Genomic DNA, 57671 nt, shown 5'->3' on the forward strand with positions numbered 1-57671 from the left:
TTCAAATGTATTTGAATGAGTTCGTCTACAAGCTAAACCGGAGGTATTTTGGAGAAAAACTCTTTGACAGGCTGGTTATTGCTGGAATTACTGGATTATGACTAAATACGGATATTCAAAATAAAAATTCCTGTTGCCATAAAAAAGTGCATTTCGTGAACGGAATGCACTTTTTTATTGTTGAATTTTGATGATTCTTTTTTGCGTATTATAGATCAAGCACTAAAACTGATGCTATTTTTACGGCACCATTCTAGGTTTTGAGGATGGAGTCGTGCGTCCTAAAGTACTGTTCACCCCATAAATAAAAGCATTGCGAGTTTTAAAAATAGCTATTTCAAATAGGCTTCTACCAACGCTACCCAATAAGCTGCACCAATTGGCAATAAATCTTGATTAAATACATATTGCGGATGGTGTACCATAAAACCGTCACCATTACCTACCATTACATAGCTGCCCGGGCATTTTTCGAGCATAAAAGCGAAATCTTCACTACTCATCATTGCATTGGCATTTCTTTCCACACGGTCTTCTCCAAACGTTTCAGCCGTTACATTAGCGGCCCATTTGGTATTTTCTGGTGTGTTCACCAAAACCGTTCCGGGAATACCTTCTCTGATTTCATAGTTACAATTAAATGCTTCGGCTTGCGATTTGGTAATTGTACGAATTTTATCAAGCACTATTTTTCGTACGTCATTATCCATATTTCTGATACTTAATTTTAGGATAGCCGTTTGTGGTACTACATTGCCGGCATTCCCTGATTGGAAAGCGCCAACATTTACAACGGTTTGTTTCCATGGCGACACATTACGACTGACGATGGTTTGCAATGCCATAACCAACGACGAGCCACATACCAGCGGATCAATACCCAGTTCGGTCATCGAACCGTGTGAGCCTTTCCCTGTGAGTTCTATTTCCCAGTTATCGACGGCAGACATGGTTTGTCCTTCACGGAAATAGAATTTCCCAAACTCCAGGCCCGGAATATTATGCATGGCGTAAATCGCATCTACCGGAAAGCGCTCAAACAATCCATCGGCTATCATTGCCGGGCTTCCTTGCATGGTTTCTTCCCCCGGTTGAAAGAAAAAGCGTACCGTTCCATTAAATTTTTGGGTTTCGGCTAGGTATTTAGCGGCTCCAAGCACCATTGAAGTATGACCATCGTGACCACAAAGATGCGATTGTCCTTTGTTGGTGCTTTTGTAGGGTAAATCATTATCTTCAGGGATGGGCAGCCCGTCAAAATCGGCACGAATACCAATTACTTTTTTGCCATCGCCAACTTTTAGCGAAGCTACCATACCGTATTTGCCAATGCCTTCAACCAATTCTTAGGCACCAAACGATTTTACCACATCAGCAATATACTTCGCTGTGTTTTCCTCTTGCATCGACAGTTCTGGACTTTTGTGCATGGTTTCCTGCCATGTTTTTAATTCCTTTTTTTTGCTTTTTAATGTAGCTATCAGTTCTGTATTCATTGAATTCGTTTTTAACAAGTTACTAAAAAGATAAATTTGAGCATTGAATCAGTCATTGGCTTTTCCTGTAGATTTAGGTATTGTAATCATTATAAAAAGAATGGCCATAACGATCATCATCAGGTTTACTCCCAGACCAATAATAGCCGCCTGACGTACCACTACATTGTCCTGACGTCCTACAAAAGTGAGTACACCTTCTAACCATTGAATATGGTCGCCAACATTGAATGCAGCAAAAACGCCGGCAGAAATAGCCACACCAAATGCAGCGCCCAGCGATGATGCCATTTTGTAAATTCCCGCACCAGCACCGGCCTGATTTCCGGGCAGGTTCGATAATGCGGCATCAGTTGATGGAGTAGCGTAAAATGCCAGGCCTAATCCAAATAAGGTATAAGCAATAATCGCCAGTATTTTATACGTATCGGTCATTACATTGGTAAACATGAGAAGGAAGATGGCCACTCCTACGATGAGCGAACCCCAAATCATGGGTTTGCGTGCTCCAAATCGCTGCAATAGTTTTTCACCCATACGGATAAACAAAACAATGGCAATGGCATAGCCTAAGGTTAGCATTCCGGCTTCCTGTGCCGAAAGGTTTCCGCCAACCTGTAGAAGCATGAGCGATACGATTAACATTCCGGCAGTACCATTGAGCAAAAAGTTTGAAATAGTAGCGCCGGTAAAAATCATGTTATTAAACAACTTAAAATCGATAAAAGCACCTTTTTTCCCTTTTTCAATGTAGAAGAATATAAATGAAAAAAGGAGTGTTGCAGCGATTAAAACAATCCCGATAACGCTGGTAAAGCCTAATTGTGAACCTTTGGTTACTAATATTTGCAGGCCAATCATTGCCAGCATAAATGTAAAAATACCGGCATAATCATTTTTGTTATGTTCTTTTCCTTCGGCCTTACTTTCGGGGTACCTTTTATCATGATCAAACCTATGACTGCAAGAGCAGCAGCGGAAAAGAAAATCCATCGCCAGCCAACATTAACCATCAGTCCGCCAAAGAGTGCAGCAAAACCGGAACCGCCCCACGACCCCATAGACCATAATGAAATGGCACGTTGCCGCTCTTTACCTTGCCAATAGGCTTTTACCAACGCCAAACTTGCAGGCATTATGGCGGCCGCCGAAAGTCCCTGAAAAATGCGGCCAAGAATTAAAACGGCAGCAGCAGCACCCCCAACTGGTGTAAGGCCGACTAAAAGTGAACCGGTAATGCTAAAATAAAATCCGATACGAATCAGTTTCATTCGTCCGATTTTATCGGCTAACCCTCCAAATACAACAATAAAAATACCCGAAAACAATGCTGTAATTGAGACGGCAATGTTCATCATCGATACATCCATGTTGAGGTCTTTCGCCATATCAACATTGATGTTTAAGGTGGTTTGCGCAAAGAGCCAAAACGCCAAAACGCCAAGAATGATACCAAATAATAACTTATCATTTCCTTTGTATTCAACTGAATTTGTCATGCCAGTAAGTTTTTATTGTTAAAAATGAATTGTATTCACTTGTATATCTTGATTTTAGTTCGTACTGTTTTATAATGCAGCCATCACTACTTATTTAAGTTTTAGCGTAAATGTTGCTCCGGCAATAAAATGCGAAAAATTAGTTATGGTGTTGTAAGTTGCCTTTACATAGATGCAAGAGGGTACGGTTTCGCTTGTAGTAAAGTTATATTGAAGTTTGGTTTCAAGGTTGCAAATCCCGGCTTCTTTTGCATAAAGTCCTTTCCACGGAGTTACACCAATTGCTCCAGATGCCTGCCATCTTCCAAATTTATGCACTGTGGAAACTTCGGCGTATGATGAGAAATTCCTTCCACCATCTTCTTTCGGGTCGTATCCTAACACAACGGAAGCCCATTTTAGGTTTAATGGGATTTTTTTGAATTTATAGGTGGTGTAAAAATCAACAAAATGTTTCGATTCATTAATGTTGAAATTCAATGGATCGGATTGCCAAAATGTTTTGCCTGGAGAATAAATATCTTGCAGGGCTACAGAAAATTGGTAGTTTACATTGTAAATAACAAAAGGCATAGCCGTTTTATAGATATTGTCGAAAGATGCTGCTGCAAACAGGCCGTAAGTCCATTTGTTTTGCTTGAAAATTATTCTTGACTCAAAAGCAGGGCCTTTCCCAAATAGATTTCCCCGCCCAAGTCCCCGCCAATAATGTTGTGTGGTATACTCGGAAAAAATAGTGATTTGTAAAGGATTTTGATGATCAGCTACAGGTGAATTATTGTTGGTTTGCTGCGCAATTAAAATAATTGGGTGAAAGCAAATAATGAAAAAGATGACTAATTTTTTCATGATACTTGCATTATTCTTTTTCGATGCTTGATCGTGAACTAGGAATTTTTCATTAATTCCTTGAAAAAAACGGAGTGCCCTAACTTATTTCTCCCGGGAAATTGTGTGATTTATGTTTTTCCCTACTTTCTTTATTAAAGGTAAGATATTCAGGGGAATATTAAAAATTAGGGCAAGGCGTAAATGCAATAAAAATTAGAGTAAAACTCAAAGAGTGAGATAACCTTTCTATGATATGTTCAAATCGAGCAGCCTTGACAGAACAACAATTTCGGGGAAGAAAGAACATTCCATGTAAAATATTGGAGCACGTTTTGGTAGCAACCCCATTGGCCACACACTTGAATCCGAGAGCGTTTAGATTACTTTCCGATACAGAAAGTAACACATGTTGATTATTAGTTATTTATAATGATTGGGCTACAAATAGGGTACAAAATCCATCCAATTATAAGAAATCGTACAACAAGCATAAGAAAAAGGGGTGCGGAACGGGGGATTCGAACCCCCGGCTCAACCGTACGTCTATCGTGTATAATTTGTAACATTCATGGATTCCACACTATGAGCCCCGCCATCAGAATGCAAGATGTAATTGTTGTATCCATAAGCAATTGATTTAATTTGTTAATCCATGTAGGAACATGGAAACCGTCAAAAGCCACAAATGACAACACGGTACGACATATCTTAAAGAACTTGTTATCTGACACAAAGTTATAAAAATATCTGTCTATCGTTAATTATATGACGACGATTTGTTTGGCTGCATTTTGAAAACTTTCCAACTGGAAAAACATCTTATGATTCGATGGGACCAAACTAATTATTGTTTTCGATTTCTTACCAATAGGAATTTGACCTTGGCACTTTTTTATTGAGTTCTTCCATTAGTTCTTGTCGGTCGTCATCATCGAGTATTTCGTCTGGTCCTTGAGTAAATGGATCGAACCATTCAAATTTTTGCTTTGCCCAAGGAATCCAATCCATTTTTTTAAAATCCAATCCATTGGTGTTTTCAAGAGCTGTGATATAATCTCGCAGAATTTGTGCTTGCTTCCAGTAATTGGCCATATTTATAAGCACTTTAATTCTTCTTATTTCATCGTTCTTTTTAATTTGAAGCTCTTGCTGTCTTTTCTGTTCCTCCTCCTCAATTTTACGGCGTTTTTCCCATTCAATTCGATCTTCGATTTCTTTCTTTGCATATGTTTCAAAATAGGCTAAAATTTCAGCTAAACGTGATTCTAATGGTTTTTTGCCGTCTAACCATTCCTTTTGATTATATGGACGATTGTCATGTACAAAAGCAAGTTTCCCACTTGGATGATAGGTGCGGCTTCTCCAGCCATATGTACTAGTTTCATAAGAAATTTTTGCTTTCTCTTTAAACTTGATCGGTAGTTTTTCTCCAAAAATGACCGCATACGTTTCATTATCTTCGATGATTATATTGTGCTTTCTTGCGCGAAATAATTTTATCAATGTATTCATAAAATATAAGGCTCTGTCAATATTGGATTCTGATACCATGATATTAATTTCACCACGTTCAGTAGCTCTCATTCCCTCATAGTTGTATACTCCCGAACTCTTCTTTTGTAAAGATTTCTTTGCCTGAGCAATTAGACTATCAAAGCGAGTAATTTTTTCCGGTACGGTTAATGGCAATTGGGGATCATTTTGTAATTCATGTTTTAATTTGGTTTGAGGAGTGACCACATCCACCTTTTCAACATAGTTGCCATCCTTATCACGATAGCATAGAATAGTTTCGTTTTCTCCTTCATATTTGCCAGGCAGCTTTGGCACTATAACTTTGTATCCATGTTGTATTTTTGACCAGTGACCGGCTTTGGGTAAAGGAATATTCATCTTCTTACATCTCTTTCGGATACCATTGTCGGAGATGTTGTATTTTCTTGCTAATCTGGATAATGGCTCACTCCAAACCAGTTCATAAAGTTCCTTTCGCGTAAAAACGATTTTTTCCATGACGATATTTTTTACATAAAAGAAACAAAAAAACCGCCTTGAATAAAGCGGTTTTAATTGAAATCCGAAATATACTGCTAAGCAACTACAACCGAACCAATGTACTTGCTGTTAGCAACTTCACCATCAACGCTAATGAAAGCGATAAAACATTCAACAGAGTCACCGGAATAGCTGTCCGGTACGGTCAGCGTTTGGGTTCCTGCTGCGCGGGTAGAACCTTCAGTCGTAAATACTGCTTCGTTTTTGTCTGGATTCAGAGCTAGAAGCATAGTCAAATCGTCCACATTGGCGTTTGATTCGACTGAATTATCCTCCCAAGTGAAAGTAACTTCACCGGCAGCGGCAGAGTTTGCAGCCGGGTTCAAAGCTCCTGCTAGAGAGCCACGGCTAACCAATGCCTGGGCATAGTCCATGCTATAATTCGGGTAAGCGCCGGTTATAGCATTCTTCACGTTGTAAGACATGGCACTGTTAAATGCTGTCATTTTAATGGCATAGTCTTTAAAACCAATTTTAATAAAAGCAGTGATTGGTTGCAAGAAAGACAAAACCAGAGAGAACTTAGACCGTTGGTCTTTTTGAGCTTTCGAGTTCGGGTTGGTAACTTTAGATGCTTTGCTACGCATGTAGTCGATACCTTTCCAGTTACCACCGATTACAGTTCCCACTTTTCCTGAGAACCCTCCTAAAATACCTTGAGAAATCTTTCCCATTTTCTTTATCATTTAAGTGTTCAACAAATTGTCACTTGGAGTTGGCACGGAGGAAACTCGGCTCAAACCATGCGACTGTCGTTTTCTGAATATCAAACATTGGGCAATTAAGGTTTCTAAAGGTGGTTTGCATCGTTTTTCATTCAATTGACTGACAATCTTGAAACTGTCAGTAGGTAATGATTCAATGGGGCTTAATTGAATGCGTAAACACCGAAAAAATCAAAGGGATGAAACGGACAAAAGGAAACGGAATAAATAGCGAAGCGGCTTTATGCCGTAGTCTTTTGGTCGATTCAGACCGACTTTAAATTTGTTTGCGCAATCAATTAAACCGGGTAGGGTTGAGGGGAATGCTTTTTAATTGGTTCAAACCGGTTTCGGAATGCTGTATCGATGGTTTTTGCACGGGTGCGTCGGAAAAAATTACACACAGGAGAAACAGCCTTGAGTCAAACGGCTGGGCGGTGGCTGCAATGAATGGAGCGCAGCGGAATGGTTTGCGGACACTGACCAAGCATCGCGAGCCGCCTGCGAGTGGAGCAAGGGTGATGCAAAGAGATGGTTTGAGAATCCGATAACCCTTTGCGGCATATGTGCGAAGTGGAACGTCGTGTTTTGGGGTGGTTTTAGGGAAGGAAACACGGAGTGGAACGAGTACACAAGGCTACCGCTGAAAAATGCCAGAGCGAAGCGGAGGCAAATCAGATAATTCAGCCGCAGCCCGCAGCGACCAGCAGGCGAGCCTAACACTGGCAGCCGGTGGACTGCGAGCGGCTGAAACGAATGGAACTGGTACGGAGTGAAGTAGTTGAGGTACGAAGCTCTGAACGTAGTAGCGGTGAAATAAGTGAAGCGGCTTGCTGGACAGAGTAGGCTGCCGTGAGGACAACGACTGAGTTGCAAGCACTGTGACAGCCTGAGCGCAGCGAACCCGCAGGGCGGTTAGTGCTTTTTTACACCATAAAAATTGACGATTCATAAAAAAGGACTAAACGGGCTGGCACCGGGCTTGCCGAAGAAGGCGGACGAACACCGCTTTTCCTGTGTGGAATTGTGGTAGAGATCGTATTTTTTGTTATTAATTAGAGAGTGGAACGAATCCCTTTATTAATCGATAAAATGACACTTCAATTTCGCTTTATGATAGCTTGTAAGGCGTTAAAATTCTTTTTATTACAAGTAATTGACCTCACAGGATTATTGATAATTTAAAAATGTTCGTTTTAATTCTCAGATACGATGTAATTAATAAACGTATTTTTTCTTTTTTCAATATACTTCTTCAATTCGTTATCTTTAGTTAGGGCCTGGTAGTAATCTGCTGTAAAAATTAAATCAGATGCATATTCGTCCACGAGTTTAGATACGATGCAGCGAAAATCTCTATGGTATTCAGCACAATATTTATCAATTAGCTTTTTTGTATTTTCAGGCATAACAAACTTTTCAAAGTGTGACAAATTGAAACGAATGCTATTCTCCTCATAGTAATTTTCCCACTCGTCAATGTTTTCATTGATAATTTTGATTGTTTCATTTGATACTTGATAAAAACTCAGGTTTAGTTCTGAATTTAGTTGAATAAAGTTATCATCGAAAGAATCTTCATCATAATAAACTCGGGCAATAGCGTATCGTTTAGGATCTTCTAATATTTTTTTCAATTCAGCTATACTGAGATAAAAAATGGTATCTTTTGTTCCCCTGGTTGCTTTTACATCAATGAAAAATTCAAAGTCTTCGCACTTAAAAACCATATCATATGGCAAATATGATTCTTCATTTTTATTATTCCATTCAACTTTAAGGTCTTTTACAAAAGGGAAATTTGATCCAATTAAGTTAATTGAAAGCTGATATGTAAGAAGTTTTTGGGAGAAGTATTTATATACTTCCTGTTCAGCTTTTCGGCCAAAATCTTCATTGTTACGCTTCCTTGTTTTTGAAATTACAAACTGATGTTGATTTTCTATTTTATTAATTGAATCCTTACTTTTATTAAAGATTTCATCTTTGAAAAAATTCAATTTAATATTTTGGATTTTGCTGACTTTCCTTATGAGGTCATAGCTCAACTGATTTCTGCTATCCCGAATTTTATTCTTTTTTACTTCGAAAAAGGCGTTGAATTTACTTTCTGAGAATACATTATTTATAATTACATTAAAATCACTTTTTATAAATTCTGATTGCTTATTTACATCCCAGGACAACCTTTCCAATTGCTTATCTGCTCTCCACGATTGTTCTAAAAGAAGTGAAATATCCTTTTTGATTAGTTTATCATTTTTAAGAATGTAGATTCCTTCAAAATTCCCTTTTGTTGCTGCCAATCTTCCATTCTTGAAATCTAATTTATCAACTCTATTGTTAATAAAGGAACATTTTGAATCAAAGGGGATTAATATTGAGATGGATGCACTTGTGTTTTTTGTCCATTTATTCCCTGTCCAATTTTCGTTATATTTATGAATTATTCGCGCGAACTCAGTTGCGAACTCATGATCATTAATAAGTAATTTCAGAACATAACAGTCGTGCTGAGGCGCTGGTTTTGTCTCTATTTCGATTCCCGATAAATTATCAAGATAATCCTCAAGGAAATTAAGGAAATGGATTTCATTTTTTGAAGGATCAAAATCACCAAAACTATAATAAAAGTATGGAAAGTTATACCCGTTTTCTGACGAGAATTCCATAAAATGTATTCGTCGAAATGGGGGAGTTGCATTACTAAATAGGTTATCATGGTATTTACTTCCCCAGATTGGCCCCATTGGATAATCTGTCTTGATCAAAATCGTCTCTATCGAAATGTCTTTTGCGTACGCAACGAAATCTCTCTTATATTTTTTAGATAGCTGTTCTGCCTTATTTTTTCTAATTTCTTTAATGAAAAAGGTAAAGAAAGTGTCCTCATTTCTGAAAACGGAACTTAAGTCTATTCCAAATGGATGAGAAAATCCAAGTTGTTCAATATGAGCAACCCTTTCGTTATATTCCATTTTGATCTTTCCAATCAATCGCCTACTTTCTTCTACACAATTGTGAACCATAATATCAATTTTATCGAAATATTTCTCTAATATCTCAATAATTGATGCCTCTTTTAAGGTCCCTATTTCGGTTTCTTCCAGCGCCAGGTGCTGGTTGCTTTTACCATTTAATAGAAGCTTTTGTAATTGTATGAATAATTGTTGTTTGGGATTTTTATTATATCTGGAGTATTCATCCTCAACATTCTGTATATACGAATTTGAATGTGAAAAGAATTTTTCTTTAAAACGCCAAAGGCCCCATAAAAAATATCTTTTAAACATTTCACGGGACTCTTCAAAATCACTTTCATAAGCTAAAATCCAATTTTCCTCTCCTGCACGCCTTGTTAGAAGATAATCGGTGAATGGTTTTAGAAAGTCAATTTCATCCTGATAATCACAATATCTGTAATGGATAGGCTTAAAGTCAGCCAGAATATCAGAAAAATTAATTGTGTCTGAGAACTTTACAGGCTTGCCACCTTTTACATCTATTTCATAATTTATTCTTATTATGTCGGGGTTAATGTCAACTATTTCAATCATATATTTCACAATAGGTTTGTTATTTTTAGCGTACCATTATACTCTTTAACAAGAGCATCGAGTCGGCATAAAGATATATATGTTAAAATTCGGAAACAATATTTTTAATTAGCAGGTATGATTTTTTCCTGTGTGGAATTGTGGGAGGGGTTAGTTATCTTTGGTCTGCTGAACAATCAATATCTATTGAATTAATGACTGCTCTAAAATCGACCTACAATAAAATAATTCAGGAACATCCTAATTTGACTTTTGAGAGTTATCCTGTCGTCAAGCTTGTGAATGATTATCGTTTATACTGGAAACCTCAACGGATAAAAACCATCCTTTTCGCGGAATCACATGTTTTTACAGACGAGTTTGAATTGGCATTTAAACACACAATAAATCTACCTGATTATCCTACCAGTTATGTGCGCTTTGTTTATAATCTGGCTTATGGGCAAAGTGATACTTTACCAGAATCGCCGCCTAATAATGGTGGTACTCCTCAGTTTTGGAAATTGTTTAACGAAATTGCCGGAAACAAATTTCGTGTGGTCAATAATCAAAATCCGAAAGATAAGCTTGAGCAAAAAATTCAACTGCTTCAGTTTTTGAAGGATAGTGGTGTATGGTTGCTCGATTGCAGTATTGTTGGCTTATATCAAAACAGGCAGAAGCCATCCATCAATGATATGAACGATATTTTAGTCACTTCCTTTCTGAATTACTGTAAGCCTATTTTATTGGAAGAAAAACCTGAAAATATTTTGGTCATCGGGAAAAGTGTCTATTCACTATTTCAGCTTGAGTTGAAGCAGCTTAATGCTCATGTTGACTGGATTCATCAGCCTAACGCCCGAGTTACTACCGATAAACGAAGGGACATCAAAAAAATAAATTTCATCTGTATTTAATTTATGGAGTAGTGCTGTGATTTTTGCCGCGGGTTGGCAAAGGCAAGGGGAGCCTGGCATGGAATAAAATGGAATGCCAAGCTACTCTTGTGTGGGTTGCCGAAGTTGGTGAATGCAATGAGTGGACCCGAAAGAATTTCGGGTCAAACGAATGGAATGAACCTACTGTAGGCACATGGGAGGATATTCAAGCTTTCTATTTAATTTTTGCTAATTGCAGATTTTCATCTTTTTAGCCGACCTTTATTTACTCAACAAATTACAGAACTGGCAAATCCAGTATAAAAAGGTGAGAGGGTCATTTTTTGGCTCTCATGCCCCTGAAAAGAGGAAAGTGATTTATTTGCTTTCCTCTTTTCCTTATGGTCGCAAGTACTGAATAGTAGGCTGCAAGTTAGATAAGAGTCAGCGGATGGAATCTGATACAGCCATGTAATAGTATTCATTCCTCAAACAGAGAGGCTTTAATTAATTTATCATTTTTTTCTGTACCCAGGTAGAAGTAAAAGAGTTTGTCATCTTCGGGGTAGAAGAAGGAATTTTTCAGTTTGAAGTACTTTTGAAATTTTGTGTACTTGAGGCATTCTTTTTCCTGCTCCCGGGCATTGGCTCCTGCTTCAAAATCCTGTTCTTTGATCTTTGTGAATTTTTCGGCTGTCAACTTTGCCAAGTTTTCCTCATTGTACTTTTCGAAATCGAGAAGCTTGATGCGCGGATTAGATGTTTGCGATAATTCAAGCGCCAGTTTATTCAGCAATGGAATGTCCAACGATTCAGTATTCAGGAGGATATTCAGTTGGTCGGCAATTTCAATTAATCTTTTCATACGATTAAAATTGTGTATTTATAAGGCATCGTATGGAACTCGCATGAATTTTAATTATCATCTTAGGTGTAAATATTTTACATACTCGTTTCATAAGAATACTGTTTTAAAGCATTTTTATATACGGCTTTGATTTGCTCTACTAATTTCAGCGGACTAATTACTTTGACATTATCACCATGTGACAAGATCTCCAACAAGAAGTCGTAGCTTAGGAATAGTTTTAGACGGATTCTGACTTCATTTTCATTGTCGATCAATATTTCCTGCGATTCGTGGAGGGGCATTGTTTTGATGTATTTTCCCTGATACGGAGGAAAAGAAAGAACGACATCTTTGGGTTCATCTTCTTCGGTTGTAATAATTCCAAAGCAGTGCTGAAAGTAGCTGTCGACACTAAATGTATCCGGGACTGCGAATTTAATGTCCGACAGAATCAGATTGGAGAGACGATCCAGACCGAAGGTTTTGATCTTGTCGTCCTTTTTGTCCTTGGCTACCAGGTACCACCGGTTTTTGAATTCTTTGAGGGCATAAGGTTCAACTGTTCTTGAGGTGAAAAAGTTGTCCCAAAACTTTTGGTAAGTGAACTGCACTCGAACTTCTTTTTTAATGGCCTGAATTAAGGTCATCAGGTATTCGGAGCCTTGCGGATGACGTTGTTCAAAATGGATAATTTTCGAAGTATCCTCACCAACTTTTAACGCGTGAAAAGTATCCAAGGCTTCCAGTCGTCTTTGGGCGATATTCGACTCACTTTCTTCGTCAATAAAGTACACATTCCGGCTAGCATCGTATTCAATATCTAGTTCAAAAATGGAACTGATATCTTTTAGAATGCGGGCAAACTGTTTTTTGGAAACGTTAAAATTTTCATCCTGCCACTCGGATTGCATGCTCAGATAAGCATCAATTTCCCTGAAAGAAGCCGGTGATTTACGGAGTCTGTTCAGGATATGGAAATAGCGGAGGACGGTTTTGCGGTCTGACATAGGCGTATTAATTTCAATTTTGAATTAAAGTTAGGAATCGGCTACGACATAACATGTCCGAGCACATGTAAATATCTACATTGTCTAAAGATAATGTAGATATTTCTTTGGCTAATTAGATGTCAATTGCCTCTGTGTCATGTTAATAACTTCATCGACGAGACAGCTCTCCGTAATTTTCATTTTGGATGCAAAATCATCGAAAGATTTACTTTGTTTATATATAGGTATTCCTGCAGAGATGACTCTTCCTCCAAATCCGTTTAAAAGTCCTATTGTTTTTATAGTAACCGGTTCATTTATGCCATTTGTTCCAATAGGATAAATGAATCCTCCCAGTTCTGATCTTAGAACATGGATATAGGTTACAATTTGGTGAATATCTTCGCGCGATATCTTTTTATTATCCAAGTGTTTATATTTCGCATCTAAAACCATTTTTTTCGAATGACAATAGAAGTCAGGAAAACGGCTATAACTGTTTCCATTGAAGAGATAAATCGGATTTTTATCACCAGATTTCCCTTTGTTCCTTGGGTGAACAAAGTTTATTTGTTTCAAGATTGTATTTAGATATTCTTCCCATAACCAGGCGCCATCAAAGAGCAGCCCGTAAACTTTATCTTTCTCTTCGCCATAAGTCAAACCATCTCTCCGCAGAATCTGCAAGCAAATTTTTTGCAATACTCTATACTCTGTAAAAAAAGGATGATTTGCTGGTTTTAGATTCATTTGAATAATGCGGGTTCTGTGGCGTTCATTGTAAGCCGGTGTTGCCAACTTAATCTGGGTTATAGCGGTTTGTGTTTCGACATCAGCATTGAGAACACTTGCTCCCCGTTTATGCTTTAGTACATATTCGATTGAATGACGAATCAATTGTGTCATCCAATTGTCGTATACATGTTCTCTTGTTCTAAAAGCAATATTACCGGTAAAAGGTATGTTCGAGCGGATATGCCGGTTGATATCAATCGCGCCTTTGACACTCGGATTATTGTACTCCTGATTCTGATACTGTTTAAATAGACCTTGGGAAAGTGCCTTTTTCAAGTAAAATGGCAAAAGATAAATTAGGAAATCCCAGAGGTTTTCTTTGTCAGTACTGTGTTTCAGATCGAACAAATTGATCGAAAAGACTTTTTGCAGCATATAGTGCAAAAAGTAATCATTCCCTTTCGAGTAAAATCGGGAAGCGATCGTCAACTCTGTTTGATTACATCCGATAAATCCCATTAAATTGTAAGTGGTGAGTTTGTCTGCTGACAAAGAAAAAACAGAGGAGTTTCCTATATCATCACCATACTCATTAACAACAGCCGGAAACACAAGTAAACTGTCATTCTTTTCAACCAAAGTTGAGACCGGAATTCCGGCAATTAGAGCCAGATCAGATGCACATTTCGTGTGATCTGATCCTTTAAAAATGTCGGTTATCTTTTTTCCCTGATTGTTATCAGTTGTTCTGGATATCTGAGCCATCGTATCTCCATTGAAGTTTTTTAAGTGTTTCTGACGGGTTTGGGAAACCACGCAAGTATTCAGTCAATAGTGGTTCAATGTGGTAGTTCCACAGTTTACTAAAATCTCCATCATGGTCTTTTAGAACTAAAAAGTAAGCTGGCCCAATGTGATAAGCAGAACTTAGTCCCTCAGTTTTCTCGATGGCTTTGTTGAGCCTTTCCATTCTATCTTGTGCTTCGTCTATCCAGGCATCAATTTTTCCAAGCCACATATCTGTTTGTTCGCTGGCTTTAATTTCGCGCCAAGCGAAACGACGACGCATTGCAAAATCAAAACTTTCAACACTTCTGTCGATATCATTCATTGTGCCAATGATATAGACGTTATCCGGCACGTAGAAGTATTGGTCTTCCTTCTTCCTAAGATTAGCATATTGTGTTAATACACTTCCTTTACGGCCTCTGTAACCTGGGTCAATTGAGAAAAATAGCTCTCCAAATATCTTGGAAATCTCACCACGATTTATTTCATCAATTACTAATACATAATCGTTTTCCTCGTCATTTTTAGCTCGTTCGCAGAAACTTCTGAATATTCCATCTCGCAATTCAAACGAAACTTCTTTTTGTTCGGCAGACTTTACTGGTCTCAGACCTTCCACAAAATCAGTATAATCATAAGATGGGTGAAACTGAACAAAAGCTATACGACCGTCATCCTGATCCTCGTTATAATTGGTTATAGTTTTCGCTAACTGTTTTGCTTTGTAAGTTTTTCCTGTGCCTGGCGCACCGGTATATATCACGTTTTTTACTTTTTTCAAGAAATCGATTTCCATATTTTGCTTTTTTGTTACTTGTTCGTTCTTACTTTTTGCATGTAAAAATGAATCCCTGACCTGCCATGGGTATGTTATTATATCGTAGTAATCCAGATCGGTAAGTTTCTGTTTAAAGAATTGCAGAATGTTATAACTGTTTTGAAACCAATTACCGCCAACATATGGAGGAATTTGCTCGTCTGTTTTATGTTGGAGAAACCAATAAAGCTCGGAAAGGTTATCCTCATTGACGATAGTAGAAAGCAATCGAGGTTGCAAAGAGGCTACCAGTCTATTAGTAGCGGCACGTCTGTCAACCTTTGTATATTTTCGGATTGTCTTTTTCAATGCATCATAAGCTTCCCATTGAGGTATATCTTGGTTTTCTGCTATTTGTGCAAACAGAGGAGACAACTCATCCCAATGATCTTTAATATCTTGTTTCTCTTTGTTCGTAAAGTATCCTTGACGAAGAGAGGAAACACATTGATCGTTTGATTTTTCAAAAAATTCAAAAAACAAATCTTTCTCCCAAAGCGACCAGTGTTTGTTTTGCTTAGCTTCTTCAATGAACAGAGGAACATAGATCTTGTATTGATCTCTCCACTGTGACCATACATCTATATTCTTACAAATTTGTTCAAACTGCGAAGTCTTAACTTGTTCCATTTAATTACGTTTTAATAGTTGTGTATTTTTGCTGTTTCTTTTTTTATAAAAACCACAAATTATCTTTTCCGAACTCGGGGATTTCATTGCCGGAGAAATGGGGGAATATTTCAGCCACCATTTCCGGGTATTTGATTGTTACCGGTAAGTTTTGCTGACGTACAGATTTCCAATACATCCGGCTAAACTGATATACCTGGTTTATTAATTCTCTTACTACTTTTTGGTCTTTGGCTTCTTCCTCGTGCGTACAACGAACTGAAAGTTTGATGGGGAAGGGGTAGCCGTCGATTGCACCTATTCTGCTGTCAGTATTGTACCTGACATTATTGAATAACAGGTATTGGTTGAAGCCAACATTTATGTAGGTGCCGCTAAGTGGCATCAATTCTTTGGAGTTGTTGTCGAAAGCAACAATATCGTGTGATTCAGTTTTATTTATTGAAACAATGAAGACAGGAATATCCAAATCGAGATTATGTAGGCCTTTTTCAATTGGCTCCAGTTCCTTCCTACTCATGTTTTTGTAGAAGTGGATTATCAGCCGGTTAATGTTGCTGTTTACTGACACATATTCTTTTATCTGGTCGAGAATCGATCCCGCTAATTCGTCGGTCTGGTCTTTTTGGAAGCACTCAAAGCGTTTAAATTTTCCGTTGTTAGAAAAGCTAAAAGCACTTCCCAGATATTGCACATCGGTATCCACATGCCGGAAGGCTCCGACACCAACAATTAATTCGTTTTTAAGCTTAGCGTTTAATTGCCAGGGAATACCGTCGAGTTTAGCTAAAATTGCGATCGCAATATTATTCAGGCTGTAATCATATCGAGATCCTTCATCGGCTAAAGTAGTTCTTACTTTTTCGGCATCTATTGCCTGTGAGGTTATATCCCGTTTTAATAAAAGCTCTTTAACACGGTAATAAACAGATTTTATTTCCTTGCTTGGATGGTGCTTGCTATGTGGACTCAGGTATATCGCAAAATAATGTGTTTCGGGCTTGAAATCGCGTTTGATTAATTCTCTTTCGATCTCTTCCAGCGGATTGTCTTTGTTTGAAAAAACAATACTAAAATTTCGCTGCGTGTGATAGGGGACCTTTGCAAACCGATATAATCCTTTGAATGAATAAAGCCCATTTGTAAAGTAATTGTGCAGGTTGTCTGCAATCTCTCGATGTTCCTCATGGAATATATAAAAGAACTGTATGTTGCCGTAGTCACTTCCTTTGTAAGGGCCTTTTTTCATTCCGTTAAAAGGCACGATGTCGGGGGTATCATCGAAAAAGAGTAACTCATTACTTTTTTCTTTTACTGAATTGATTTTGACTTCCTTAACCGGAACAAAAGACTTTGAGTCTACTGGTATAATTTCGGTGAAACCATTTTTACTAATGAAGTGCTTATAAAAAGTATCAATATTTGACTTGAATCTGAGGTATTTATTTGATCGGTCGGGGGCTTCAGTAGGTAATTGAAGCGCATCGCGAATATCGAAGTTCCACACCGGGAAGACTTTATCAAGCTCCATCTTTGGTTTATCTGGAAGTTCATCATAGCGATATAGTTGCTGTTCGTAAATTACCCAATTAAAGCAGTCGGGAGCGACCATATCCAGCAAGTCGAGTACGCTATTCTTGAAAATTCTTGAAATTCCAGCCGAAGTAATTACCAATTCCGGCTTATCGGTTATTCTTGCTAATTGTACTTTCAGGGTAAATTTCTCAACATAGTTGTAATGAATGTCATCTTTCTTTTTGGGGAACCAGACTTCAATATCATCTATGAAATTCGGTTTAACCAGATAGCCTAATCCTTTAAAATACTGATAGATTTGCTGGTTATAATACCTACGTAGAACGGATCGGGTATAGGCTGAATTTTTAACCATTTTTCGGTATTCTTCACCGTCTTCGTCGGTGGAATATTCAAAATCAGGAGTGGTATTTTTTGTAACGGCAAAAAATCCTTCATGTTCTTCCTCGAAAGATGTGTAAAAATGGTCCTGTTCCCCAAATTTATTCCTGACCTCATCGGGAACCAATGTATGAAAAATACGGCAAAGACCGTCTTGTTCCTGGTTGGTAAACCAAAAGGTTAAACTTTTTTGCGGATGCGTGAACGTTAAAAGGTTGAATGTAAGTTTTGGGTTTGACATAGTAGTCTGGTTTTATTTTGCGGCTAATACATCTAAGTAGTCATATAATTCAGGCAATAAATTGCGGTTAAATTCAAATTGAGCGGCTGTTTTGGGCAGTTTTAAAGCATCGAGTTTTTGGGCAGTCTTGCCCCAAAGGCATGGAACATCTTCTTTTATCTTATCGGCCCCTCTGTCGCGTAGCCAAATCCAGATGTATTTGCCCAGGTCGTCATTCGTAATACTGCAGGTTGACGTGGTTTTTCTGATGTAAAGAATATACTCGTCGTTTCCCATTGTAATTTTAGTGTTCATTGATTTTGTTTTATTTGTTTTGTTCAAACTTGAATTTAATTTTTGGGCATTTAGCTTTTAAATCGGCCGTGGATAATACACTTTTTGCATCGATATTTTCAAACAGATTTATATCCGGGTCATTTAGCCATGTCTGAAATTCCTTAGCACCTCTTTGTTGACTAATTTTGCTATTGTAAAATGTATTATAAAATATAAGGCCCATTTCACTGCTCGACATTTTAGCCTGTAAAAGATTGGCATACAAGCTCCTGTCAATTCTTTTATCTGACGTCATTATGAATTTGACCAATGTGTAATAATAGCGGAAATAATGAGGTAAAGACTCCAGGTTGTGATTATACACCTGTCTCCATCGATAAGGAATTCGTAATTCTTCTGTTTCTAAATCATCATCGCCGAGTTCATCTATGTTTATTAATTCTCTTGCAAATGCGAGATAGTCTGCTAAAAGCACATTTAAAGCAGACCGACCAGCATATTCCTTTTCAAAATTATTTTTAGGATTTAGATGTTCAATCCTATTTTCCTTGGTGACTTTAATCTGGGCAATAATGCTATCAAAGTGGGTAAGCATGTTAAAAAAGGTGGTTTCAAAATCCTTCTTTCTGTTGGCAGATTCAACTTTTAGGAAAGTGGCAAAAGCAAAAAAGAAAGCTAAAATTGCTCCTATACCCGCTAAATGAGAACCATATTCGGCAAACGCTTTTGTGTCAATAAGCGATGATAAATTTAAGCTATCATAATAAGCTTGGATGAATAGAAAAGTAACGACAATGAAATAAATTGTGCCTATAACGCCAAGGATAATAAAGTAATTGTTTTTAAGCCAGCGCTTTACGGAAGTGTCTTTTTTCATATTTTAAACTAATTGAGTTTATTCATTCTATTGTATTCCTCCATAAAAAGGACTGGATTATTTCGCAACTGAGGATTATTTTCCAGAAATATCATTTGTTCAGTAGTTAACTCAAAGATTTGAAGTTCAGTTCCATGTAACTTTACAATAGCTAACGACCCCATAAGTGTCATTGCATTGTCAAGATGTTGAATTGATGTTATGAATGCTGCCGCACCCTCAAAGTTGTTACGATTTACTTCGGATTGAACTTTTTGAATTTTTGCGAGCTCGATTGCATACTTCGTTTTCCGTGCAACTTCATCAGGTGAAATGAAATTTCCTAACCAGCTAAAAGCGTAGCTAATTTTTTGTTGGATCCACGAGCCGTTTATTATTTCTCCATCATTTGTAAATTCAAAACCGAAGGATTCGATTAATCGTTTATAGGAAGCGTAAACCTGCTCAGCAATCTCTTTGTTATTTGTATCGAGATAAATGTGGCCGGAATACTCTTTCTTATTCAATTCTTCAACGCTGATGCCTAATTCCGAAATCAGGCTACTGATGCCTTCGTTGATTTTTGAATGATGGATTACCACGTATTTAAAATTCAGCATTTTCAGCTTTCTTCTCTTGACCTCGTCGTTTCGTTTTACGTGCTCTTTATCGTGATCAGGGCCATCAATAAAAACACACAGACGTGGCTCGTAGAACAAATCGGCTTCGGCAATTGGTTCTTTGTCGTAGCTAATTATTTTGTGCAGCTCGTTTGGCATTGGAAAACCTCTGTTATAAAGACGTGTCAACACTTCTTCTTCCAGAGAGGTTGTTTTATCGCTGCCGAGGTATTCTTCATACAGGATAGCATCGTCCTGATCGTTTTCAAAAGCCTGGAACTTTGAAAGGTCGAGCAGGAAATCCTTTACTAAATTACGGTCGAAATCCTGATGGTATCGCTGATTATAGAAGTTACATATACAATTGTAGCAAGCATGCGCACAAGCATCCGGTTTGTCAGTGCCATCTGCATTAAAGTGAAGAATATCGAGCGCTTTAAGTGCTACTTTACGAATTAAACTTTCACTTTTTACGATGGAAGAGAGTGTGCCTGTTCCTCCTTCAGAAGTTTCAAAAATAACGAGGCGACCATTTTGATTGCGTATGGGTTGATAAAAACCTCTTATTTCTGATTCATCGAGGTTTAGGACGTTGCAAATGGATTGAAGTAGTACGTTCAATAAAGTCACACCAAAGGCTTCTGCATCATCTCTGATTGCCTTTGCTGTTTCCAGGGTAATTACATCATTCATCGAGTCTGTAATCAACGATAAACCGCGTGCCACTTCTCCTGCATCGATTTTACGATCTTCAATGTGTCGCTCAAGTTTGCCCTGGTTTTTACTTACCCACTCGCGGTTAATTACATCGAGATTAAAACCAATGTTACCCTCTTTATAATCGCGTTGAGCACCCAGGTTTATGTGCCGGAATTTAGCGGTTCGCTCAAAAGTTAGTTTGGCTAAGGTTTGGTTTTGTGCGGTCAGCTTTTTACTGATTGCATTCTTACTTTTGTTGTAGCTGCTAATTGTTTTATACCCGCCTTTTGCTCTTTCTTCCTCTTCAGCGGTGATACGCATCCGGCGTTGAGCATGCATACGTGGAAACTGAATTGCCTGGACATAGTTTGGATGAGAATACACGTTACCACAGGATTTACAATTTGTAGGACGCTGCTTGCCATCGATTATTTCTTCAATATGCTCGCAGTGGTCGCAAATAATCAGGCTATAGCGTGTATTAATATCTGATTCTTTGCTTACACGCTCAACAACAAATTTCTGACCACTATAATAGAGCGTATTGTAGGGGCTAAATTCGCGTAAGGCAATTACCTGATCGCGTACCAATTCTTTTTCTTCTTTCTTGTATTGGAACTTAACCGATTTGATTTTTGTAGGGAAAGCATAATTGGGTAAAAAGCCCACCTGGCTCAGGTAACGATACATGTAAAAAACACCATTTCCTTCGCGCAAATCTTCATTCCTTTTTTCCAGGGCTTCCCGGCGACTTGTCAGATAGAAGTTATGTGCCTGGCCTTCTTCCTGTATTCTTTTTGTCAGGTAATTGATCTCTGATTTTGATTCCTTGTAGTCTTCCCGAAGCAGTTCCAGTGCTTCATTCAGGTTGAAGGTGAAATTGTCAACTTGTTTTTGGATCGCTTGTCGTTCAATTGTGGTAGCTTCCTCCATTTCTTCTTTAAAGGCATTTTCAATATTTGCCAGAATGGAAGTGTGGTTTTTTGATACTGCATTGGTAAATTCATCTACCCTTGACGTGAACATGTCGAGGTTTAAATCAGCAAAGTCAATTAAATCCTTTGCTGCGTGTGGAAACTTAATATCAATGGTTTGTAGAATCAATGCGTTAATATGACTTAGAAACAAGGATTCATTATCGAGGTTGAAGCGGGGAACTGCAATTTTACCTGCAACGATTTCGGTAGGGTGGTTGTAGAAGTACTGATCGTGGGCACCTCTTCCGGGACCTGAGCCGCAAAATGTTTGTATAATTGACCCCTGACCGCTACGACCGGCACGACCGGCGCGCTGTGCATAATTACTTGGGTTGGGGGGCATGTTGCGCATGTACACCGATGAAAGCGTACCAATATCAATACCGAGTTCCATAGTTGGTGTAGCAAAGAGCACTTGTATTTCGGGAGGTGTTTTCTTAAACTTGTTCTCCTTGATTTTTCGCTCTTGTCCCGGTACCTGTGCAGAGTGATCGTCGGCAACAATAATCTCGCTGCCTTCCGTATCCAAAGTATATTGTTTGTAATAAAAGTCTTCGTGAATTGTTGCTTTTACCAAGCCGTTTTTACAGCTGTTTTTCAAACAGGCATTAACCGTAAGCCAACTATATTGGCTGTGGCATTGCGGACATTCCTGTTCGAAGCCATCCTTCAATGGTTTCACCATGATTGCATCCGGCTGTAGCATGAAGTAGTCTTGCCCGTTGAGCTTTTCTTTTTGGATGTAGAAGTTTTCTACTCCAAAAGCTACCATTTCATTGATACAGCTATTGATCATATCGGCATCGAAGTAGGGGGCACACTTACGAATCCAGCTTTTTATGGTATAAGAACCGTTTAATCCGTGATGTGTAAAGCTAGTCTTGCGGAAATGTTCTTGTGAGCCATTTGTGTAGATACTTACCTGTGTTTCTTCTACGGCCTCGAATACTCGTTGATCCGGAGTGTGTTCTTCGATGAAATTCAGGTTGGTTCGCAGGTTTGCTTTTTCAATCAGATTGGGATGAGCTACTGCTACTTCGCGTCGGAATATCTCAAAGAAACCTTTTATTAAGTCGTACTGTAAATCAGCACTTAGACCTTTTAAAACAGGATATTTATCGTCAATTCCTTCTTCGATTGATTCGTCCAATGAATCATATTCTACTGACAGTAATCCTACATCTTCGAGGTTTACCGAGGTAAATTTCTTTGTTCCGCGAATTTCAACGAATAAATAAGTTTCCAAATAGGTTTCGAGGTTCTGCCTCACCAATCTGCGCATTCGGGGTACAAATTTCTTCTCATCAACCAAATGCGGGAAGAGTTTGGCCGGTAAATCTTTCACAAAAATATCGGAACCAATTTCCTGTAATACCTTATTTAATATCCGCCTAAAGTAAATTTGCGAATACCAGTGGTTCAGGTGTCCAGCCTGAAAAGCAGTGTCCTGTCGGTTATCGGAGAATCCTATCAGCTTCTTCTCGTCCATTGGTGAAGCATTGATGGCCGCTGTTGTGATTACATCGGTACCCGTTGCCCGACCAACTGAGTTAAGCAAAAACATCTTACCGTATTCCGATGTGTTACCACCGTGTTCGGTTCCGCAATTTAAACAGATCGGAAGCGGGGAAGGGATGAATACACCATTCAGGTCTTCGCCTTCATAATATCTTGTAAATGTGTTATTCTCAGTATCGAGTACACCATTGGTTGGAAATTTATGTGCATGTTTTTTTGCTCGTTCATGTTTTTTCGGGGTGAACCAGTTTTGTGGAAGATCGTCGTCTTTACAAGTTATGGCAGGTGAGTAATAACCGGTGTCGCCTTCGGTTTCATAGTCCATAAAGGTCCAGGGCATTGTTTGGCCGCTGCTGTCATCTTTAATCATGCCATAGTATTCCTGACCACATACCCTGCAGAAATGGAGCGGATACAAAGTTTTAATACCTCTGCCTTCCTGTTCGCATTGAGGGCAAGTGGTTTCACCGGTATGACTCAAATAATTGCATTCAGGGACGAGACACCCGCGTAATTCACCTCCCTGATTGTAGAAAGCATGAATTTTAGGGATAAAGCGCGGAACTTCTTTACCTGTATCGGTTTGCAACGTTCCTGTAATTCCCAAAAGCAGGCCAGCCATTAATTCGGCCTTGCATTGCTCCGGTGTAAAATCTTTGCGAATTTGATTTTGGTAGTTTGCTGCAAGGTCTCCAAAGCTTTTCACTTCTTTCAGTTCCTTTTCCAGAAAACCTAAGAGGAGAGAGTCTTTCAGGGCTTCACCCAGTTCGAGGTTGGAAGACCCGGTGAAATCTTCACCCATTAGCGCTTTATATAAAGGCGCTGCTGTTAACGGATTTTCGTGGTCGAGGTTTTCAACGTCGGATTCCTCTAATTGGAACGAATCGGAAATTTTGGTGCCTGAAAACTCTAAGGCTTTGTCTTCGGTTTCAACCACCACATTTTCCGGCTTAAATTCTTCACCAAACATTTTTGATGCAAAATCGGCAATGGCTTGCGATGAATTTTCATCGTTCTTATCGGATACCATGGTTGCTGATGTTCCGATACAAATCAATTTACCGATGGTATTGGTGCGTTGTTTTAAGCGGCGCACCAGAAAAGCCACATCGGCACCTTGTTTGCCAGAGTAGGTGTGCAATTCGTCGAGAACCAGAAAACGAAGGTTTTCTTTGAATGCATCTCTAAACAGCGGTTTGTCTTCCAACCGAGTTAGCAGCAACTCTAACTGGACATAGTTGGTAAGCAAAATATCCGGTGGATTTTGTTTCATCTCCGTTCGGGAAATTCTTTCGCTGTCATTTGGTTCAGCATCGTCACCGAATATCTCTTTGTATCGTTCAATGGCGCTGTCCTGGGCAACGTCGGTATCACCGGTGTAAAGCCCAATGGATAAACCACTGCCTGCCATTTTCGAAGCCAGCTCCTGATACTGTGAGTTGGCCAAGGCATTCATCGGGTAGATGATGATGGCTTTAATTCCCTGCTTTCCTTCATCTTTAGCTTTTAAACAGTGGTCTACAATCGGAATCTCGAAACAGAGCGATTTCCCGGACCCCGTACCAGTGGTTACGACCAGATTTTCCTGCTTCCTACTGCATATTTCAATGGCTTGCTCCTGGTGGAGGTGTGGATGAATCAGAAACCGTTCGCCCGTTCGTGTATTTGTGAGGTTGAAAACATCTCGGGTGGCCTGATGCAGCACTCCTTCGTCAATTAATTGGGGAATGCTTTTCCCAGCCTTAAATCGTTTTGAAATTTGGATGATCGGTTCCTGCCAAAGCAGTTTGCCATTATCCATCTGGTCGTGCACATAGGCTTCAATCTGCTTGTTTTTAAAAACCTGAAAGGTTTGAATGTATGCTTTATATTGGTGCTTTACCTCCTGAAATACTTTAAACGGGTTCATAGTATCAGTTTTATTTCTTGGTTTTCTTAATATTTTCTTCCAGTTTCTTCAATTCCTCTATTTCCTCTTCATCCGCTTGTTGCGCATCATAGGCTTTCCGCCGGGTATCAAACTCCTCATAAATCTCGCGGACTTGCTTTTCCATTAGGGCGTTGCTGATGGAACCTTTGTTTTGCAGGACTAATTTGTCGTTGAGTTGGAGAATCTTATCCACGTTGTCGCGCCAAAAATCCATGGTGATGTCGATGCGGTTTTTAGCCCGTAGTTCAGCTGTTTCGAGGAAAATAACTACCAACCGGTTCAGGGTGTCGATTTCGTCGGATGTGAGGTAGTTTTTAGCGGTAAAGATGTCTCCCTTGCGCACAATGCTTCCTTTCCACGATGTTAGCGCCATATTGGGCTTTGTTGCATCGGCCCGGCTCATTACAATTTCTGCGGCCGTTTTGCCGGATACGGCAAAAAGTAGTTTATTCTGGGTTTCGGCAAAAAACATTTGGGTAGCTTTGTCTGTCGGGTCGTAATCGCTACACAATGCAAATAGGTCGCGTACTTTCTGGTAAAAGCGTTTTTCGGATGCGCGAATATCGCGTATGCGTTCCAACAATTCATCGAAATAGTCAGGACGACCATCCGGGTTTTTCAGGCGCTCATCGTCCATCACAAAACCTTTTACCATGTATTCGCTCAGGTTTTTATTTGCCCAAATACGGAACTGGGTGCCACGCCTGCTGCGTACCCGGAAACCGACTGCCAAAATCATTTCGAGCGAGTAGAAGGTTACGTTGTATTCTTTGCCATCTTCGGCAGTTGTCAAGTAATTATTTACAACTGAATTTTCCTGTAACTCTCCTTCTTTCAGTATATTAATGATGTGTTGGCTGATGTTTTGTTTCGAGGTGGCAAAAAGTTCTGCCAGTTGGTTTTGGTTCATCCACACCATTCCGTCTTTGGCGTACAGCGCTACTTTCGCTTTGCCATCGGCTGTGTTGTAAATAATGATATTGCGTTTCTCGTCCATGCCTTAGTTTGGTTTTTCAGTTTTTGTTTTCTCCATTTCCTCCTTTACCCAATCCATTTCATCATAAAGTTTTAAAATGGTGTCTTTCGTGCGGTAAGTGCCGTATTTTTCGATGTCTTTGCGCTTAACGATAGGGAAGGTTTCTAATATGTAATCAAACTCCTCACGGGTTAAACCATATAAATGCCCGTAAATGGCATCCAATTCACATTTTAACTGGAAGCGTTCTTCTTCGTCCCATGTGAAGGGTTCTCCTTGATAATTTAAGTCATTGGCAACAGGCTTTAAATCATTGCTAACATAATAAAGTCTCAATGCTTTAGATTGGATAAAATCGAAAATTTTAGCGGTAAGGTGTTCTTCGCTGATAACGGGTAGTTGTTTTATTACAAATTTTGCAATATTCTCACTTCCTAACTTATTTCGAACAATATAATCAAAAGCCAATGTGCTTAAATTACAACTTAGTATAACAAGACCATTTTTATTAGTATTTGAACAAATAGTATTGAATGAGTATAGCATTGCTACTTTTGGTAAAATTGTACAAATGAATGTTCTCGAGTTTGTAACAGCAGTATTTTTCCTTATACCTATAGACCATTGTATGTCTTCAGTATAAATTTTCTTTGCTAAATCGCTTTCGTCAATCCAATATTGTGGATTTGGATACCAGTTACTATCCTTCAATTGTGATATTGAACTTGGAGCACTTATCGCTTTTCTAATTGGATTGTCCGGATTAACCTCAACAGATGATGCACGATGATTAAAGTGGTCTATCATTTTACCCTCATATACTGGGTAATAAATTGAATTATCAAGTTTAAAATAGAAGTCATTATACTTTCTTTTTCTATACTCAAGTGCTGAGTCTTCAATCAGTAATTTGGCATCTGTAGCATTTGCTGCGTCTAAAGTTTTAAGAAATGTGATTTTAAATGGATTTTTTCCTGAATCTTCATTTATTAATACCGGACAAGCTTTATGAATTTTTTTGATAATGTTTGCATCATATTTACTTTTGAAAATAGGGCATGTTTTTGTGTTTGGATTGATGGCTGTAAAATTGTCTAAACTGAGTGAAAAATGTCTGTTTTCATCAAACAATTCATTTAGTTCTTCAATATAGAAAACGAAATCAAAATCCTTGTCATTTGAATCTCCTACAATTGTTAATAAACAGAATTTCTCACTTGCATGTACATTGCTAAAATACTGTTTATTCTTGTTTACAAAATCGTACAAAGATTTCAATTTTCGATTTTCAACAATTTCGGCAAAAAAGTTCTTGTTTGAATCACCCGTTGCAATGTCAGTTGGGATTATTATACCTAACTGACCATGCTTACGTATTGAATTATAGGCTTTTTCCGTAAAGATGCTATAAAGGTTTATATCACCCTTTCCAAGAAGGGGATAGCAACAAGATGCCGTGATGAAAAGAGTAGACTTTTCTGATATAGCCTTTTGATTAGAATATAATTGATAAAGCCTAGGATTAGTCGACTCCAGTTCATTTATCAATTTATCTCGTTTTGCTTTTGCTGCCTTAGCTATAAGATCATCTTTGCCTTTAAAAAATTCTTTTTCTTGTAATTTTATTCTTTCCCAAGGAGGATTCCCTAATATACAATCAAACCCACCATTCTCAAATACTTCAGGAAACTCCAAATGCCAGTGAAAGAAGCGGTATTTTCGAGCTAAGTCCAGCACCTCAAGTTCCAGTTCTTTGTTAATGGCATGGCCCTGTTTTATGGCCTGCAGGGTCGTATTAGTAGGGTAGGATTTATCCAGATCGTCTTTCTGAATAAAGAAGGCTGCCGTCCAGGTATCGGCCAGTTTCCATTCGCCATTTTCGCGCAGGGTTTTATAAATCTCCTGGTATTCATGCGCCATATTCTCCACTTCCTCTGCATCTTCCTGCTGCGAATGGAGAATTTGCAGGTATTGTTCAGCTTCGTATTCGGTACTGATTTCTGTTACCTTAAATTCAAAGCCCTGTTGTACTCCTGTATATGTGTCCTTTGTTTTAAAAACCTGGAGTTCTTTTCTAACCTTCTTTTTTAATTCGGTGCACACCTTTTTATCATCGAGTGTTACCGGATTAAAGGCTTCCACGGGAATACCTTTTTCAATGAGTTCGGGCGTTGCGCCAACCAGTGAGTTTCCGCATTTTAAGCGGTGGTCGAGGAAACTTAATGGAAAATTGGGCATAGAAGCTGTTATCCACAGCGAAAATTTCGCGAGTTCCAAAGCCATCGGGTTTAAGTCTACCCCGTAAATACAATTCTGGAGCACCTCGCGTTTGGCGTGGCGGAGTTCCTGTTCGGTTGGTTTTTCACCTTCTTCTTTGCCAATTAACGAAAGGTATTCACCCAATTTTTCGAGGGCTGCAATAAGAAATGCACCGGAGCCGCAAGCAATATCAGCCACTTTGAGATCGAGTAGGGCTAAGCGTTTTTCGTCATCGGTGGTTTTGTCTTTCAGTGCATTTTCAATTACCGGTACTAATGCAGAATCGATTAACTGTGCTACCAGGCGGCTGTCGGTGTAATACGAACCGGTTGTTTTGCGTTCGGTAGAACGGTCGTCCAATACAAATTCACCTCGTTTGCAGGTTCTGCTGTTTATTTCGGTGTTCTCACGTAATAAACGAGGTTCGTAATCGAGTAAGCTTTCGTACACCGAACCCAATTCATCAATGGCCAGCGTGGCGTAATTGATTTTGTTTTTAAGCTTATTCTCGGTAAAGAAACAAAGGGCATCAACCGCCTTTAACAAATGTTTGTTTTTTAACGGCGATTTGATGTGGAAAATCCGCTCGTCGGAAAACAGCTGGCCTCCAAACGCGTTGATGCTATCCTTGTTGGGAAAAGTGTAGCCTTTGGTTACCAAACGGAAGGTAACTTTTAATCCTTCCCAAAGATCTTCGTTATTATCGTGCGAATAGTCTGCCTTTTCAGCTCTTTCGCGTAGGGCATTAATGCTATAGGTACGGGCATAAATGTCATTTTTTACCGGGAGCCAACCTTTTTGCTCGGCAAAGAGCAGGAAGAGCAGGCGGTAAATGATATTTAAGGTTTCGCTGTAGAACTTCTTTACTTTGGCTTCGTCGAACTCGTCGGGATTAAGGTTTTCTGCAAAACCATTCCCCAGTGTTTCTATGGCTAAACGAACCTGTTTGCGGAGGTTGTCGCCAACCTTAACACCGGTTTCGCGCGACTGGCTATGGAATTTCTCCAGCCAGCAGGTTAGTTTTTCTTCATCTTCGGCATGTTTCTCGAACTGGCCCACAAAGCGGCTACTGTGCATCATTCTGTAAAGAATACGGAACTGTTCGGTGTTGGCGGTTTCAAAAATGCCTTCAATGTCGAACTCGATAAAACCTTTCGTTATGGAGTGGAAGAAGTCGCGCAGAATGCGCACTTTCCGTCCATTGATCAAGATAGCCCAGGAGTGCTGCGAGGTATTCAGAAACTGCTGCAGCATATCGTGCGGACTTTTATTGGCGTGCGTCCGGTTGTGTTTGTCGCGCGAGTCGAAATCGGCCGAGGAGTGAACCATGTGAATGAGGGGAGCTTCGTCATCGTCCCAGCCCCGGTAAGGAATGTTATATTCCAGCCCCGCATCGTTCTTCAGGTTGTGCGGATTGTACATTGGTACGAAACCCAGCATGCTCAGGAATTGCTTAATCCATCGGTCCCTTAACTGGGTGGTGTCGAACTCGTCTTCCAGTAGCTTTGAGCGGATCTCTTCCCAACGTTCGCGTAATAACTCAAAAGAGGTGGCGATGTCTTCATCTACTTTCTTTACATCGTCGCCAAACGATTTACTCTTTACATATTCGGCTTTGCTTTCGATTAGCAGCTGGCTGCAAAAGTCTTCCGAAATAATGTTTCCGCTTGTATTGATAAAACTTAATGCCATGCCTGAATTAATTTAAGGGTAAAACAACTGTGATGGTTAGCAGGTCGGCACCGGCTTTATCGATGTATATTTCATCATCAATCCACGAAGCTTCATCGGTAGAATCGGTTTCCTTGATGATTTTTTTGTAGAGTTCCTGTCGCTCGGAGATGAGTTTGAGTCTACGATCTTCAATCTTTTTATTCATGATTTTTGTGAAGTCGGGAAAGCTGATCGCTTCTTCCATGTATTCTTTAAAATCGGCTTCACTTAGTTCATCTGTTGTATTTCCGGGCATGATTTTACGAATGAAAGTTTCATCCAGTTCCTTCTGTGAAAAACCATCGAAGCCAAAGGTTAGCATCTCTTCAATAACCCGTTTTTCTGTTAACCCCACGGTATATCTCACCAAAACATTGTATAACAAGCAAACCGAACTCACCTCATTGGAGTAGTACCATGCATTTCGTCCATACACTCCGTTTTTGCCGAAAAATTCGGACTTGACAATCTCGATTAAACGACGAACAAAAGGATGTCCTATTTCCAATACGGTTGCATCGGGATGTGTCAGCCCGATTTCGGGGTCGAAAGTAATTTTGGAAAGCCTGTCACCGTATTGTGGAAGTTCGAGTCGCGGATCATTGATTTTTATGTCCTGAAAACCGTCTTTGCGATCCACCAGAACAGATTTAAAGAAGGTTGCGGTTGCTTTTACGAATTGTTCCACATCGGATTTTGAGCCGACAATGGCTTGTGTTTCGGAGATACGTTTATCGATTTCCGGCAGGTCGATGTTCAGACTGTCGTAAAAACTTTCCTCGTCGATTTTTTGCAAACGCTGATCTTCCTCTTCCTTTGAGATAGATTTTTTGACGGCTTCTTTTACCTTGTCCTGTCCAATGGCATCGAACAGGGTAGGTCCTTCCTGTACGTTCTTCTTACGGCGCTTTCTGTTCCGTTTGGTAGCTTCCTGTAGTACTGCTTTGATGTATTCTTCGTCGCCAAAGTAAGCAGCACTATAGCCCCGGTCTTCACGGATGTTGTTCGCTTTTGTAATCAACAAGTCGAGAATATCTTTATCGAGTGTTTTATCCAGTACAAAGGTTCTGATATGTACTTTTTCCTTTAACTGCCCGATACGGTCAACACGACCGTTACGTTGTTCCAGCCGGTTCGGATTCCACGGTAATTCGTAATGAACGATGCAGGAAGAGAGACGCTGCAGGTTCAGACCTTCTGAGATTACATCGGTGGCAATTAAGATTGCTTTTTTTGTATTTTCAAAATGAAGGAAAATCTCCTGACGCTTGGTCAAACTTAAATCACCATGCATAGTGAAAATATCGTAGTCATTTCCGGCAAGGTTGCTTTCGAGGTATTCGAGCGTGTCCTTGTATTTGGTAAATACAATAATCTTTTTGTCGATTGCGTGAAGCTCCGGAATCGTTTTATTCTTCAGTTCCTGAAGCTTTACGTCATCCGCTGGCTTAACCGCTTTTGCCGTATGTAGCAAACTTTTAAGTTCTTCTTTATCTGCTTCATTTAAAAGTTCTTTGTCCAATTTACTTGAAGCCATTTCGTCAGTCATGCGGTCTTCAAAAAACAGGTCCTGAACTGAACCACTCAGTACTTCTTCTTCCGTTTCTTCAAACTCTAACTTGTTTTCAACGGTCGCCAATCTGTTCTCAATGGATTTCACCAAAGCGTATGGGGAACTGATGGCACGTTTCTGTAAGTGGAAGGCTACCCAGGTAGCAATATTGTATTTACGCCCAGCCCCCTGAGCGTTGACCAATAACCGATCACCGTATTCCAACACTTCGTTAAAGCAGTTTGCCAGTTTTTTGCTTTCGTATACATCCACAAAGACTTCTTCGGCTTTCCTCTTTGGAAAAGGACTTGCTATGCCTTGTTTCTTATACCAATTCTCCAATTTCTTTCTGTTTCGCTGGCAAACATTGTACTTGGCTGCAGGCTTATTCAAGAAGGTATTTCCTGAAGTTGTGGTTACAATCTTATCATTCAGGATTTCTAAAATACTGGCAAATGAATCGGTATAACCGTTGTGCGGCGTCGCTGTTAAAAATAATACGTTGGGAATATGTTTTCCAAGATCGCGAACCAACTCATAGCGTTTCATTTGTTTGGAAGCGCGGAAGGTTGCATGCGGCCGGGCACAAAGGTGTACCTCATCAACCAATAGTAAATCCCATTGCTGTTCCTGTATTAAGTGTTTTACTTCCGGGGCCTTCGCGTAATCAATTGATGCTATAACCACCTGAAAATATTGCCAGGGGTTTGCTCCGGCCGGAAGCTGCTTTTCGTATTCTTTTCGGGAAAGTGATGAAATTATTTTGGATTCAATGTGGAAGAAGTATTCCATTGCCTCCTGCCACTGTTCTTTCAGGTTGGCCGGAGTTAAAATAAGAATACGTTTTACTTTACCACGTTGCATTAATTCTGAAATAATAAGGCCCGCTTCAATGGTTTTACCCAAACCAACATCATCGGCAATTAAAATACGGGCTTTGGATTTTTCCAGCGCCAATACCAATGGAACTAACTGATAGTTATAAGGGATTACAGCTGAACGTTGGAGGCTGAGGAAAGGGGCAGAGCCATGCATTAAATCGAATTGGTAGGCATGCAGCAACATACGTTGTGCCTGAAAGTCGCCAACTAGATCTTTGGAGATTTTATCCAATTCTGCAGGTTTAATCTGCTCAATATCTCGCAGAAAAACTCTTTTGTCGTTATAATCACCATTGATTGGTGTTGCGAATAATTCGGTTTCTGAAAATTCGTCAACACGCCAAAGGCGGTTGCGCATTTCTATTATCTGACCGGAGTGGAGATTCATTAGTATTCTTACTATTTTGTTGTTTTTGAACGAATTAAAAATTCAAGGGCATTCATGCCTAAATCTTCATCTTTTATAATATTATTAACCTGACCCGCCAGCCACAATGTCAATAACTCGTCTTTATTGGCATTAAGCAGTTTGGCTAATTTTAGAACTTGTTCGCGTTTGGCATTCCTTTCGCCACGTTCAATTTTGCTGTACATAGGAGTATCAATCTCCAAATCGGCAGCCAATTGGCGTTGAAGTAGTTGCCTCTCTTCCCGGAGTTCTTTAATGCGTTTGCCTAAAAACATAATAAAATGGTTCTTGACTTGTCAGTTTTTGGCTAATGTACTAAATGAAAGCTAAATATAAACAAGAAAAAGAAAGAGAGTTATTAACATCGGAGAGGGGAAGTGTAGGAAACATAGGATACTTCGACTACGCTCAGCATTTATTTCCTATGAATCCGCTGTTTTCTATTTCCTGCTTCATTAAAATGTGATAAGATATTCACTGGTTGCAGCTTAATAGATTTTATACTCCTATGTGTTAGATGTCTTTGATTAGGTTATGTATTTTGTTCCAGTGACCTGCTGTTTGTTTCTTAATTTTGTTATTCATCATAACCCGAGAGGCCTTATAAGCATAGGAAAGAAAGTTTCCCCAATCATATCTATCAGATTTAGTATATTGATTTGTATTTGGATTGTATTTCCATATTCTACGTCGTTTGGCTCCCACATATGAAAACTTCTTCAATATTCGACTTTTAAAAAGTATTCCTCTCGTATTATTTCGGATGTGTTTTACATAGAAATTTGAACGATTGATATTTCTTTTCATTTTTCGATAGTAGCCAGAAAGGCTAGCCGATTTTAAAAGAACGGTTTCTCCATCAAATTCAAATCCCAGGTAAATTAAGTTTTTATGCCAATTGATAACTTTATTAAACTCCTGCCCACAAACCAATCGATTCTTTTCCCTTTTAAAATGAAATATCTGTGTTTTTTCATCCTGAATTTGGAGATCGCTTTCATCTATGGCGATTTTCATTAATTGGATAACTCTAGTTTTGTGAGCTTTAGGAACAACTACAACCATATCGTCAGAGTAACGATTGTATAGTCCATTGACAGATTTAACAAAATCATTAATCTTTTTATCGAAATTTATCATGTAGATATTTGCAAGAACTGAGCTAATGGGAGAACCTTGTGGGATACCATAGTTACGAGTGATTGTCTTTCCATCTTTTTTTACATATCGCTTATTTTTTACCAGTTTCCCTTTTCTCTGCAAAAAATCTTCTTTGGAGCAAAAAGCTATGGCATTTTGATTTCTTAAGAACCGGATCTTTGATACCCTTTTCTTTTTGATAGGCCCATAAAATCCATCCTTCGTTCTTTTTTGAGTAATTATTTGGTTTTTAAAAGCTTCGAAAAGATCAATAAGATCAACATATGCAAAACGGGTTATGTTTTTATACAGATTGAAATGGTCTGGAGGAAGTTGATGGTCGTTCAAAACTTCTATCCAATTTTCTCTTAACTTTTTATGGTTAAGTTCATCGAAGAAGCCCTTAATGTCGAAGGTTATTGTAACAAATTCTTGTTGTGGAAAATTGCTGATAAATTCGAACACATCGTTGGCAAAATCGATGTTACATTTATTCTTCCCAAGCTGTGTTTCTTTGGTGCATGGAATTGTACGATAAGCCGTTGCTACATCGGGAATATCTAATTCGATAACCTTTTCCTCGTAATACTTCCCTAATTTGAAAGCATAATAACTGTATATTAATGAGTCGATATGTGAGGCACAATATAATTCTCGTGGTTTTGTTGAGTTATCACGGTTTTGGTGTTTGCCATTTACGATTTTCGTAATTAATTCACCAGTATCTTCATTGTATTCTTTTCTAAATCGTCTGACTTTTGATGTTTTATGAATGAAAGGGAGAAAAGAATGGCTGGCGATTTTTTCAGGATCAGTAATATACCGTTGAATCCATTTATAACGGTCGGAGTAATTTAAAGGGTATCCAATATGGGGGTATCCTTTTAGTTTGAACCAATCCTTTTTTTTTGTTGCGGCCATAGGTAAAAAAGAGCGGTGAAGGACAGCTACGAGGCAGTGCTAAAGAAATGTACATGCTCTTTTCGACGGATTCTTATTCGGAAGAATCGCGACGCCTCAATTCAAGCTGGGTTAATATTTGTCGTATATTTATGTATTAATCTCAACAACATGAAATCAACTCAAATAATGACTTTAGAGAAACTCCTATACATTGTACAGGTGGTGTTTTCACTAGTTCCAATGTCCATAGGTAATATTTCAACCTACTGGATTTGGATTTGTAAAATACCTCTACCGTAGCCGCTTTTAAAGCTACGCAAGAACGAATCTACCCTAAAACGTACATTTCAGCCCTTCACCGCAATATTGTTTAATAAAATTAGCATGTTGAGCATTAATCGATGAAGATAATTTTATACGATGTTAATTCAAAATATTATTTGTCTCATTTTACCTTTATTTCTTCTTATAGTGATTATGCTCATGATCCAACAGGTCATTTCCTTTGAATTGACCGATGTATTTTTCTGCGGTCTTTTCTTTAATGTTGAGGTCTTTTGCTACAGACAAATAATCCTGCCGGTTGAAATTATCGGGCAGGGCGTTGTAGAATTTCAATTTAACGCCTTTCAAATTGTTGTTAGGCAGATTCTGGAAAACAGCGATTGCATGTTTTTCCAGTGTGAAGGCTATTTGGATGGCTGTTTGAAAATCAGTCTCATTGCAAATAAGCGGATTGGAATAGTCGCCGTCTTCAAGTATGCGAAGGGTGCGAAGCACCATTGCGATACGAAAAGTTATCAATCCCAACCGTCGGCTATTCGCGTTGAAATCGTTTCCCAGAAGCATTCTATTTCGTTTATACAGCGCGTTGAATTCTTCTGTGAAAACTTCGCCTTGTTCGGCTGTAAATCGAAATTCAAAAGGGGAGGGTTGGTCCGCCAGGGTTTGATAGAGATCGTACATTTGTTCTCCCTTTGCTTCAAAAAAATCGGTGTAGTTAACCTTTTGATGGGAAATAAAGGGATTTTTAAAGTCGCTGTAATCCTCGAACGCATAGTAGAGAAAGCGGCTGAATAAGCCGTTTTCGACATCGGGCATCATGTTATGCACTTGCTTTGGTGTACCGGAAAGTACGATTGCCAGGTGCGGATCTTCCACCTCAATGTGTTCATTGTCTTTACGGCGAAACATATTGGTGCTTTCGTGATGGAATGCTTTACGCAGTACATCGCTAAAGTTTCCCCAATCCTGTTTTAATGTTCCGGCTAAAGTGTCTGCTTCGGTCTCGAAGATTATGCCTTTGAAATTGTTGTCGGACAGTGCCTGGATAAAAGCTGATGCACTACTGTTGGCCGGGATATAAAACATCTTCCGTTTTGGTTCTCTTGGCCGCTCCACTCCCTGTCGCTGGTTTTTGTTTAGGTTGTTGTAGTTCTCCATTTCCTGTTCATAGTCTTCTTTCTCCCGAATAGATTGCTCGACCATGGTTTTATGGATTCTTAATCCAAAGAATTTAGCCCATTTTAGTTTCCCTTTCCCGGAGCCAGCAGGAGCCGTTATGAATGAATAAAGATGTGCTGAATGTGGCTCGTCGAAATAAATGCCTTCAATGTTGGGCAGACTTCCGCTGATTACGGCAATTGCACCAATAAGGAATACGTCCTTTTCGATAGCATCGGCGAACATTTCGCAGCTATCCCGAAGAATTTCGGGTAGCTGAGAATAAACTTCGGATGGTATTCTTGGTGTGTTGAAGATTGGCTCTTCATTTACCCCTAAATCCTCCCGAATCAATTTCGGGACATGCTCTGAAGGGGACTTGGAAACGCCGTCAGGTTTTATAGACGCTGACGGATTTGTTCTTTGCTGAGTGGTCACCAAACTAATTCCGGCTTGTTGGGCCAGGTGGAAAAAGCTTTTAATGGTTACTCCGTGGCCGGAGGATTTTAGGCATTTGTCGTATTGTTTGTTGCAATCACTTTGCGAATAGCCCGGATAGTAACGGCTGACACGGTGAAAATATTCGCGGCCAGCTTTGCCAAATTTATCGGCAAAGGCGAAACCAATATCCCGCCAGTCGGGATAACTGGCGGTAATATCGGTATGAGCAGATTCGAGGCGTTGAATAATGGTTTCAACGTCGGTTACCCCTAAATCCTTCCGAATTAAGTTCTGGACAGGCTCTGAAAGGGACTTGGAAACGCTGCCGGGTCTTTTAGACCCTGGCAGGTTTTGTTCCGGTTCGGATTGTTGCATCCAATGTTGTATATCGAATTTCTTTTTCATCGTTACAATATTATTGGTGTGAACATTGAATACTTGAACATTTCGATAACATAGTAGAGTAGAAATGGAATTACTACCCACCACAGCGGATGGAGTACTGACGGTGCTTTTTGAAGCATTGTTTTTAATAGTGCGAGAAATTTATTTTGTTTCATCTTTTTTAATTTTAGGGTTTAAATATTTCGGATTTATGTATGCCTCCGGATCATGAGGCAGAAAGCAAGCACGGGAAACATCTTTACCCGATTTGTCCACTTCCAGTTGGTAAGCTTCCCTGATATAGTTAGCAATAGCCTGAAAGAAGTTTTGGTGTGTAGCTTCGGTTATATCAATAGGTATAATCCACTTTAAACCATCGCCGGAAGGGGAGACAAAGAGTAGTTCCGTTTCGAAGTATTCATCTTCCAGTAGTTGCTCTTTCAACTGCTGTAGATTGGAAATATGATCAAAATCGATTGTCAGCAAACCTGAATGATTAACCAAGGCTTTGTCGCTCCTTTTGGAAAATGTCCCGGAGAATGTGACATAGTCAAATTTTGATGCCTTGAATTTTCGTGCTTCACCTTTGCCCGGAATAGCTCTTAGCTGATCTGTTATAGAACTATATTCGGTAGATTTAATCAGGTAGTAAACGTCAATTAATCTTAGGTTTTTCTTGGGGTTAATATTCTTTACCGGAGCATTGAAATAGCTGAATATGGGAATTTGCACCTCCGATTTTACTTCAGTTGTTTTTGCCTGGTCCGGCAAACTACGATTGCTGTAAAAGTGCTTTTCGTCGATGCGAAGATTTAATTCCTTATTCAGTTTCTCCCGGAGTTCGCCGCCTGAAAGCTTGTAATGCAGTTCGGCAAAGTCGAAAGGAGTACCCGAAAAATCGGGTAGCTCTGTATCATTATAATTAAATACCCACTCCTGGTTGATTAGCTTTAAGGTGTGCTTATCATCGTTAAAAGGATTCTTAGCCGGTTTACATTCTTTGCCGGAAAGCTGAATCACTGTTTCTCCGGGGTAATATTCCCGCAGTATGTGCGCATAAATATTTAGCCCGTAATGTGTCAAGTCTAAAATGTCCTTTTCCTTAATCATGGCTTTCATTTTTAAGGTTTTGGGAATAGTTGCTTTCCAGGAGCTTTTCGAGGTCAGCAACCTTGTAATAGAACTTGCCATTAATCCGTGAGTAGGGAAGAGTTCCGGCATCCCGCAGGGACTGTAACGTTCGTTTACTTATACTGAGAGCCAGCATAACTTCCTGCCCGTCGATCCAGGCTTGTTTGAACTTCTCCGTTCTGGTTTGTTTTAGTACCAGCAAATGCGCTTTGATTTCTTTAATAGCGCTGGAAAGTTCCAGTAGCAATTGCGTTATCTCCATCATAGCTTTACCCTCCCTTTTTTGATGAGGTAGTCAGCGGCCTGCTGGTCAATCTCTTCCAATGAACTTTGTCTGTTCGACAACAGCCAGTTGTCTAACTCCTTGCGATTGAAGTACAATTTTTTGCCGTTAGGCTTGTACGATGGAACAACGCCGGTACTGGTCATTTTGTAGAGGTGTGAGTGCGATACCTCTAAATAAATGGCAGCTTCGTTAAATGTTAGAACTTCTTTTTTGAGCATATTCTGCTCCATCAGCATCTTCTCAATGCTGTTAAGTTTTGTCAAAATAATCTCGTCCATGATATTACGGATTTGAATAAAACATGGACTTCTGGCCAAAAGTCATCTTTGGTTTTCAAAGACATTGGCTAAATTATCCTGAAAACGAGCGCAATATGAACGTTTTGGAGAGGTGGCGTGGAAAGTGGCAAGTGGCGAGTGGGCGCATTAATACTACTATTCGCCGTTTTTGCAATTCAGTGAATAGTAAAAAAAGGAAGAAAACGGAAAGGAGTGTAAAGTGGCGAGTGCTAAAAAAGTAAGGCCACAGCTTTGTCTAATAAATCACCGGTTTTGGATGGCCGTTGCTGTTTTCGGTCGCTAGTATGAAATTTGGAACCGTCTGCTTTTATAAAACAATTTACTGCAACTTTCCATTGGTCTTGCTTTAGGTTAACCACTAATTCATGGTTGTTGTGAATGAGTTTGATGAAGTAAGAAAACTCTGAACGATTGCCGGTCCATATAATAGGAATCGTAAATTCTCTTCCAGAAAAGATTTTTTTGAAGTTTGCTGCAGTGGTTGTACTGTCAATAAAACCAGATTTCTTTAAGCTATCGCACAGGTCGTTTAGCTTATCACTGTTTTTATGAAAATCCTTATAAGTGAAAGATTTTAGTGATACCTCCATATCTCCCTTATCCGGTTGCTTCTGAATTTTTGCAGGTTCTATTTCAATTGTTTTGATTTCCTGAATGTATGTTTTATCAGGAATTGGCTCGAAAAGTAACTGAGAGTAAAAGTCTTCAATTATTAATTCATCTTTTACCCAATCTTTAAGCACATTCTGTATTTCCAGGTAGATATGAATTAATGTTGTTTTTAGTAGCTGAAACACGAAAGTGTTTGTTTTGTGTTCCTGGTCAATATCGAAGGTTGTTTTCCTTGGATTTATATAAGAAAGTTCAAACTGTTGCTCTTTGATAATGTTGCCAATGTCCTTGAGCTTCGTTTTAAGTTTTTTGTTTAAAGTATCGTTTAAACGGTATTTAATTAGTTGTGGAGTGTCATCTTCCTGCAGACTATCCAGTAAGCCGTTTATCGTTTTTATCGATTCATTCTGAATGAATTTTGCATAGTATTTTGTTTTGTTGTTGAAAGGTCGCTCAAACTTTATTTCAAAACCGGGAGAGTAGTTAGGTTCAACCTGATGGATGCCAGAAATTAGTGAGGCAAATTTTTCATCAGGATTATTTGCAGGTAGCCAAGGTCTCATTCCTTTGTAAAGGATCTGATCAAGCGTAGTGAATTGATTTTTCATTAGTTTATAGTTTGATACGGTTAGCTGCTTCTTTTTTCTTCTGGTCTATAATTTTTGCGTACACTTCTGTTGTTTTCAGGCTTTTGTGTCCAAGTAGCTTTGAAACCGTGTAAATGTCGGTTCCTAAAGTGAGTTGCAAAGTTGCAAATGTGTGCCTGGCACTGTGAAATGTGATGTGCTTTTCTATTCCTGCACGAATCATCCATTCGCGGAGCTTTGAGTTATTCGCATCGCTATAGGTTAAGTCCTTAAATACTAATTGGTCGCGTTCTTTAGGTTCTCCCGTAAATCTTAATGCGTCTTCTGAAAAGGGGAGGGTTTCCTGTCCGTCTGTTTTTTTCTGCTTAAAACGTATATAATATCCGTTTTCTTCTGAATGTTGAATTTCCGACCAAGTTAACTTTTGAATATCGGAAAAGCGTAATCCGGTAAAAGCACTAAAAATGAATGCGTTTTTTAGTACATCAACTGCGCAGTATGTATCGACAACGGTTCTTAGTTCTTCGAGTGTTAAAAATTCGCGTTTGGTTTCCGCTTCTTTTATTCCGCCAATATCTTCTGCCGGATTGCGAATAATAATTCCATCTTTTACTGCCTGCTTTAAGGCAGCCCGTACTTTATTGAAATATGAGGAACACGAATTTTTTGAAAGGTTTCTTTTGTCCTTCGTTTTAGCTTCATGCACCAGGTAATACTTTAAGTTTTCCAACCATTCGGTGTCAATATCAGCAAAACGAACATCTGATTTGGGCCACTTTTCTAAATGTTTGTATGAGCTTAACCAGTTGCCGTAGTTTCCTTCACTTTCTCTGCGTTTCTCTGCAAGGGCTTTAAAATAGAGCAGAAAGCTTGAATTAATTTTCTCGGCATCATTAAAACCATAATAACCGTTCTGTATTTCTAATTGTCTTTTTGCCCGGATACTTTCGGCTAACTGCAATGTTTTTTTATTCAGGGTTTTGTCTTCCTTTTTCTTAGGTTTCTCAATAAGGTAGAGCTTTAAATACTCGAATTTGCGTTTTCCCTGGTGGTAAAAATCAAGGTACAAACTTATTTTTCCATTCTTTTTCCGTTGGCGAAGAGTCACTTTCATAGTGCGAATAGTTTATTGATTTCAGAACGATGAATGATTGAACGGCTGCCTATTTTGGTAGCCTGAAGAGTGCCATTTTTGAGTAGTCGGAATATTGTTCTTTCACTGACTCCAATTAAACTTGAAGTTTCTTTGATAGATAGAAAGTCCTTTTGTTTGATTAATTCCTGGTCTAATTCGGTCAACGAGAATAATTTCTGATTATTGGTGTGTTGATTGGACAAACCAATTTTATCATCCTTCTCGCGTTGCTTGTAAGAGCGAGCTGCACATGTGTGACCGCAGAACCGGGTTACTGTAGTTTTAGCAGTAAACTCCTTGCCACAGTACTCACATATTTTCTGGATTTCAATTTTGCTACTCATGTCAATTAGTGTCGGTTGTGGTCCTTAACTGCCGAGAAATGTCAGTGACTGTCATCTTTTCGCCGCTTTGTTTCCGGGCAACAAAATTTGTTGGCAGGGCAACAAATACACAACTAAAGTAATCAAAAAAGTGCAAATGGGCAACAAAAAAGAGAAAATAAAAATATGTAAATATCAGTAAATGAGGTGTGTTAACAAATAAAAGAAAGGTATTTACTTTCCGATACAGAAATTTTTAAAAATATGACCCAAAACCTCTTCTGTGCCAACTTCTCCGGTAATTTCTGCCAAGTAATGTAAACATTCGCGAATATCCTGAGCCAGAAAATCACCTGTTATTTGCATGTCCAAACCGTTTAATACCCGCAGAATAGCTTCGTGTGCATTTTTCAATATTTCGTAATGGCGGGCATTGGTAACAATTATATCCTGTTGTTCAGCTTCCTCCATATTTATGGAATGGCTCATATAATCGATCAGTTCCTCCAGATTTTCCTTTTGTTTGGCTGCAATAAACACCGCTTTTTCATTGTCGGTAAGTTCCATTACTTCTATTTGCTGAATGGTATCGCGCAGGCCTGAGTCTATTTTGTTGGCAACAATTATTAATGTTTGATGCGGGGCAATCCGTTCGCGAATATTCTGAATGCGGCTTTCCACAAGCGGGTAGGGGTTATTGGTATCGACCACTAACAAAACTACTGTTGCCTGTTCTAATTTGCTGTAGCTGCGTTCAATTCCCAGGGTTTCAATCTGGTCTTCCGTTTCACGAATACCGGCCGTATCAAAAAAACGAAAAGCAGTACCGTGAATATTTACCACATCCTCAATTACATCGCGGGTAGTTCCATGAATATCAGAAACTATGGCACGGTCTTCATTCAGCAGTGCATTTAACAGGGTAGATTTCCCCACATTGGTTTCGCCAACAATGGCTACCGGAATCCCATTTTTAATGGCGTTCCCCAGCTGAAACGAATCTTTTAGTTTTCGCAGCAACTCTTCAATTTGTTCGGTTAATTTGCGTAAGGCAGTTCGGTCGGCAAATTCCACATCTTCTTCGCTAAAATCCAGTTCCAATTCTACCATTGCAGTAAAATGTAACAACTGATCGCGCAATGCACCAATCTCTTTCGAGAATCCGCCGCGCATCTGGTTCATGGCCAGTTTATGGGCTGCCGCATTGGCCGATGCAATTACATCGGCAACTGCCTCGGCTTGCGAAAGGTCCATCTTTCCGTTTAAAAATGCACGTTGTGTAAATTCTCCGGGCAATGCAAGGCGTGCTCCGTTTTCAACCAAAACATTTAAAATACGCTGCTGAATATATACCGAACCATGGCATGAAATCTCAATAATATCTTCGCCGGTAAACGAATGTGGCGCACGAAACAAAGCAATTACCACTTCGTCGATGGTTTCGTCGGCTGACACGATTTTCCCAAAATGAAGGGTGTTAGCTGCCTGATCGGCAAGTGATTTGCCAGTCTTAGGACTTTCGTAAACCCTGTCGGCAATTGTAATGGCATCGCTACCCGAAAGACGAATAACGGCAATCGCTCCAACACCGGGCGATGTTGATATAGCACATATTGTTGATTGATCGAGCATATTCTTGTGGATGTAGAATTGGTTTAAAAAGTTCTCGTTTTTTTACATTTATCTTCAGGACAAAGATATACTCTTTTGTTTAGTGATGTTTAATAACTATAAATTCTTCTAATTTAAAAATGAATAAGCAACAAAAAGTTGGACGCTCAGTTAAGCGATGAAGCTAATTTTTGAATATTGTATAAAAACTCAGATTCTTCCTTAGTTTTATATCTCAACACTAGGTAGTTCTTGTGGAGGTAATATCTGATTCCAGCCTACATGGTTTGTTGCTGTATATTTCCTGTTCTGGAGATTGGGTGTAAGTGAATAATTATGTCTTGAATCTATGAATACAACAAATAAACTTGCTTCAATAACATGGGGTGGTGCAAAATTGAGCAAACAGTTTTTCAGATTGTTTTCTTTCAGATTAAAAATTCCAGTTAATTGACATGTCAAATAATTTTTCTTTCTGAAGCTATAGGATGCAATTAATTAGAGCACTATCTTCGTGCCCTTAAAATTTGGACATGATATTAGACAAAACTTGTATTGTACTATTGGCTTGTAATGATTATGAAAGTACTCAGTTAACAGTTGCTAATCTTCTAAAATACACTCCTGAGAATATACCTATTTATTTTCTTCCTAATAACATAACTGATAATTTTGATTCGGATAAGGTAAGGGAAATTGGTATGTTTTATAGTAATCTGTATCCCAATCGGGTAATTTATGTGAATTGGGTTACTCCGAGTTTTCCTTATCAGGCACTCGGTGATTTGATTTACTCTGAGCAATTGGAAAAATATGATTATATCTGTAAAATAGATGATGATGTTTTTCCGATTACTTCAGACTGGATTGAGGAACTGGCAAAATGTTTCGAAAAACACGAAAACGATAAATTGGGATATGTTACCGGATTAATCAATAATAATCCATGGGGATTTGCAGAACTCGTATCATTGATGAATTTGCAGGATGAGTATAAAATGTTAGTTCCGAAAGTAACTATTGCAGGAAAGAATATGAAAGGTTATATGAAGCAAGAACAAATAATTTACCCCGAAATTGGACGAGGCGGCTTCGGAACGGTTTGGCAATATCCACATTTAGCTCGTTGGATACACGAGAAAACAACTTTTCGCCCTGAAGAGTTTATAAATGCGACTAAAGGTTTGGAGTCTAAGGAAATAGATAATCACCTTCGGTATTCAATTGGTTGTGTGCTTTTTCGGAAATCTAGCTGGGCAAAAGTATACAACGGATCAAAGACTGATGAAAAAATGTGGCACATTTACTCCAAGGATAATAACATGCATAATTATGCAGCCTTAAATGTTCCAATGGTACATTTATTCTTTTATAACCAGCGTTTATCTAATAAATCAATACTGGATAGAGCTTATGAAACATTTCGTAATTTTGCCAACGACCAGTTAGTGCTCCTTTGGGACAATTCTGCTTCCTGCAAAACTAATTTTATCGAAGAGCGATTAAGACAGCAGGAATATCGCATTAAAAGCAGTCAAAAAAAGTTGGTAACAACTATCCGAAAATTTAAAAACTATGCACGTTACAGGTATTTTCGAAAATGGTAAATTAGATTTTTAAATTTTTAAAATACAAAATCGGTAGTACCTTATATTTTAATTGATTCTTTATAAGCCAGACATCAAATAAACGTTCAGATATGAAGCCATAGAGGCGTTTTTGATAGTTGTCGTAATTTGATATGTCCGTTCTTCTTTCCAATTCAAAAAGAATAGTGAATAACCACTCCATATAGGCATTAAAATGTGACCTCTTTAACACAAACATATTGCAATGCATTATTTCAGATTGTTGCATACATTCGTTAAAAGCATCAAGGTAATCAGGATACAAGTCAGAAATAATATTTAGTGTAGTATTTAAGTCTTCGATTCTGTGCTTTCGTTTGTATTGCTCTAATACGGTATAACGTAATTTTCGTTTTATTGGGACAATGGCATCGTATTGCCGTAAATAATTATCAACTTGTACACCTGTAAGAATAAGTTCTTTTGCCTGAAGCTTTGAAGAATAGTGAACCCCAAATCGTTTACGTCCCTGAAGAATAAAATATTCACCGATTTTTTTTAATCGCATCAATAAAGAAGCCTTATGTCCCATGAAAAATCGGCGATAATGCGATAAGCCAACATATTCCGATGTTGTGTTCTTCCATACCCAATACAGTCCGGTCAGTTCTGAATAATTTTGGTTTTTTTCAGAAATATGTTCACCGGTATCATCAGTTTTAAAACCCAAATCTAATTTAGAAAGTGCTTTCCCAACTTGAATTGGTTCATAAGCTGAATCATCAGTTAAAAGCGGATGTTCTTTGTGGAAAACTACGTAAATACTCATAAATTATTAAATATTGATTCACAACTACTTAAGGCTGATGCGATAACTTTGTCCATGTCGTAGTATTTATATTCGCCTAGTCTGCCACCAAAGTGAATATTTTTTTTATTGTCGGCCAGCTTTTTATACCTGGCATATAACTTATTGTTCCTTTCGTCGTTTATGGGGTAGTACGGATCTGTACCATCTTTGTATTCTTCCGAATATTCTTTCGAAATGACCGTAGTTTTTTGTTCACCAAACTCAAAGTGTTTGTGTTCGATTATTCTTGTGTATGGTACTTCGCGTTCGGTGTAGTTCACAACTGCGTTTCCTTGAAAATTGTCAGTGTTCTCCAACACTTGATGCTCGAAGCGTAAACTGCGGTAGTCAAGCTGACCATATTTATAATCGAAGTATCTGTCAATTTCACCGGTGTACACAATTTTTTTAGCCATACTTTCAAACCTGTTTTTGTCACTTAAAAAATCAGTATTTAATTGAATTTCGATCCCTTCCAACATTTTTTCGATTATGGCGGTATAACCTCCAATCGGAATTCCCTGGTATGGATCGTTAAAATAATTATTGTCGTAGCGCAAACGAACCGGGATTCTTCGGATAATAAATGCAGGTATTTCAGTGGCTTGTAATCCCCATTGTTTTTCAGTATAACCTTTAATCAGTTTGAAGTAAATATCTTCTCCAACAAGCATTAGAGCCTGTTCTTCAAGGTTCGATGGATTGGTGTAATTGTGTTTTCTTTTTTGTTCTTCTATTTTGGCGAGTGCTTCTGCAGGCGTTTTTGTCCCCCACATCTGATAGAATGTATTCATGTTAAACGGGAGGTTGTACAACTTATTTTTGTAATTAGCCAGGGGGGAATTTATGTAGTGATTAAATTCGGCGAACTGATTTACATAGTTCCATATTTCTTTGTTGCTGGTATGAAAAATATGGGCACCATAATAGTGTACATTTATACCATTTATATTTTTAGTATAAATATTCCCTCCAATATGGTCTCTTTTTTCCACAACTAAACATTTTAATCCTCTCTTTTTTGCCTCATAAGCTACTGTTGATCCATATGGACCGGCTCCAACAATTAGGATATCATACATCTTGTTATTATTTTAAATAAAGTTTAGTTTTTCTTTTTCTACATTTGAAAGAAAACAATAAGATGACAAATTTAGCAGATTCGTTAACAAAAACAGCAGATATCTTGAAACAATCGAAATTCACAATGGCATTTACCGGTGCCGGAATTTCAGTTGAAAGTGGAATTCCTCCGTTTCGTGGAGAACACGGACTTTGGAACAAATACAATCAGCAGGTGCTGGATTTGGGCTATTTTTTGAATAACCCGGCACACTGCTGGATCTATATCCGTGGGATATTTTATGATTTTTTCGCAGATGCAAAGCCCAACGATGCACACCGGATGCTGGCGAAAATGGAAAGTAGCAAGCTTTTAAATGCTGTTGTTACCCAGAATATCGATAATTTACATTACCAGGCCGGAAGTGAGACGGTTTATGAGTTTCATGGGAATTCAAAAAAGCTAAAGTGTTTAAAATGCGGACATGTTTATGATGCCCGCGATATTGATTTTGAAAACATTCCGCCAAAATGCATTAATGATGGAGAAGTGTTAAAACCCGATTTTATTTTCTTTGGCGAAGGAATACCACCCGATGCCTATGCCGATTCGTTCGCAGCAGCTGAAAAAGCTGAAGTGTGCATTATTGTAGGCTCTACGGGAGAAGTAACGCCGGCATCGTATGTGCCGCGTACGGCAAAACAAGCCGGGGCTACAATTATAGAAATCAATCCGGAGAAAACCATTTTTACATCGGCAATTACCGATATTCATTTAAAAGGAAAAGCCACCGAAGTTTTAAATCAGTTGGGCGAATTGTTATTTTGAACTTTTCAACCAAATGGTTGAAGTTTATTGTTAAAGTGGAGATACTTTGCCCGGAAAATGATTAATCTCCAGTTCATTTTCCGTATAACTTGAAGAAAATTTATATTTGCGCACGAAAACAAATACGATGGTAACGGGTTTTGCAAGTTGTAATGTGCTTTACCCAAATCTGCCATTTAAATTAAAATTATAAACAAATGAAATTACTTGAAGGAAAAACAGCGATAATTACCGGCGCATCTCGCGGTATTGGTAAAGCAATTGCTGTAAAGTATGCACAGGAAGGGTGCGATGTTGCCTTTACCGATCTTTTTGAAGATGACAATATGAAAGCCACGGAAGAAGAATTAAAGACCTACGGTGTAAAAGCCAAAGGATATGCTTCTGATGCAAGTAATTTTGAAGATACTGACCGGGTAGTAAACGAAATTGTTAAAGAATTTGGCCGTATTGATGTATTGGTAAATAACGCTGGAATAACAAAAGATACGTTATTAATGCGCATGACTGAAGACCAGTGGGATGCTGTAATAAATGTTAACCTGAAATCGGTTTTTAATTTTACAAAAGCTGCTCAGCGCACCATGTTAAAACAGCGCTCTGGTTCAATTATCAACCTGAGTTCGGTTGTTGGTGTTAGCGGAAATGCAGGTCAGGCAAACTACTCGGCATCAAAAGCAGGTATTATTGGTTTTACCAAGTCGATAGCACGCGAACTGGGTTCTCGTGGCGTTCGTTCAAATGCCATTGCTCCCGGGTTTATCATTACTGAAATGACAGGTAAAATTCCGGAAGAGGCACGTAAAGCCTGGGAAGCTTCAATTCCGTTAAAAAGAGGTGGAACACCGGAAGAAGTTGCCGGAGTTGCTACATTCCTTGCCTCCGACCTTTCGTCGTATGTTAGCGGACAGGTTATTACTGTTTGCGGTGCAATGAATACTTAAAAAACGTTAACATGATAAGGAAAAGCTGTCTGAAAAGGCAGCTTTTTTTGTTTCTTTGCTTTTAATGAAACACAAGGCCTTATTCGTAGGACTAACTACCATTGATATTCAGTATTTTATAGATGACATACCGGTTGTAAATACCAAAATAAAAACCGGTAACCCTGATATTTTAGTTGGTGGCCCGGCAACCAATGCAGCCGTTGCGTTTGCGTATTTGAATAAAACAGCAACGCTCGCCAGTCCGGCCGGTCTTAATGCATTTTCCTCATTTATCGATCAGGATTTGAACCGTGTTGGAGTTGATCATTTTGATCTGGCTTATGGACAGGAATTTGAAACCATTCTGGCCACTGTGTTAACCTCGAAAAATGGCGACCGAACCATTGTTACTCATAATCCGAAAGAAGTTAAGAGTACGATTTCGCCACAAAAACTGATCGATTTGGTAAAGCCGCAGGTTGTTCTTATTGATGGTTTTTATCCTGAATTCAGTATTGAATGTGTGCGAATTTGCAGAGAGCAGCAAATACCTGTTGTTGCTGATTGTGGAAGCTGGAAGCCCCAGTTTGCCGATCTTTTAAACGATGTTGATATTGCCATATGTTCGGCCGACTTTATGCCGCCGGATTGTGAAACCCGGGAAGACCTTTTTGATTTTATGACGGCAAAAAACATACATTCGGTGGCCATTTCAAAAGGTGGAGCTGAAATTGAATTTTTATCAAAAGAAAAAAAAGGGAGCGTAAAGGTGCCGGAAGTAAAGGTTATGGATACGCTTGGTGCCGGAGATTTTTTACATGGTGCCTTTTGCTATTATCTTCTTGAAAACACTGATTTCGAAAAAGCTTTACAGAATGCAGCTTTCTTGGCATCGTTTACCTGCAGCTTTGAAGGAACACGAAAATGGTTAAATTTTAACCATAATACCTGACATCTGAAAAATAATCCGTAAATTGTTTTATTCAGAAACAATAAAAGAATAATGTTAAATAAATCAATTGCATATCGATTGAGTGTTTACATCTCCCTTGCTGTAATAGGGGTGTTTATTGCTTTTATTGGTATATTTTTTCTGTTCAATCAAACACTAATAAAAGAAAGTGTAAAGAGCAAGGCAATGTCTCAAAGTACACATGTAACCAGCCAGGTACAGCGTTACATTATTACTACCGCTGAGGTTGCCGGCAATATTTCTGATCAGGTTATCTTTTATGGTCATCAAGACCATGCCGATTTGTTTATTCAAAGCCTGGTTATTAAATATCCTTTTATTAATGCTATTTATGTAGATATTGACTCAACTGTTGCCAATTTACCTTATTGGAGTTATTTTACCTACCGGGATGGTGATTCCACGGTTATACAACGGGGAAGTGGTAATATTTCATCGTGTACGAATGAGCAGGCACAGTTTAAGAAACTGATTAAACAGAATGAAACAGGTTGGTCGGAGCCCTATCTGTGCGATCGTAACAACATCGTTGTTGCAGCTTACTGTTCTCCTATTCTGGTTGAAACACCTTCAGGGCAAAAAATACGAGTTGGGGAAGTAATTTGCGAGTTGTCGTTAAATGAATTAAACAGGCAGGTGAATAGTATGAAAATAGGAAAAGGAGGATTTGCTTTTCTGATGTCGAGAGATGGCATTTATATTACACATCCTGTTACGGAATGGATTCTCAACCGGAGTATTTACGAGGTTAATGAGAAGGTTTTAAAAGAGGATGTTGTTAGCACTACAGATAATGTACTGGCCGATACAAAGCCGGGAACATTAATCGCTTATCCCGAATTATTTAATTTCGAGAAAGCCCTGGTTTACTATGTGCCAATTCGGCAAAATGGTTGGGTTTTGGTATCGGTTTTACCCTATAAAGAGTTATTTGAGCCTTTATATCTGCCTGTACTTCAGATGTTGTTCTTTTCTGTTTTGGGAATTCTTATTATTTATTTAACTGTTACCTACATTATCAACCTGCAGATAAAACCTCTAAGTTTGGTCACCAAACAATTAAAACGTTTTAGTAATTTAACCGGCCCGTATAAAGATATTCCTGAAAATGAAATTGATCAGGTTGCTGAGAGTTTGAATTACATGAAATCGTGGTACGAAAAATACCTGCAAACACAATCTGATGAACAAAAGAAAAAACAGCAACGACAGGAAGACATGAATCAGGCTTCCGAAATTCAGCAAAGTTTTATTAAAACAATTTATCCGGCTTTTCCGGGCCGCACTGATATTGATTTGTATTCGACTTACCAACCGGCAAAAGGAGTAAGTGGCGACCTTTTCGACTATTTTTTTATTGATGATGACCACCTGGTTTTAACCATGGGTGATGTTTCGGGGAAAGGAGTTCCGGCGGCATTTTTTATGAGTGTTGCTCAAACAACCATTAAAACAAATGCTTTGGTGCCAAAAGCAAATAAAATTGTTGAAAAAGTAAATAAAGAGTTGTGTACAAACAACCAGCATCAGTTCTTTTTAACCTTGTTTTTAGGTGTTCTGGATTTAAAAACCGGCATTTTGGAATACTGTAATGCCGCTCATACTCCGGGATATGTTTTAACGAAAAACGCGAAGGTTAAAGAACTGGCCCAGTCGCATGGACTGCCGTTAGGACTGTACCCCGACAAATCGTATAGTTCGGCCAAAATTCAACTGAACAAGGAAGATACGCTTGTTTTATATACCGATGGAGTTACCGAAATGCTAAACGAAAACAATATTCAGTACGGTAATCATCAACTTGTTGAGAATATTAAAACACTGGCCGGACAAAGCCCAAAAGAAATGATTGAACGTTTGGAAAAGAGTTTTAAACTGTATAAGGGGCACGCCCAGCAAACCGACGATATTACCATGTTAATATTTAATTACCAGGTATAAAAAAAGGAGGTAAGCACCTCCTTTTTCAATTTAATCAGTATTTCGTTTCTTATTCTTTCAGCGCTTTTTTATTGGATAAAATACGCATCTGAAGTTTTTCATTTTTCTTGTCAAAACCAACCGAAATGGTATCTCCTTCAGATATCGATGCCTTTATTATAATTTCGGCCATTTCATCTTCCAGATATTTCTGGATCGCACGTTTTAATGGTCGGGCACCAAACTGAGGATCATATCCTTTTTCGGCAATAAAATCTTTAGCTGCCGGAGAAATTTTCAATTTGTAATTCAATGATTCAACTCGTTTGTACAAACCTTCAATTTCAATATCAATAATGCTGTGAATATGTTTTTTCTCCAGTTGGTTGAACATTACAACATCATCGATACGGTTCAGAAACTCAGGAGCAAATGCCTTTTTCAGCGCTTTCTGAATGATGTATTTTGTATGCTCGTTTTCCTCTTCAGGTGTTTTCGCCGTTGCAAAACCAACGCCACGTCCGAAGTCTTTTAACTGACGAGAACCAATATTTGAGGTCATAATGATTATCGTATTTTTAAAATCAACATTTCGTCCCAAACTATCGGTCAAACGTCCTTCGTCCATCAGCTGAAGTAAGATATTAAAAACATCAGGATGAGCTTTCTCAATTTCGTCGAGTAACACAACAGAGTACGGTTTGCGTCTCACTTTCTCCGTCAATTGTCCGCCTTCTTCGTAACCTACGTATCCCGGAGGCGCTCCAACCAATCGCGATACCGCAAATTTTTCCATGTATTCACTCATATCAATACGTATCAGCGAATCCAGGTTGTCGAACAAATAGGTGGTTAAAACTTTTGCCAGCTGGGTTTTTCCAACACCAGTTGGTCCCAGAAAAATAAATGATCCGATCGGGCGGTTTGGATCTTTCAGTCCTGCACGGTTACGCTGAATGGCCTTAACAATTTTGGCAATGGCCTCGTCTTGTCCAATAACTTTTCCTTTCAGGTCGTTGCCCATATTCATCAAACGCTTTCCTTCGGCCTGAGCAATACGCTGTACCGGAATTCCCGACATCATGGCCACCACTTCAGCTACCTTGTGCTCATCAACCGTTTCCCGATGATTCAATAAATCTTTTTCCCACTGTTCTTTTGCATCTTCCAAAAGAGTGAGCAGGTTTTTTTCTTTATCGCGGTAATTGGCTGCCAGCTCAAAATTCTGACTTTTAACCGCAGCAATTTTATCCTCTTTGGTTTTTTCTATCTTTTCTTCCAGCTTAACAATGTTGTCCGGAACATTGATGTTTGAAATGTGTACACGCGAACCGGCTTCGTCAAGGGCATCAATGGCTTTGTCCGGTAAGTATCGATCGGTAATGTAGCGAGCCGTTAATTTTACGCAGCTTTCAATCGCTTTAGGCGTAAAAATTACATTGTGATGATCTTCGTACCGTTCTTTAATGTTATTCAGAATTTCAATGGTTTCGTCAACCGAAGTAGGATCAACCATTACTTTCTGGAAACGACGTTCCAAAGCACCGTCTTTTTCAATTTGCTGACGGTATTCGTCCAGTGTTGTAGCACCAATACATTGAATATCGCCACGCGCCAGAGCAGGTTTTAACATGTTGGCCGCATCCAGCGATCCGGTAGCCCCACCGGCGCCTACAATGGTGTGAATCTCGTCGATAAACAAAATAACGTTATTCACTTTCGACAGCTCATTTAAAATCGCTTTCATACGCTCCTCAAATTGCCCGCGGTATTTTGTACCCGCCACAATCGAAGCAATATCAAGACTTACAACACGCTTGTCGAATAATATTCTTGATACTTTTTTGCCTATAATACGAAGCGCCAAACCTTCGGCAATTGCTGATTTACCAACGCCAGGTTCTCCAATCAAAATTGGATTGTTCTTTTTACGACGACTAAGTATCTGCGCCAGTCGTTCAATTTCTTTCTCGCGCCCAACAATTGGGTCAAGACTGTTTTCTTCAGCCAGTTTGGTAATATCAATACCAAAATTATCGAGCACAGGAGTATCCGATTTTGCACCGGCAGCTTTTTTCGAACTTTGTCCGCCCGAGGGGCCTTTGCCAAAACCTTCGCCCGGCTCATCGTCATCGCTTTCCGGAAAATCAGATTTTGCTTCAGGCTGCTGGTAGTCTTGCAATTGCGACTTAACCATGTAGTAATTAATACCCAACTCAACAAGCAGTTGAGTTATTAAACTGTCGTTGTCCTTCAATATAGCCAGCAAAAGGTGGCCGCTGTTGGCCGTTGCACTTTTAAACGACCGGGCTTCAAGGTAAATCAACTTCAACGTCTTTTCGGTTGATTTCAGCATAATCAAATCAGCTTTCTGATTTATATCTTTATCTGTACGTACCTTGCTTTCGATTAGTTGTTTTACTTCAACCAGGTCAACACCCAGTTTTTCAAGAATATCAGTAGCAGTACCTTCGCCTTCTCTCAAAATTCCCAAAAAAAGATGCTCCTGGCCTATATAATCATTCCCCAAACGAATTGCCTCCTCCCGGCTGTATCCGATAATGTCTTTAATTCTTGGTGAAAATTGTGAATCCATATATAGTCTCTTTTTTATCTCTGGTTTAACAAATACTATTCCTAAAAGGTTGAAAAACTAAAATAAATAAAATTTGTAGCTGGGAAGTATCGAAATGGCAGAAGTTATCAAAGGTAACCTAAACATCATGCATAATTGTCAGTTGATATGTTAATATCTTCTTGTCAAAAGTATGTAAAACACTACTAGATATGCGTGTTACACGAATGATTTTACTATTTTTGTGGGACTTTAAACAGTGATAATTTATTTTGAAAGGAGATATAATGACAGAAGGTGAAAAGATTATCAGAATAAACATTGAGGAGCAGATGAAATCTGCCTATATTGATTATTCAATGTCGGTAATTGTTTCGCGTGCATTACCCGATGTACGCGATGGTTTTAAACCGGTACACCGCCGGGTTTTATTTGGTATGCACGAGCTTGGAATATTTTCCAATCGTTCGTATAAAAAGTCGGCAAGGATTGTTGGTGAGGTACTTGGTAAGTATCACCCGCATGGCGACTCATCAGTTTATTTTACTATGGTGCGTATGGCGCAACACTGGTCGTTGCGTTACCCGATGGTTGATGGCCAGGGTAACTTTGGATCTGTTGATGGTGATAGTCCTGCAGCAATGCGTTATACCGAGGCTCGTATGTCGAAGATTTCGGAAGAAACGTTGGCCGACCTGGACAAAAATACTGTTGACTTCCAGCCCAATTTCGATGAATCGTTAGGTGAGCCTACAGTGTTACCAACCAAAATACCACAGTTGCTGGTTAACGGTGCTTCGGGAATTGCAGTAGGTATGGCTACAAATATGCCGCCACACAACCTCAGCGATGTTATTGATGCTACCATTGCATACGTTGATAACAACGATATTGAAATGGAAGAGTTGATCGATATCGTTAAGGCTCCCGATTTCCCAACCGGTGGTATTATTTACGGTTACCAGGGCGTAAAAGACGCTTATGAAACGGGTAGGGGACGTATTGTTATCAGGGGTAAAGCCCATATTGAAAATGAAGGCGGCCGCGAGAAAATTGTTGTAACCGAAATTCCATACATGGTTAACCGTGCAGAGATGATCCAAAAAACTGCCGACCTGGTTAACGAAAAGAAAATTGAAGGAATTTCGAACGTGAACGACGAGTCGGACCGCGAAGGTATGCGTGTTGTTTATGATTTGAAACGCGATGCAATGAGCAACGTAGTTTTAAATAAACTATACAAATATACCCAACTGCAAACTTCGTTTAGTGTTAACAGTATTGCACTGGTACATGGTCGCCCTAAAATTTTAAACCTGAAAGACCTGATCAGACACTTTGTTGATCACCGTCACGAAGTGGTTACGCGCCGTACACAGTACGAACTGGAACAAGCCGAAAAACGTGCTCACATCCTGGAAGGACTTATTATTGCCAGCGATAATATCGACGAAGTAATTGCTATTATCCGTGGTTCATCAACTCCTGAAGAAGCACGAAACAGACTGATTGAACGATTTGAATTAAGCGATGTTCAATCGCGCGCAATTGTTGAAATGCGTTTACGTCAGTTAACCGGTCTTGAGCAAGACAAACTTCGTAAGGAATACGATGAAATTATGGCGCAAATTGAAGAATACAAGGCCATTCTTGCCGACGTTAATTTGCGAATGGAAATCATTAAAGAAGAATTGCAGGAGGTGAAAAACAAGTATGGCGATGAGCGTCGTACTGAGATTGTTCCTAACGCCGAAGAATTTAATCCTGAAGATTTTTATGCCGACGAAGAAATGGTAATTACTATTTCGCATTTAGGTTATATAAAACGTACGCCACTTACCGAGTTCAGAACACAGGGTAGAGGGGGAGTAGGTTCGAAAGGAAGTACCACCCGCGATGAAGATTTCCTGGAGCATATTATTATTGCATCAATGCATAACACCCTTTTACTATTTACCGAAAAAGGAAAGTGTTACTGGCTAAAAGTTTACGAAATTCCTGAAGGAACAAGAGCATCGAAAGGCCGTGCAATTCAAAACATGCTGAATATTGAGCCGGACGATCAGGTGTTGGCCTTTATTAAAGTGAAAACACTGGCCGATCAGGAATTCATCAACAACAACTACATTATTCTTGCTACCAAAAAAGGTATTATCAAGAAAACAACCTTAGAAGCTTATTCGCGTCCACGCCAAAACGGAGTTAACGCAATTACCATTAAAGAAGGCGACCAGTTACTGGAAGCCCGTTTAACAAATGGCAAAAGCGAGGTAATGCTTGCTGTGCGCTCTGGTAAAGCAATTCGCTTCAACGAAAGTATTGTTCGGGCAATTGGTAGAACAGCGTCAGGAGTACGTGGAATTACACTTGGTCATGAAAATGATGAAGTAATTGGTATGGTTTGTGTGATGGATGAGAACGAAGATATTCTGGTTGTGGCCGAAAAAGGATATGGAAAACGTTCTAAAATTGATGATTACCGTATTACCAACCGCGGTGGAAAAGGTGTAAAAACACTGAATATAACCGAAAAAACCGGCGAATTGGTTGCCATAAAAAGTGTTTCGGACGATAATGACCTGATGATTATTACTCAGAAAGGAATTACGATTCGTTTAGCGGTTAATACCATTTCGGTACTCGGAAGAGCTACTCAGGGAGTACGGGTTATCAACTTACGAGAAGACGACAGAATTGCGTCGGTTGCCCGAATTGCGGTTGAAGAAGCTGCTACAGAAGATGTAACTGACGATAATGTTGAAGATATTGATAATGAAGATAATAACTTAGAACAAGAATAAATTATTGATTCTTCGTACTGTTATTTTGATAAAATTTGAAAAGATATATTTTTGTGGCTTGTAAGAGGGCCTATTAAACGATAATTTTAAAATTTTAAAAAGTATAAAAATGAAAAAAACAATCATTCTTCTAGCTTTGGTATTTTCTGTTTCTGCAGTATTTGCACAGAAAGGAAAAGTTACCAGTGCTCAGAACCTTAAAGACACAGGAAAATTAGATAAAGCGTTGGAAGCGATTAATGAAGCAACTGATCCGTCAAACGATAAGGCTGAAAAATCACTTCCATGGCCAAAAACATGGGAAGTAAAAGGAGAGATCTTTCAGGCAATTTTTGCCAGTCAGGATCAAAACGTAAAAGCTCTTAGTGATGATCCGTTAACAGTAGCCTTGGAATCGTACAAAAAGGCACTTGAACTGGATGATAAAGACAAGTTCTCGAAAAGTGTAAAAATTAAGTTAACGCTGTTAACTAACGACCTTACCAACCAGGCCGTTGAAGCTTTTCAGAATAACGACTACGAGCTGGCGTTGAAATCGTTCGAGCAAATTCTTGACATTCAGGATATTCCGGTAGTGAAAGAAGATAACCCTGAAGCAGTTGATACTGTAATTTTATTTAACTCGGGATTGGCGGCATTCAATGCACAGAATTTTGAGAAAGCTGTAAAATATTACGGCGAAGCAGCAAAATACGGTTATAACGGTGCCAGAACATACTCTTTAATTTCTGAATCGTACATTCAGATGCAGGATACTGTTAATGCATTAAAAGCTGTGCAGGAAGGATTCGAAAAGTATCCTGAAGACAACGGTGTATTAACAAGTATGATTGACCTTTACATGAAAATTGGTAAAAACGAAGAAGCATTGAAATACCTGGACATGGCCATTGAGCAAGATCCAAACAATGTAACATATTATTTTGCCAAAGGTGCCTTGTACGAAAAATTTGGTGAGGAAGAAAATGCAGTAGCAGCGTATCAAAAGGCATCTGAAATTGATCCGACATTCTTTAATGCCTATTACAATTTAGGTGCACTTTACTACAATAAAGGAGTAAAACAAATTGAAGTTGCTAACGCAGTTCCGGCTAACGAAAACGAAAAATACGAAGCTGAATTGAAAAAAGCTGATGTTTGGTTTGAGAAAGCTCTGCCATTCATGGAAAAATGTCATGAGTTGAATCCTGAAGATGAAATGACATTAGAATCGCTTAAAAACTTGTACTACCGTAT

At 38.9% G+C, this 57671-nt stretch carries 41 protein-coding genes and 1 pseudogene (1 of these 42 running past the window's edge); 10 read left to right on the forward strand and 32 right to left on the reverse strand.

Translation table 11 applies throughout. From position 1 onward, the window contains the following. Positions 1-101: pseudogene (locus BMW53_RS20760) on the forward strand (IS1595 family transposase); the annotation flags it as partial. Positions 102-332: 231 nt separating this feature from the next. Here BMW53_RS20760 and BMW53_RS10080 read toward each other — a convergent pair. From BMW53_RS10080 to BMW53_RS10100, 7 genes are all read right to left on the reverse strand, one after another. Then, positions 333-1343, reverse strand: coding sequence for an amidohydrolase (locus BMW53_RS10080; RefSeq protein ID WP_217642930.1), 1011 nt, complete (start codon positions 1341-1343; stop codon positions 333-335). A gap of 3 nt (positions 1344-1346) precedes the next feature. Continuing rightward, positions 1347-1496: a hypothetical protein gene (locus tag BMW53_RS21125; protein ID WP_217642931.1), complete on the reverse strand. Its 150-nt coding sequence runs from the start codon at positions 1494-1496 to the stop codon at positions 1347-1349. Between the two features lie 48 nt (positions 1497-1544). Then, positions 1545-2357 (reverse strand): MFS transporter, encoded by an 813-nt coding sequence (locus BMW53_RS21300; protein WP_245749035.1) that lies wholly within the window; start codon positions 2355-2357, stop codon positions 1545-1547. Further along, positions 2354-2995, reverse strand: a complete 642-nt coding sequence (locus tag BMW53_RS21305; RefSeq protein ID WP_245749036.1) for an MFS transporter — start codon at positions 2993-2995, stop codon at positions 2354-2356. Before BMW53_RS21305 ends, BMW53_RS21300 begins: the two co-directional genes overlap by 4 nt. Positions 2996-3085: 90 nt before the next feature. Next, on the reverse strand, positions 3086-3844 hold the full coding sequence (locus BMW53_RS10090) for a hypothetical protein (RefSeq protein ID WP_038562115.1): 759 nt from the start codon (positions 3842-3844) through the stop codon (positions 3086-3088). Between the two features lie 843 nt (positions 3845-4687). Continuing rightward, complete coding sequence (locus BMW53_RS10095; RefSeq protein ID WP_038562112.1) at positions 4688-5839, reverse strand: hypothetical protein; 1152 nt, start codon at positions 5837-5839, stop codon at positions 4688-4690. A 77-nt stretch (positions 5840-5916) separates the two neighbouring features. Next, positions 5917-6555, reverse strand: a complete 639-nt coding sequence (locus tag BMW53_RS10100; RefSeq protein ID WP_038565427.1) for a DUF6266 family protein — start codon at positions 6553-6555, stop codon at positions 5917-5919. A gap of 680 nt (positions 6556-7235) precedes the next feature. On the opposite strand from BMW53_RS10100, the gene BMW53_RS21390 reads away from it, so the two are divergent. Continuing rightward, positions 7236-7361, forward strand: coding sequence for a hypothetical protein (locus BMW53_RS21390; RefSeq protein ID WP_256999020.1), 126 nt, complete (start codon positions 7236-7238; stop codon positions 7359-7361). Positions 7362-7781: 420 nt separating this feature from the next. Here the strand turns inward: BMW53_RS21390 and BMW53_RS10110 are convergent, their stop codons facing one another. Continuing rightward, entirely contained in the window at positions 7782-10142 is a 2361-nt protein-coding gene (locus BMW53_RS10110) for a protein NO VEIN domain-containing protein (RefSeq protein WP_038562103.1), read from the reverse strand. Positions 10143-10336: 194 nt separating this feature from the next. On the opposite strand from BMW53_RS10110, the gene BMW53_RS10115 reads away from it, so the two are divergent. After that, positions 10337-11041, forward strand: coding sequence for a hypothetical protein (locus tag BMW53_RS10115; RefSeq protein WP_139178091.1), 705 nt, complete (start codon positions 10337-10339; stop codon positions 11039-11041). A gap of 442 nt (positions 11042-11483) precedes the next feature. Here BMW53_RS10115 and BMW53_RS10125 read toward each other — a convergent pair whose 3' ends face one another. The 21 genes from BMW53_RS10125 to mnmE all read right to left on the reverse strand — a co-directional run bounded on the left by BMW53_RS10125 (position 11484) and on the right by mnmE (position 42952). Then, a complete protein-coding gene (locus BMW53_RS10125) occupies positions 11484-11867 on the reverse strand; it encodes a hypothetical protein (RefSeq protein WP_038562090.1) in 384 nt (127 codons plus the stop codon). 77 nt (positions 11868-11944) lie between these two features. Next, positions 11945-12859, reverse strand: a complete 915-nt coding sequence (locus tag BMW53_RS10130; RefSeq protein ID WP_038562085.1) for a helix-turn-helix transcriptional regulator — start codon at positions 12857-12859, stop codon at positions 11945-11947. Between the two features lie 111 nt (positions 12860-12970). Next, positions 12971-14341 carry an McrC family protein gene (locus BMW53_RS10135; protein WP_051568031.1) on the reverse strand — a complete coding sequence of 457 codons (1371 nt, stop codon included), beginning with the start codon at positions 14339-14341 and terminating at the stop codon, positions 12971-12973. Continuing rightward, on the reverse strand, positions 14316-15812 hold the full coding sequence (locus BMW53_RS21130; RefSeq protein WP_051568030.1) for an McrB family protein: 1497 nt from the start codon (positions 15810-15812) through the stop codon (positions 14316-14318). Before BMW53_RS21130 ends, BMW53_RS10135 begins: the two co-directional genes overlap by 26 nt. 43 nt (positions 15813-15855) lie before the next feature. Next, a complete protein-coding gene (locus tag BMW53_RS10145) occupies positions 15856-17970 on the reverse strand; it encodes a Piwi domain-containing protein (RefSeq protein WP_038562081.1) in 2115 nt (704 codons plus the stop codon). A gap of 12 nt (positions 17971-17982) precedes the next feature. Further along, entirely contained in the window at positions 17983-18264 is a 282-nt protein-coding gene (locus tag BMW53_RS10150; RefSeq protein WP_139178093.1) for a hypothetical protein, read from the reverse strand. Between the two features lie 10 nt (positions 18265-18274). Beyond that, a complete protein-coding gene (locus BMW53_RS10155) occupies positions 18275-19123 on the reverse strand; it encodes a putative phage abortive infection protein (RefSeq protein WP_038562078.1) in 849 nt (282 codons plus the stop codon). 8 nt (positions 19124-19131) lie between these two features. Further along, positions 19132-24825 (reverse strand): DEAD/DEAH box helicase family protein, encoded by a 5694-nt coding sequence (locus BMW53_RS10160; protein WP_038562074.1) that lies wholly within the window; start codon positions 24823-24825, stop codon positions 19132-19134. Between the two features lie 10 nt (positions 24826-24835). After that, on the reverse strand, positions 24836-25843 hold the full coding sequence (locus BMW53_RS10165; RefSeq protein WP_038562069.1) for a virulence RhuM family protein: 1008 nt from the start codon (positions 25841-25843) through the stop codon (positions 24836-24838). 3 nt (positions 25844-25846) lie between these two features. Next, complete coding sequence (locus BMW53_RS10170) at positions 25847-29773, reverse strand: Eco57I restriction-modification methylase domain-containing protein (RefSeq protein WP_038562066.1); 3927 nt, start codon at positions 29771-29773, stop codon at positions 25847-25849. 7 nt (positions 29774-29780) lie between these two features. Then, on the reverse strand, positions 29781-32615 hold the full coding sequence (locus BMW53_RS10175) for a helicase-related protein (RefSeq protein WP_074780605.1): 2835 nt from the start codon (positions 32613-32615) through the stop codon (positions 29781-29783). A gap of 11 nt (positions 32616-32626) precedes the next feature. Continuing rightward, positions 32627-32911, reverse strand: a complete 285-nt coding sequence (locus BMW53_RS10180) for a helix-turn-helix domain-containing protein (protein WP_038562060.1) — start codon at positions 32909-32911, stop codon at positions 32627-32629. A 238-nt stretch (positions 32912-33149) separates the two neighbouring features. Then, positions 33150-34697: a reverse transcriptase domain-containing protein gene (locus tag BMW53_RS10185; protein ID WP_074780607.1), complete on the reverse strand. Its 1548-nt coding sequence runs from the start codon at positions 34695-34697 to the stop codon at positions 33150-33152. 438 nt (positions 34698-35135) lie between these two features. Further along, a complete protein-coding gene (locus BMW53_RS10190) occupies positions 35136-36968 on the reverse strand; it encodes a DUF3987 domain-containing protein (RefSeq protein ID WP_051568027.1) in 1833 nt (610 codons plus the stop codon). A gap of 141 nt (positions 36969-37109) precedes the next feature. Further along, positions 37110-38057 (reverse strand): BT4734/BF3469 family protein, encoded by a 948-nt coding sequence (locus tag BMW53_RS20650; RefSeq protein ID WP_081804962.1) that lies wholly within the window; start codon positions 38055-38057, stop codon positions 37110-37112. After that, positions 38050-38343 (reverse strand): helix-turn-helix domain-containing protein, encoded by a 294-nt coding sequence (locus BMW53_RS10200; RefSeq protein WP_051568026.1) that lies wholly within the window; start codon positions 38341-38343, stop codon positions 38050-38052. Before BMW53_RS10200 ends, BMW53_RS20650 begins: the two co-directional genes overlap by 8 nt. After that, positions 38340-38642 (reverse strand): helix-turn-helix domain-containing protein, encoded by a 303-nt coding sequence (locus BMW53_RS10205; RefSeq protein WP_038562056.1) that lies wholly within the window; start codon positions 38640-38642, stop codon positions 38340-38342. The genes BMW53_RS10200 and BMW53_RS10205 overlap by 4 nt, the downstream gene beginning before the upstream one ends. 230 nt (positions 38643-38872) lie before the next feature. Further along, positions 38873-39883, reverse strand: a complete 1011-nt coding sequence (locus tag BMW53_RS10215; RefSeq protein WP_139178095.1) for a DUF6617 family protein — start codon at positions 39881-39883, stop codon at positions 38873-38875. 4 nt (positions 39884-39887) lie between these two features. Beyond that, on the reverse strand, positions 39888-40976 hold the full coding sequence (locus BMW53_RS10220) for a site-specific integrase (RefSeq protein WP_038562044.1): 1089 nt from the start codon (positions 40974-40976) through the stop codon (positions 39888-39890). Next, on the reverse strand, positions 40973-41341 hold the full coding sequence (locus BMW53_RS10225) for a helix-turn-helix transcriptional regulator (protein WP_038562039.1): 369 nt from the start codon (positions 41339-41341) through the stop codon (positions 40973-40975). The genes BMW53_RS10220 and BMW53_RS10225 overlap by 4 nt, the downstream gene beginning before the upstream one ends. A gap of 213 nt (positions 41342-41554) precedes the next feature. Then, positions 41555-42952: a tRNA uridine-5-carboxymethylaminomethyl(34) synthesis GTPase MnmE gene (gene mnmE / locus BMW53_RS10230; RefSeq protein WP_038562034.1), complete on the reverse strand. Its 1398-nt coding sequence runs from the start codon at positions 42950-42952 to the stop codon at positions 41555-41557. Between the two features lie 512 nt (positions 42953-43464). Here mnmE and BMW53_RS10235 point away from each other — a divergent pair. Continuing rightward, entirely contained in the window at positions 43465-44538 is a 1074-nt protein-coding gene (locus BMW53_RS10235; protein ID WP_139178097.1) for a glycosyltransferase family A protein, read from the forward strand. Position 44539: 1 nt separating this feature from the next. Here the strand turns inward: BMW53_RS10235 and BMW53_RS10240 are convergent, their stop codons facing one another. Together BMW53_RS10240 and glf are read right to left on the reverse strand one after the other, a co-directional pair. Next, positions 44540-45328 carry a DUF4422 domain-containing protein gene (locus BMW53_RS10240; RefSeq protein ID WP_051568025.1) on the reverse strand — a complete coding sequence of 263 codons (789 nt, stop codon included), beginning with the start codon at positions 45326-45328 and terminating at the stop codon, positions 44540-44542. Continuing rightward, positions 45325-46431 (reverse strand): UDP-galactopyranose mutase, encoded by a 1107-nt coding sequence (glf, locus tag BMW53_RS10245; protein ID WP_074780610.1) that lies wholly within the window; start codon positions 46429-46431, stop codon positions 45325-45327. Before glf ends, BMW53_RS10240 begins: the two co-directional genes overlap by 4 nt. Positions 46432-46493: 62 nt before the next feature. Here glf and BMW53_RS10250 point away from each other — a divergent pair, with 62 nt between their 5' ends. The 4 genes from BMW53_RS10250 (at position 46494) to BMW53_RS10265 (ending at position 51080) form a co-directional block, all read left to right on the forward strand. Then, positions 46494-47240 (forward strand): SIR2 family NAD-dependent protein deacylase, encoded by a 747-nt coding sequence (locus BMW53_RS10250; protein WP_074780613.1) that lies wholly within the window; start codon positions 46494-46496, stop codon positions 47238-47240. Between the two features lie 197 nt (positions 47241-47437). Further along, positions 47438-48184: a 3-oxoacyl-[acyl-carrier-protein] reductase gene (fabG, locus tag BMW53_RS10255; RefSeq protein WP_038562024.1), complete on the forward strand. Its 747-nt coding sequence runs from the start codon at positions 47438-47440 to the stop codon at positions 48182-48184. A 64-nt stretch (positions 48185-48248) separates the two neighbouring features. Next, positions 48249-49118 (forward strand): PfkB family carbohydrate kinase, encoded by an 870-nt coding sequence (locus BMW53_RS10260; protein ID WP_038562021.1) that lies wholly within the window; start codon positions 48249-48251, stop codon positions 49116-49118. Between the two features lie 51 nt (positions 49119-49169). Continuing rightward, the gene (locus BMW53_RS10265) at positions 49170-51080 is read left to right on the forward strand and encodes a SpoIIE family protein phosphatase (RefSeq protein WP_038562016.1); all 1911 of its coding nucleotides are present in this window, start codon (positions 49170-49172) and stop codon (positions 51078-51080) included. A gap of 49 nt (positions 51081-51129) precedes the next feature. On the opposite strand, the gene BMW53_RS10270 is transcribed toward BMW53_RS10265, so the two are convergent. Further along, entirely contained in the window at positions 51130-53655 is a 2526-nt protein-coding gene (locus BMW53_RS10270; RefSeq protein WP_074780616.1) for an ATP-dependent Clp protease ATP-binding subunit, read from the reverse strand. Between the two features lie 251 nt (positions 53656-53906). Between BMW53_RS10270 and gyrA the strand changes: the two genes are divergently transcribed. After that, on the forward strand, positions 53907-56435 hold the full coding sequence (gene gyrA / locus BMW53_RS10275) for a DNA gyrase subunit A (protein ID WP_306453029.1): 2529 nt from the start codon (positions 53907-53909) through the stop codon (positions 56433-56435). Between the two features lie 109 nt (positions 56436-56544). Then, a protein-coding gene (locus BMW53_RS10280) for a tetratricopeptide repeat protein (RefSeq protein ID WP_074780619.1) crosses the window boundary here: on the forward strand, positions 56545-57671 show its 5' portion. 49 nt of this gene lie beyond the right edge of the window; only the first 1127 of its 1176 coding nucleotides appear in the window; it begins with the start codon at positions 56545-56547; its stop codon lies beyond the right edge, outside the window.

Origin of the sequence: Draconibacterium orientale, from assembly GCF_900111425.1 — a bacterium.
GTDB classification, from domain to species: Bacteria; Bacteroidota; Bacteroidia; order Bacteroidales; family Prolixibacteraceae; genus Draconibacterium; species Draconibacterium orientale.

Excerpts from the sequence above, each read along its gene's own strand:
- BMW53_RS10170 (WP_038562066.1), bottom strand. The coding sequence starts at position 29,773 with ATGGCATTAAGTTTTATCAATACAAGCGGAAACATTATTTCGGAAGAC.
- BMW53_RS10115 (WP_139178091.1), top strand. The coding sequence starts at position 10,337 with ATGACTGCTCTAAAATCGACCTACAATAAAATAATTCAGGAACATCCT.
- BMW53_RS10090 (WP_038562115.1), bottom strand. The coding sequence starts at position 3,844 with ATGAAAAAATTAGTCATCTTTTTCATTATTTGCTTTCACCCAATTATT.
- BMW53_RS20650 (WP_081804962.1), bottom strand. The coding sequence starts at position 38,057 with ATGATTAAGGAAAAGGACATTTTAGACTTGACACATTACGGGCTAAAT.
- BMW53_RS10135 (WP_051568031.1), bottom strand. The coding sequence starts at position 14,341 with ATGGCTCAGATATCCAGAACAACTGATAACAATCAGGGAAAAAAGATA.
- BMW53_RS10185 (WP_074780607.1), bottom strand. The coding sequence starts at position 34,697 with ATGGCCGCAACAAAAAAAAAGGATTGGTTCAAACTAAAAGGATACCCC.
- BMW53_RS10220 (WP_038562044.1), bottom strand. The coding sequence starts at position 40,976 with ATGAAAGTGACTCTTCGCCAACGGAAAAAGAATGGAAAAATAAGTTTG.
- BMW53_RS10200 (WP_051568026.1), bottom strand. The coding sequence starts at position 38,343 with ATGATGGAGATAACGCAATTGCTACTGGAACTTTCCAGCGCTATTAAA.
- BMW53_RS10130 (WP_038562085.1), bottom strand. The coding sequence starts at position 12,859 with ATGTCAGACCGCAAAACCGTCCTCCGCTATTTCCATATCCTGAACAGA.
- BMW53_RS10165 (WP_038562069.1), bottom strand. The coding sequence starts at position 25,843 with ATGGACGAGAAACGCAATATCATTATTTACAACACAGCCGATGGCAAA.
- BMW53_RS21300 (WP_245749035.1), bottom strand. The coding sequence starts at position 2,357 with ATGATTGGCCTGCAAATATTAGTAACCAAAGGTTCACAATTAGGCTTT.
- BMW53_RS21390 (WP_256999020.1), top strand. The coding sequence starts at position 7,236 with ATGCCAGAGCGAAGCGGAGGCAAATCAGATAATTCAGCCGCAGCCCGC.
- BMW53_RS10110 (WP_038562103.1), bottom strand. The coding sequence starts at position 10,142 with ATGATTGAAATAGTTGACATTAACCCCGACATAATAAGAATAAATTAT.
- BMW53_RS21305 (WP_245749036.1), bottom strand. The coding sequence starts at position 2,995 with ATGACAAATTCAGTTGAATACAAAGGAAATGATAAGTTATTATTTGGT.
- BMW53_RS21125 (WP_217642931.1), bottom strand. The coding sequence starts at position 1,496 with ATGAATACAGAACTGATAGCTACATTAAAAAGCAAAAAAAAGGAATTA.
- BMW53_RS10235 (WP_139178097.1), top strand. The coding sequence starts at position 43,465 with ATGATATTAGACAAAACTTGTATTGTACTATTGGCTTGTAATGATTAT.
- BMW53_RS10150 (WP_139178093.1), bottom strand. The coding sequence starts at position 18,264 with ATGAACACTAAAATTACAATGGGAAACGACGAGTATATTCTTTACATC.
- BMW53_RS10260 (WP_038562021.1), top strand. The coding sequence starts at position 48,249 with ATGAAACACAAGGCCTTATTCGTAGGACTAACTACCATTGATATTCAG.
- BMW53_RS10175 (WP_074780605.1), bottom strand. The coding sequence starts at position 32,615 with ATGAATCTCCACTCCGGTCAGATAATAGAAATGCGCAACCGCCTTTGG.
- BMW53_RS10205 (WP_038562056.1), bottom strand. The coding sequence starts at position 38,642 with ATGGACGAGATTATTTTGACAAAACTTAACAGCATTGAGAAGATGCTG.
- BMW53_RS10265 (WP_038562016.1), top strand. The coding sequence starts at position 49,170 with ATGTTAAATAAATCAATTGCATATCGATTGAGTGTTTACATCTCCCTT.
- BMW53_RS10100 (WP_038565427.1), bottom strand. The coding sequence starts at position 6,555 with ATGGGAAAGATTTCTCAAGGTATTTTAGGAGGGTTCTCAGGAAAAGTG.
- BMW53_RS10225 (WP_038562039.1), bottom strand. The coding sequence starts at position 41,341 with ATGAGTAGCAAAATTGAAATCCAGAAAATATGTGAGTACTGTGGCAAG.
- glf (WP_074780610.1), bottom strand. The coding sequence starts at position 46,431 with ATGTATGATATCCTAATTGTTGGAGCCGGTCCATATGGATCAACAGTA.
- BMW53_RS10145 (WP_038562081.1), bottom strand. The coding sequence starts at position 17,970 with ATGTCAAACCCAAAACTTACATTCAACCTTTTAACGTTCACGCATCCG.
- BMW53_RS10125 (WP_038562090.1), bottom strand. The coding sequence starts at position 11,867 with ATGAAAAGATTAATTGAAATTGCCGACCAACTGAATATCCTCCTGAAT.
- BMW53_RS10250 (WP_074780613.1), top strand. The coding sequence starts at position 46,494 with ATGACAAATTTAGCAGATTCGTTAACAAAAACAGCAGATATCTTGAAA.
- BMW53_RS10155 (WP_038562078.1), bottom strand. The coding sequence starts at position 19,123 with ATGAAAAAAGACACTTCCGTAAAGCGCTGGCTTAAAAACAATTACTTT.
- BMW53_RS10215 (WP_139178095.1), bottom strand. The coding sequence starts at position 39,883 with ATGAAAAATCAATTCACTACGCTTGATCAGATCCTTTACAAAGGAATG.
- BMW53_RS10160 (WP_038562074.1), bottom strand. The coding sequence starts at position 24,825 with ATGAACCCGTTTAAAGTATTTCAGGAGGTAAAGCACCAATATAAAGCA.
- fabG (WP_038562024.1), top strand. The coding sequence starts at position 47,438 with ATGAAATTACTTGAAGGAAAAACAGCGATAATTACCGGCGCATCTCGC.
- BMW53_RS10095 (WP_038562112.1), bottom strand. The coding sequence starts at position 5,839 with ATGGAAAAAATCGTTTTTACGCGAAAGGAACTTTATGAACTGGTTTGG.
- BMW53_RS10190 (WP_051568027.1), bottom strand. The coding sequence starts at position 36,968 with ATGAAAAAGAAATTCGATATACAACATTGGATGCAACAATCCGAACCG.
- BMW53_RS10240 (WP_051568025.1), bottom strand. The coding sequence starts at position 45,328 with ATGAGTATTTACGTAGTTTTCCACAAAGAACATCCGCTTTTAACTGAT.
- BMW53_RS10270 (WP_074780616.1), bottom strand. The coding sequence starts at position 53,655 with ATGGATTCACAATTTTCACCAAGAATTAAAGACATTATCGGATACAGC.
- mnmE (WP_038562034.1), bottom strand. The coding sequence starts at position 42,952 with ATGCTCGATCAATCAACAATATGTGCTATATCAACATCGCCCGGTGTT.
- BMW53_RS21130 (WP_051568030.1), bottom strand. The coding sequence starts at position 15,812 with ATGGAACAAGTTAAGACTTCGCAGTTTGAACAAATTTGTAAGAATATA.
- BMW53_RS10180 (WP_038562060.1), bottom strand. The coding sequence starts at position 32,911 with ATGTTTTTAGGCAAACGCATTAAAGAACTCCGGGAAGAGAGGCAACTA.